Origin of the sequence: Nocardioides sp. 1609, from assembly GCF_004522105.1 — a bacterium.
In the GTDB taxonomy this organism is placed as follows: domain Bacteria; phylum Actinomycetota; class Actinomycetes; order Propionibacteriales; family Nocardioidaceae; genus Nocardioides.
This window is the reverse complement of sequence record NZ_SPUJ01000001.1, coordinates 1-57,671: the sequence shown is the minus strand read 5'-3', so window position 1 is coordinate 57,671 and position 57,671 is coordinate 1. Positions and strand designations below refer to the sequence as shown.

The following is a 57,671-nucleotide window of genomic DNA, read 5'->3' as shown; positions in this document are numbered from 1 at the left end:
AGCTGCGCCGAGGGCGGCGTGCTCGGCGTCCTGTGCGCCAGCATCGGCTCGATCCAGGTCAACGAGGCCATCAAGGTGCTCACCGGCATCGGCGACCCGGCCGTCGGCAAGCTCGTCATCTACGACGCCCTCGAGCTCGAGTGGCGCAAGCTCAAGGTGCGCAAGGACCCGAGCTGCGCCCTGTGCGGCGAGAACGCGACCGTCACCGGCCTGATCGACTACGACGCCTTCTGCGGTGCCATCTCCGACGAGGCCGCCGACGCCGCCGCCGGGTCGACGATCTCGGTCGTCCAGCTCGAGCACATGCTCAAGGAGCGCGCCGAGGGCACCCGCGACTTCGTCCTCGTCGACGTCCGCGAGCCGAACGAGTTCGAGATCAACCGGATCCCCGGCTCGGTGCTCATCCCCAAGGGCGACTTCCTCAACGGATCGGCCCTCGAGCAGCTCCCGGGCGTCGACTCCGGCACCCAGGTGGTCATGCACTGCAAGTCGGGCGTCCGCTCGGCCGAGACCCTGGCCATCGTCCAGGGCGCCGGGTACGACGACGCCGTGCACGTCGGTGGTGGCGTCGTGGCGTGGGTCAACCAGGTCGACCCCAGCCAGCCCACCTACTGACCGCTCACGTCGCCGAGTCGGCGTTCGGACTCAGTCCGAACGCCGACTCGGCCGTTTTCCACTCGCTCTTCGCGCCGACTCGGCGCAACGGGCTGGGGTACGGTGCCGCGCATGTCCTCGGGCCCGCAGCGGGAAGGCGCCCCGCTGGTGGCCCTGCTCGGCGCCACCGGCGTCGTCCTGGTGCTCCTGCTGGGCGTGTGGGCTGCGACTGCGGGGCCTGACGACGCCTTCCGCAGCGACGGGCCCGACCCGGACCGGATCACGACGTCCGCGCCGACGGCACCGCCCTCGACGTCGGCACCGGCGCCCCCCGCGGCCGACGACGACGGCGCCCTCGACGACTCCGACGCCGGCTGGCTCGCGGTCGTGCTCGGCGGCGTCATCTTCCTGGCGGCCGCCCTGGTGGTGCTGGCGGCGGTCGCGCTCGCGCAGAGCGGTCTGCGCAGGCTCCGCGCGCCCGCGCCCGCGCCCGCGCCCCGGGACCGGCGTCCGGACGACGACCCGGACCTGACGGTGGTCGACGCGGTCACCCGGGACGCCGACGTCCAGCGGGAGATCCTCGCCACCGGGGGGACGACGCCGCGCAACGCCATCGTCGAGTGCTGGCACCGTTTCGAGGTCCAGGCCGACCGGGCCGGCATCCCGCGCGAGCCCTGGGAGACGTCGTCGGAGTTCACGCTCCGCCTGCTCGACCTCGCCGGTGCCGACGGTCACGCCGTCGCGCGCCTGGCTGAGCTGTACCGGGAGGCACGCTTCTCCGAGCACGAGGTCGGCGAGGAGCACCGCGTCGCCGCCCTCGAGGCGCTGCGCCGGATCCACCAGGGTCCCCGTGCCGCCGTCCGCGCGGCGGGCGGGGGAGTGCAGCCGTGAAGCGCCGCTGGACCCGCCGGGCGTGGTTCGTCCTCGGCGCCGTCGCCGTCGTGCTGGTCTCCGCGCAGGCGCTCGGGTTCGAACCGCACCCGCTCCGGGTCGCGCTGCTCGGCGTCGTCCTCGGAGCGGGCGCCGGGCTCCTGCTCGACGCCTTCCCGCACTCCACGCTGGTCTGGGCGACCCGACCGCAGGCGGTGACCGTGCCCCGCGACCGCGACGCCGTGACGCAGGCGCACCTGCGCCGCCTCGAGAACCACCAGTCCGCGCGGACGCCGGACGCCGCCGTGCGCGACCGGCTGCGGGACGTCGCCGACCGGGTGCTGCGAGCACGCCACGACGTCCGCGTCGACTCGCAGGCGGGTCGCGCGCTCCTGGGCCCCGACCTCTGCGCCGTCCTGGACGGGCCGGTCGTCCGCATGAAACCGCGCCGCATCGACGAGGTGCTGCGCATGATCGAGGAGCTGTGATGCCCGGACCTGGCACCCACCCGGAGCCCGACGCCCGACCGCTGCCGGTGCGGGAGGCCGCCGACCTCGCGACCCGGGTCCTCGACGAGGTCGAGCGGGCCGTGGTCGGCAAGCGCCACCCGCTGACGCTGGTGCTGGCCGCGATCCTCGCCAAGGGCCACGTGTTGATCGAGGACCTCCCCGGCCTCGGCAAGACCCTCTCCGCGCGCTCCTTCGCCCAGGTGCTCGGCCTCGACTTCGCGCGCGCCCAGTTCACCCCCGACCTGCTCCCGGCGGACCTGACCGGCTCGTTCCTCTACGACCAGCGCCGCAGCGAGTTCGAGTTCCGGCCCGGCCCGGTGTTCGCGGGCCTGCTGCTCGCCGACGAGATCAACCGGACGCCGCCCAAGACCCAGTCGGCCCTGCTCGAGGCGATGCAGGAGCGTCAGGTCACCGTCGAGGGCCGGACCTTCCCCCTGCCCGACCCCTTCTGCGTGCTGGCCACCGCGAACCCCGTCGAGTACGAGGGCACCTACCCGCTCCCGGAGGCCCAGCTCGACCGGTTCCTCCTCCGGGTCGGCTTCGGCTACCCCGGCGCCGACGACGAGTACGACGTCGTGTCGCGCCGCGTGGCACGGCGCCGCGAGGAGACGGAGCTCGAACCGCTCACCGACGCAGCCGGGCTGCGCGCCCTGCAGGCCACCGTCGAGACGGTCCGGATCGACGAGAGCGTCGGGCGCTACTGCGTGGCGCTCGCGGCGGAGACCCGCACCCACGCCCACGTGCAGGTCGGCGCGTCGCCGCGCGGCTCGCTCGGTCTCGCGCTCGCGGCGCGCGCCTTCGCCGTCGTGCGGGGCCGCGACTACGTCGTCCCCGAGGACGTCAAGGCCGTGGCCCGACCGGTCCTGGGTCACCGGATCTCGATCAAGCCGGAGCTGTGGATGTCGGAGGCGTCGGGCTCCAGCGTCGTCGACGAGGTCCTGAAGCGGGTGCCGACCCCCGCCACCCTCGAGCGCCGGTGACCCCGTGGCCGGACCCAGCGACCCGCACCACCTGACCGGCTGGCGCCCGACTGGCGGACTCGTCCGCGGCGTCGTGGTCGGGCTGGTCGGGCTCGTGGCGGCGGTCGTCGCGGGCGAGCCGGTGCTGCTGGTCCTCACCGCGCCGGTCCTGCTGACGGCCGTCCCCGCGCTCCTGCGCCGTCCGCGCAGCACGCCGGGGCTCACCGGAGGCGTCGGGCACGCGTCCCTGCACGAGGGCCAGGCGGCCGAGGTGGCGCTGCGCATCGACGACCACACCGACGTCGAGCAGGTCACCCGCGTCGTGACGCCCGCGCCCCACGAGCACGCGGCTCCCGACGGCGGCCGGTTCACGGTCCGGTCCGCCGACCTCGACCGGGTCGCCCTGGTCGTGAGCCCGCGCCGCTGGGGATCGCGCGTCGTCGGCGAGGAGCGGGTGGTGCTGACGAGCACCTGGGGCGGCTACCGCTGGGGGCCGGTCCTGGTGTCCGGACGCCGGATGCGGGTGCTGCCGACGACGTCCTACCGCTCACGCGCGGAGTCGCCGCACCCGCGCGGCCTCGTCGGTGCCCACCGGTCGACGCGGTCCGGGTCGGGCACCGAGCTGTCCGGCATCCGGCCGTTCCAGCCCGGCGACCGGTTGCGCCGGGTCAACTGGCGGGTCTCGGTGCGCACCGACACCCTGCACGTCACGACGACCCGGGCCGAGCAGGACGCCGGGCTGCTGCTCGTGGTCGACCTCTTCGCCGACCACGGTGCCTCCGACGGCGTCGACGGCCGCGCCAGCAGCCTCGACCTCACGGTCCGCGCGGCGGGCGCCCTCGCCGAGCACGCGGCCCGCACCGGCGACCGGGTCGCGCTGCGCCCGATCGGTGGCCGGGCCCGCCCGGTCCCGATGGGGGCCGGCCGACGTCACCTCCAGCGGCTGCTCGGCACGCTGGCCGAGGTCCGCACCGCCGACGCGCACGGCGACGACGTGGGCCGGCTCGACCTGCGGGTCGGTGCGGGCACCACGGTCGTGCTGCTCTCGCCGCTGCTCGTCGACGCGGTCGCCACGGCCGCGGTCGACCTGACCCGGCGCGGCCTGCCCGTCGTGGTCATCGACACCCTCCCTCCGGACGCGGCCCCCGACGCCGGCGCGTCCGACCCACGGTTGGTCGACATCGCGTGGCGGATGCGCCGCCTCGAGCGCGAGCAGGTGCTGCACGCCCTCGCCGCGGCCGGTTGCCCGGTCGTGGCGTGGCGCGGTGCCGGCACCGTCGACGAGGTGCTGCGCCGGCTCTCCCGGCGCCGTCCCGGTGGTGCCGCGTGACCGACGTCCTCGGCGCCGTGCGCTCCTGGTCGGCCTCCCAGCGCGGCCTGCGCGCCGTGGTCGCGCTCGGTCCCGTCGTCGCCGTGCTCGCGGCCGGGCCGGCCGGAGAGCCGGCACCGTGGTGGTGGGTCGCCGCGGTCGTAATGCTGGCCGGGCGGCACGCCGTCCTCCCCGACTCCGGGGTGGGGGTCCTCGTGCTGCTCCTCGCGGTCGGCTGGTGGGTGCGCGTCCCGGACGACGGGCTGCCCGCCTCGGCGCTGGCCGCGGCCGCCGCCGTCCTCGCCGCCCACGTGGCCGCACTGGTGGCGGCGTCGGCGCCGCCGGACGCCCGGGTCGACGTCGGCGTGCTGCGCTCGTGGGTGCTGCGCGGCGTCGCGGTGCTCGCCGCGGCCCCCGTGCTGTGGCTGCTCGCCCGGGCGCTGGGGGAGCAGGGCGCGCCGGCCGGGCTCTGGCCGGCCGGTCTGCTCGCCGTGCTGCTGGCGGTCGCCGCCGCGGCGAGCGCGTTCCCACCGGGCGCCGCTCCCGACTAACGTCGTCGCCGTGCGGGCCGACGACGACTTCGTGGAGGCGGTGCTGCAGATCGTCGAGTCGGTGCCGCGTGGCCGCGTGACGACGTACGGCGCCATCGCCGACGTCGTCGGCAGCGGTCCGCGGCTGATCGGCAACGTGATGTCCCGTCACGGCGGCCCGGTCCCGTGGTGGCGGGTGGTGCGGGCCGACGGGTCGCTACCGCCCAGCCACCAGGACGAGGCCCGGCAGCTCTACCTCGAGGAGGGCACGCCGCTGCGGCGGTCGGGCACCGCGGTCGACATCGCCCGGGCGTTCTGGTCGCCCGTCGGGACCACTCAGCGCAGCCGGCCGACGTAGGCCGCAGCCCGACGGAGGTCGACGACGCGGCGCTCCCAGGTCACGCCGACCACCACCAGCACCGTGCCGGCCAGCCCGATCACCACCCACTGCGGCGTGCGGGCGGCGTACGGCGACAGCTCGACCAGGGTCAGCAGCGCACCGACGACGGCGCCGACGACGAGCGGTGCGCTCCACCGCAGCCGGGCCCCCGCGAGCACCAGGGCGAGGCAGGCCGCGCCGAGCAGCAGGGCACGCAGCGAGACCGGGTCGCTCACGAGCAGCTGGAGCAGCGACGGCACCAGCGCCAGGCCGAGGCCCGGCAGCAGCGTCGTGCGCGTGGCGGCGCGCGCGTCGCCACGCAGCCGGTGCAGGCCGACGAGCACCAGGGCCACCGCGGTGGGCAGCGTGTAGGGCTCGGGCGCCTGGACGCCGAGGTCGGCCAGACGCACCCACGTCGCGAGCACGAGCAGGGCCGCGCCGACCAGTGCCAGCGGCCGGCGCGACGGGTGGACGAGCGACGAGGCGGTGACCAGCGCCCCGGCCAGGGTCAGGTGCAGGGCGAGCGACACCGCGACGTCGTCGGCCAGCGGCACCGCGACGGCGGCGGCGACGACCGCCGCGAGGGCCGCCGGCACCTCGAGCTCGAGCCGGGGGAGCAGCAGGGCGAGCGCGCCGAGGACGACGAGCACCGGCACCGCGGCGAGCGCCGGGTCGAGCCCGGCGACGTCCGCCGTCGTCCAGAGCAGCGCGGCCGTGGCCGGACCGAGGACCATCGCGCCGACCTCGGTCGCCGCCGGGAACCGGCCGAGCAGGAGGACGACGGCCGCGCACGCCGTCACCAGGACCAGCGGCAGGAGCAGCAGCCCGGGGTCGGGCAGGGCGAGGCCGCCGGCGCCGGCCAGCGCCGCGCCCGCTGCGAGCACCTGGACGAGCGCGGCGGCGTCGTCGCGGAGCAGGGCGTCGGCCGCGAACGCGACCGCGACCGCGCAGACCGCACCCACGACCGTCCACAGCGGCACGGGGTGCAGGGCGAGGGTCGCGACGGCGCCGGCCGCGACGGCCGCGGCGCTTCCACGGGCCCAGGCGCCGAGCGGGCGCGGCGGCACCAGCGTCAGCAGCAGCGCCAGTGTCGCGAGCACGGTCGGGACGACGAGCCACGGCGAGGCCAGCAGGTCGGTCGGATCGAGGCGCAGGGCGTCGTCCGGGGCGGTGGCCGCGTCCAGTGCCTGCGACGCGAGACCGAGGGCGATCACCAGTGACGGCGCCAGCGACAGTGCCGCGACGACGACGGCGGCGAGCCGGAGCCGGGACGGGGCGGCGTGGGCGGCGGCGATCCAGACCACGCCGGCGACGAGCGAGGCGAGGGCCGTGCGGGTCGCGCCGTCGTCGAGGACCGGCAGCACCGCGACGGCGGTGAGTGCGGTGCCGGCAGCGGCGACGCAGCCGAGGACGGCGTACCGGGGGCGCCCGAGGGCGAGCGGGGCGAGCAGCAGCAGGGCCGCGGCGACCAGGGCGACACCGTCCGGGGAGCCCCACAGCCCGGCGAGGGTCAACGCGTCGGCGCGGTCGGCCGTCGTCGCGGCGCCGAGGAGCGCGGTGCCGAGCAGGTCGCACCACGCCGCCGCTGCCGCGACGGCGGCCGCCGCGACCAGGACGGGTCGACCGACGTCGCGACCGAGCCTCGCGAGGCCGGTGAACCCGAGGACCGCGAGGCCGGCCACCAGCAGCGCCGACCCGTCGAGGGGCTCGAGCGAGGGGAGTGCCGCCTGCACGACGAACAGCCCGGTCACGACGGCCAGGGACGACACCGCCAGGCGCCGCTCCACGGCCCACAGGACGCCGCCGCCGACGGCGAGCGCCGCACCGAGGGTGCAGGCCAGGCCCGCGCCGGTGAGGTCGCCGAGCCACCCGGCGCCCCGGGCGCCGAGCACGTCGAGCAGCAGCAGACCGAGCGCGACCGTCACGATCGCCTCGGCCGCGACGCGGAGGTCGCGGCGCCGCAGCAGGACGCCGCCCACGCCGGTGACCGCGGTCAGACCGACCAGCACGGCGGTGCGGCCGCCGACCCCGAGCCACGACCACGCGACCGCGAGGAACGCGACGGCGGCGACCAGCAGGCACAGGGCGCCGAGGCCGAGCAGGATCGCCGGCACCGACGACGTCCGGACGCCGGTGCGCACCGGCGCCTCCGGCAGGGACGACGTCCACACCGGTGCCGCCGGGGCGGCCGCGGTGGCCGGGGCCGCCGGTGCCGCCGGCTGCGGGGCGGGCACGGCCCGGGCGGCGAGCCGGAGCTGCCCGGCGAGCCTGTCGACGCCCTGCAGCGCCGCGAAGACGTCGACGGCGAGGTCGTGGTCGAGCGGCACGCCGCACCGGCGGCAGTGCCGGTCGTCCTCGGTGTGGGCGAGGAGCGACCCGCGGCAGGACGGGCACGAGCGCGGGTCGGCGTAGAGGTAGACGGGAGCGGTGACGGGCATGGCGCCAGTCCAGCAGCGCGGAGCGCTCGGGTGACCCCTGCGGCTGCTCACCCGGGCTGAGTACGCGGGCTCATCCGGCGGCGCGGTCCGCACCGGGTGAACCTGGGGACGAACCTGGGGACAACCTGTGCACGACGGCCCGCGCCTGTGGAATGACGACCCCTTCCTGTGGACATCCGGTGGAACCGGCGGAATGTCCCCGCGACCTCTTGCGCGGCGCTCGCGGGTGGGCGTAGAACTGCCCCACGCACTCCCGCACGGGGGTGCCGGCCACTCGGAGACGAGGGTCCGCACGGCTGCAGCACCGGTCCGCCGGAGCCGCGGCCGCTGCCCGTCGGGTGATGGGACGGGCCGGGGACCAGCGTGGAGGAGCGGTCGGTCGGAGGCATCGCGCCGACCACCCGGAAGGGCCCTCGTGACTCATACTCACGAGGGCCCTTCGTCCATGCCCGGTCGCCCGTGCCCGGTCGGTCCCCGCGCGGTCGGCCCCGCCGGGACCGGGGCGCAGGCGACAATGGCGTCATGGCCACCCGCGAGGAGCTCCTGCACGCCTACGACACCCAGCTGCGCGGCGTCGCCGAGACCGCCGGGGCGCTCTCCTGGGACCGGGCCGGGCCGCTGTGGCGGGCGGTCCACCGCCACGACGGCGAGCAGCAGGGATTCGTGAGCTACGAGGGTCTCGCCGGGTACGACGTGCCGCGGCTCGTCGCGGCCACGGTCGCCTGGTTCCGCGACGAGACCGACGTGGTGTCGTTCGAGTGGAAGACCCGCGGCCACGACGACCAGGCCGCCGAGCTGGACGACGTCCTGCGCGCGCACGGCCTCGTGCCCGGCGAGCTCGAGACGGTGATGGTGGGGGAGGCGACGACCCTGGCGGTCGACGTCCGGCTCGACGACGGCCTCTCGGTGCACCGCCTCGACGACGCCCCGGACGCCGACGTGCTGCTCGCCGAGGGCAGCGACGTCCAGCGCCTCGTCTTCGGGCGCGGGGGCGACCTGGTCCAGCGGGTGGCGGACGCCGCCGGTCGGTGCGAGGTCTGGGCCGCCCTCGACGGCGACCGCATCGTCTCCGTCGGCCGCCTCGAGTTCGTCGACGGCACCGAGTTCGCGGGACTGTGGGGCGGCGCCACGCTCGAGGACCACCGTGGTCGCGGGCTCTACCGCGCCCTGACCGCGGCCCGCGCGCGGTCGGCGCTCGCGCGCGGCGTCCGGCTGCTGCAGGTCGACTGCAGCCCGATGTCGCGACCGATCCTGGAGCGTTCCGGCCTGCTCGCGGTGACCACGACGACGCCGTACGAGTGGACCCGGCCGGACTGACGTCCCCGTGCGCCCGGCGAGGGATTGCCCGCTACCGGGGCACGCGCCGCGCTGGTGACGTGGGGGCATGCGTCGTCTCCTCGTGCTCCTGACCGCTCTCGTCGTCGCGGTCGCCACCGTGACGGTCACCGCCGCGCCGTCCCACGCCGCGACCTACCCGACCCTGAGGACCGGGGCGGGCGGCGCCGACGTGACCTCGCTGCAGTACCTCCTCACCTCGCGCGGCTTCTCGACCGCCGCCGACGGGGCGTTCGGCACGGGCACGAGGGACGCCGTCGCCGCGTTCCAGTCGTCGGCCGGGCTGGCCTCCGACGGCGTCGCCGGACCCCGGACCTTCACCGCCCTGGTGCGCACGCTGCGCGAGGGCGACCGGGGTCCCGCGGTCCAGGCGCTGCAGGTCCAGCTGGACAAGCACGGCTCCACCCTCGACACCGACGGCAGCTTCGGACCGGCCACCGGCGCCGCCGTGCGGTCCTTCCAGTCGGCCCACGGCCTCACGCCCGACGGCGTCGCCGGGCCGGCGACCTGGACGACGCTGCTCGGCACGGGCGGCGGAGGGACGGTGCCGGGCACGTCGTACGACTCGCTGTCGCAGGCCCAGAAGAGCAACGCCCGCACGATCATCGGCGTCGGCAGGGGCGCCGGCGTCCCGGAGCGCGGCTGGGTGATCGCGCTGGCGACCGCGATGCAGGAGGCGACGCTGCTCAACGTCGACTACGGCGACCGCGACTCGCTCGGTCTCTTCCAGCAGCGCACCTCGCAGGGCTGGGGCACCGAGGCCCAGATCCTCGACGCGGTGCTGGCGAGCAAGGCCTTCTACGGCGTCGCGTCGCACACGCCGAACCCCGGCCTGCTCGACGTCCCCGGGTGGGAGTCGATGTCGGTCACCCAGGCGGCGCAGGCGGTGCAGCGCTCGGCGTACCCCGACGCCTACGCGAGGTGGGAGGGCCTGGCCCGCGACATCGTCGCCCACGAGTCCGGGGCGCCGCCCGTCCCCTGAGCCGACCCTGAGCCGACCGCTGGGCCGACCGCCCCGGGCCGTCCATCCCCTGGGCACCGGGCCCCGGGAGTCGGCCGACCGGCGGGTAACCGACAGACTGACGCCGTGGTGCTCTACCAGGTCCTCCACTCCGTCGTCCCGCCCGTGGCCAAGGCCGTGTGGCGGCCCACGATCACGGGCCTGCACCACGTCCCCGCGACGGGTGGGGTGATCCTCGCGAGCAACCACCTGAGCTTCATCGACTCCGTGGTCATCCCGGTCGTCGTGCCGCGCACGGTGGTCTTCCTCGCCAAGTCCGACTACTTCGAGGGCACGGGGTTGAAGGGGGCGTTCACGAAGGCGTGGTTCGAGGGACTCGGCATGCTGCCGGTCGACCGCGACGACACGCGGGCCGCCATCGCGTCGCTGGACGTCGCGCTGGAGGTGCTCGGCCGCGGTGACGCCTTCGGCATCTACCCCGAGGGCACCCGCTCGCGCGACGGTCGCCTCTACCGCGGTCGTACCGGCGTGGCCCACCTCGCGCTCACCGCCGGCGTCCCCGTGGTGCCCGTGGGGCTGGTCGGCACCGAGAGGATCCAGCCGGTCGGCGCCCGGCTGCCCAAGGTGGTGCCGGTGAGCATCACCTTCGGTGAGCCGATCCACGTCGCCGGCCGCTTCGACGACGTCCCGCTCGGCCGGGCCCGGCGTCTGCTCACCGACGAGGTCATGGCCGCGGTCGGCGCGCTGTCGGGACAGGAGCCGGCCGGCGTGTACAACGAGCGCGCACCCGACGCCTGAGTCCTTGCCCGCACCCTCGCGGTCCGGCAGGATCCGACCCCCGCCCGTAACACCGCCGTCATCGAGTCGGAAACATTGTCAGACAGTCTGACGATCGCGTCGCCGACCGTCGACGTGCTCTCCCAGAACACAGGAGTCCCCGTTGAAACGCACGTTGGCGACCTTGAGCTGCTCGGCGCTGCTCGCCTCTGCCCTGGCCCTCCCGGCACCGGACGCGGGTGCCGCCGTCCCGTCCGCGGCCACCGCCTCGACGGCGGCCGCGCCCGACCCCGACAGCGCCGGCCGTGGTGCCGCCACCGCGACCCGGGTCGCGCCGGTGGAGAAGGCCGCGGTGGCCCGACGGGCCGCCGCCGCGCCCGTCTCGGGTGACCCGCTGGAGATGCCCACGTCGTACCCGTACCAGCCGGAGCTGCGGCTCTACCGCGACAACCCCGACGACGCCGCGCACACCGCGGAGCTGCTCGGGCACCCCGACCTGGCCCCGAAGCTGATCGAGTGGATGGGCGAGAGCGACCGGATCTCCACCCAGGTCGTCGGGCAGTCGACCGCGGGCCGCGACCTCTACCTCGTCACCGTGACCGCGCCCGAGCGGGCCGAGGACACCGCGCAGCAGGCGGCCTGGAAGGACGAGCTGAAGGAGGACCCGGACGCCGCCGCCGACGACGCCGAGCTCCTCGCGCAGTACAAGACGCCGGTCTGGGTCAGCGCCAACATCCACGGCAACGAGTGGGAGGGCACCGACGGCGTCATGCAGTACATCGACTGGCTGGTGCACGCCCCGACGTCCGAGGTCGGCAGCATCCTGCGCAACAACCGGCTCTACTTCTCGCTGTCGCTGAACCCCGACGGCCGCACCCTCGCGACCCGCGCGACGGCGCTCGGCCTCGACCCGAACCGCGACATGATCACCAACACCACGCCGGAGACCCGGTCGTTCGTGCGCACCGCGCAGGCCATCCAGCCGCTCTACAGCGCCGACCTGCACGGCTACACCAACGTGCTCCAGGTGGAGCCCTGCGGACCGCCGCACGGCTCGAACTACGAGTACGACCTCTACATGCCGCACAACTACGCGATGGCCCTGGAGGTCGAGGCCGACGTCGTCGCCGCCGACATCCCCGGCAACACCTACTACAACGTCACCACCGGCCAGACCAGCCCCACCAACACCGGCCCCGACACCGCGCACATCAAGATCCCGTACCGCGACACCGCGTCGGGCTGGGACGACTTCCCGCCGATCTTCACCGCCCAGTACGCCGCGTTCTACGGCGCCGCGACGTCGACCGTCGAGCTGCCGCTGACCCGTGGCGCCAGCGGTGGCCGGCAGACCCCGGCCCGCGCCGTCGTCAACACCGCCGTCGCCGTGCAGACCGTGAAGAGCATGGTCGAGTACATGAACGTGTCCGCCAACGCCCGCGACATGCTGATCAACCAGGCCGAGGTGTTCCGCCGCGGCGCGTCCGGCGAGGCCAAGGTCTCGATGACCACCGAGACGATCGCCGACGTCCCCGGCCCGACGCAGTGGAAGCCGCTCTGGGACGTCGCCGACGACCAGGAGCCGGTCACCCTGCCCCGCGCCTACGTGATCCCGGTCGGCGCCGACCAGCGCTCCGCCTCGGACGCCTCCTCGCTGGTGGAGAAGCTGCTCTTCCACGACATCGAGGTCGGCACGCTGGACGCCGACGTCACCGTCGACGGGACGACCTACCCGGCCGGCAGCTACGTCGTCGACCTGCACCAGCCGCTGCGCGGCCTGGTCAACTCGCTGCTCGACCTGGGTGACGACATCTCCGCCAAGGTGCCGTCGATGTACGACATCTCGGCGTGGAGCTACTCCTACCTGTGGGGCGCCACGGTCGACAAGGTCGGCCTGACCACCGACGCCGCGCTCGGCAGCGTCACGCCGGTCACCGCGCCGACCTCGCTGGCGAGCATGCCCGCCGACGGCTACCTCACCTTCGAGGCCGCCGGGCTGGCCGACATGCAGGCCGTCAACGCCCTCCTCGACGAGGACGTCGCCGTCTCGATGCTCGCCGACGGCTCCGTCGTCGTCGCCCCCGGTGACCGCGACGCGGTGGCCGAGGTGGCGGACGGGTTCGACATCGCCGTCGAGAAGGCCACACCGGCCGACGTCGCGGCGCTGGACGACGAGTCGACCAAGGCCCTCAGCGACCTCACGATCGCCTACGCCGGCACGCAGGACGACCGGCTCTCGCTGAGCGAGCTGGGCTTCGACGAGCTCGTCCCCGTCACCGCGACCGGCGTCAACACCGCCGCGACCAACGGCACCGCGACCGGGCTCGAGGACGCCGACGTGCTGTGGATCGGATCGACGTTCACCCTGGCCGACGCGTCGCCCGGGCGCCTCGCCGTCCAGGCCTTCGTCGACGCGGGCGGCTCGGTCCTCGGCCGTGGCAGCGCCGCCTTCAACGCCGCCGCCGCCTACGGCCTGGTGACGGGCACGGCCGTGACCGGCAACACCGGCGGCAACGGCATCGTCGCCGTCGAGACCCCCGCCGACTCGCTCCTCGCGCCGTACGCCCAGGACTCGTCGTTCATCTACCCGGCCACCTGGTTCACCGGCCTCGGCGCCGGCACCGAGGTCGAGCAGACCTACGGCGCCGACCCGCTGCTCGCCGGTCACTGGCGTCCGAGCGGGGCCGGCGTCAACGGTCCGGCCAACGCCGCGGGCCAGCCCTCCGTCGTCTCCGGCGAGGTCGCCTCGGGTGCGCGGTCGGTCGTGTTCGGCACGTCCGTGCTGTTCCGCACGCACCCCAAGGGCGGGCTCAGCCAGGCCGCCCGCGCCCTGCTGTGGGCCGGTCCGGAGGGTCTCGGCGTGCCTGGCCCCGAAGCCACCACGGTCACGCTCGAGGCCACCACGCCCGTCGTCTACCCGGCGAAGGTCGAATTCGACGTCGAGGCCGCGACCGCGACCGGCACGGCCGCGGGCAGAGTCGTGATCCGCGACGCCGCCGGCCGGACGGTCGGCACCGCCGACCTCGCCGCCGGCAGCGCCACGGTGTCCGCCGCCGTGCTCCCCGGCACGACGACCTACACGGCCGTCCTCACGCCGGCCAGTGCCGCCCTGGAGCCGGCCACGAGCGCACCGGTGCGGGTCACCGTCACCAAGGCGACCTCGACGTCGAGGCTGAAGGCGAAGAAGGTCGGGCCCCGCAAGGTCCGGCTGACCGTGGGTCTCGCCGTCCGCGGTCTGCGCCCCGTCGGACCGGTGACCATCACCGACGGCGGCAGGAGGATCAGGGTCGTCTCGTTCGGCGGGTCCGCCACCACCCGGACGATCGTGGTCCGGCTGCCGCGCGGCCGGCACTCCCTGCGGGCGGTCTTCGCCGGCACGGCGGTCGCCGCGGCCAGCAAGTCCGCTCCCGTGGTGGTGCGCATCCCACGTTGACGGAGGCGCTGAGGACGCGCTGACCACGCGCTGACGACGCGCTGAGGACGTGGTGCACGGGCGGGCCCGGGGGAGCGATCCTCCGGGCCCGTCCGCTGCGTCCGGGCGTGCGTCCGGGGTGGGGTCGGCGGCATGCCCGACAGGTTCCGTGCCGGCTGTCCCCGGCGTGTGGTGAGGTTCTGCCATGACCTCCTCGGCCCCGACGTACCGGCTCGTGCGCGAGCACGTGGCCGTCGACGTGCCCGTGCTCGACCCGCAGCAGCAGGCGGTCGTCGAGCACCGGGAGGGGCCGCTGCTGGTGCTCGCCGGGCCCGGCACCGGCAAGACGACGACGCTGGTCGAGGCCATCGTCGACCGCATCGAGCACGACGGCGTCACCCCCGACGACGTCCTGGCCCTCACCTTCTCCCGCAAGGCCGCCGAGCAGCTGCGCGACCGGGTGACCTCGCGGCTCGGCCGCACGATGGCCACCGGGCTCAGCTCGACGTTCCACTCCTTCGCCTACGGCCTGGTGCGGCGCTACGCCCCGGCCGAGCTCTACGTCGCGCCGCTGCGGCTCCTCTCGGCCCCCGAGCAGGACGTCGTGCTCCAGGAGCTGCTCACCGACGCACCCGAGTCGGTGCGCTGGCCCGAGCCGCTCAGGGCCGCGGTCGGCACCCGGGGCTTCGCGCGCGAGGTGCAGGCCGTGATCGGTCGCGCCCGTGAGCGGGGCCTGGACCCCGACCAGCTCGTCGAGCTCGGCCGGCGCGAGGGCGTCGTGGAGTTCGAGGCGGCCGGGCTGTTCCTCCAGCAGTACCTCGACGTCCTCGGCGACCAGGCGGCCATCGACTACCCCGACCTCATCGCGCGCGGCGTGATCGAGGCCGAGCGGCACCGCGCCGAGCTGCGCGAGCGCTACCGCCACGTCTTCGTCGACGAGTACCAGGACACCGACCCCAGCCAGGTCGCGCTGCTGCGGGCGCTCGCCGGCGACGGGGGCAACCTCACCGTGGTCGGCGACCCCGACCAGTCGATCTACGGCTTCCGTGGCGCCGACGTCCGCGGCATCCTCGACTTCCCGGCCGAGTTCCGTGCCCGTGACGGCGCGCCGGCGACCGTCATCGCGCTCGGCACCACCCGGCGCTTCGGCTCCCGGCTGCTGCGCGCCTCGCGCACCGTCGCCGCCTCGATCGGGGTCTCGGGCTCCATCCCCGCCGAGCAGTACGCCGCGTTCCGCAACCCCGAGGCCGCGCCCCACGGCCTGGGCCGTGGGTCGGTCGAGGTGCTCACCTTCGACACCGCCCGCGCCGAGACCGAGCACGTCGCCGACCTGCTGCGCCGTGCCCACCTCGCCGACGGGGTGGCCTGGTCCGACATGGCCGTGCTGGTGCGGTCCGGCCGCGCCTCGATCCCGGCGCTGCGCCGGTCGCTGGCAGCCTCGGGCGTGCCGGTCGAGGTGGCCAGCGACGACACGCCACTGGTGCGCGAGCCCGCTGTCGTCCCCCTGCTCTCGGCGCTGTCGGTGATCCTGCACGCCCGACCGCCCGGGACCGACGGCGCCGACGACCCGGACGACCCCGACTTCGTCGCGGCCGACGTCGTCGAGGGCCTGCTCACCTCGCCGCTCGGCGGACTCGACGCCACCGACGTGCGCGCGCTGACCCGCGCGCTGCGGGCCCGTGACGAGGAGACCCGGGCGCGCGACCTGGTCCGCGCCGCCGTCCTCGACCCGAGCCGTCTCCAGGGGCTGAGCGGCCCCGGCGTGCGCCGGGCCGCCCGGCTCGCCGCCCTGCTGCAGCAGGGGCGCGAGGCACTCGCGGGCGGCGCGACCGTCGAGGAGGTGCTCTGGACCGTGTGGGAGGGCAGCGAGTGGGGGCCGCGGCTGCGCCAGGGCACGCAGGCCGGCGGCCACGCCGCCCGGCTGGCCCACCGCGACCTCGACGCGATCTGCGCGCTCTTCGAGACCGCCGCCCGGGCCGAGGAGCAGAAGGGGCACACGAGCGTCTCGTCGTTCGTCGAGACCCTGCGGGCCCAGGAGATCCCGGCCGACACCCTCGCCGAGCGCGGCGTCCGCGGCGACGCCGTCCGGCTGCTGACCGCCCACCGGGCCAAGGGCCTGGAGTGGCGCCTGGTCGTCGTCGCCCACGTGCAGGAGGGTGCCTGGCCCGACCTGCGTCGCCGCGACTCCCTGCTCGGCGCCGACCGGATCGGCGCCGACCGGATCGGGGAGGGCGAGCTCCTCGCGCCCCTCACCCGCCGCGCGATGCTCGCCGAGGAGCGCCGGCTGTTCTACGTCGCCGTCACCCGCGCCCGGCAGCGGCTCGTCGTCACCGCGGTGCGCTCGCCCGACGACGACGGCGACCAGCCCTCCCGCTTCGTCGACGAGCTCGGCCGCAAGCCGGAGCACCGGGTCGGTCGCCCGCCGCGGCCGCTGTCGATGGACGGGCTCGTCTCCGAGCTGCGCCGCGTGGTCGCCGACCCGGCCCAGCCCGAGACCCTGCGCCGGGCCGCCGCCGTCCGGCTGCGCCGCCTGGCGGGCACCGAGGTCAACGGCCACGCGGTCGCGCCGCAGGCCGACCCGGTGTCCTGGTGGGGCCTGCGGGCCCCCTCCCGCTCGGAGCTGCCGGTGCGACCGGCCGACGAGCCGCTCGTGCTGTCGGCCAGCGCGCTGGAGGGGTTGCTCACCTGCCCGGCGCAGTGGTTCCTGCAGCGCGAGGCCGGCGGTGCCGTCGTCAGCTCGACCAGCCAGGGCTTCGGCAAGGTCGTGCACGCCATCGCCGAGCGCATCGCGAAGGCCGACCTCCCGCCCGACGCCGACCTCGACGTCCTGGTCGACGAGGTGTGGTCGCGGATGGAGTTCCGCACGCCGTGGTCGGCCGGCCGCGAGCGCGAGGCGGTCGCCGCGGTGCTCGCCCGCTTCGTCGCCTGGCACGCCCGGCCCGACGCGCGCACCGTGATCGCCGTCGAGCCGAAGCTGCGCGCCGAGGTGACCCTGCCCGACGGCGAGGTCGTCCGGCTCCACGGCTACGCCGACCGGCTCGAGCTCGACGAGAGCGGCCGGGTCGTCGTGGTCGACCTCAAGACCGGCAAGTACCCGCCGACCGGAGCCGAGGTCGCCGAGCACGCGCAGCTCGGGCTCTACCAGCTCGCGGTCGACCACGGCGCCGCCGACGAGGCCGCCGCCCCGCACGTCGAGGGGCCGGTGCGCACCGGCGGGGCCGAGCTCGTCCAGCTGCGGCACGGCGACGTCCTGCCGAAGGTGCAGCAGCAGCCCGCGCCGGGCGACGGGCCGCGTCTCGCCGAGACGCAGCTGGCCCAGGCGGTCGCGACGCTGCGCGCGGAGGACTTCGTCGCCCGGCCGGGCAAGCAGTGCGACCGGTGCTCCTTCCAGGCGATCTGCCCCGACAAGGCCTCCGGGACGGTGCTGTCGTGACCCTGACCTCTGGCCCGACGTCCGACGTGACGACCGACGTGACGACCGACGCGACCGGGGCGACCGGGGCGACCGGGGCGCCGGTCCGGCCCGCCCTCGTCGTCGACACCCCCGAGCGGCTGCGCGACCTGCTGGGGGAGTCCTGGACCTTCAGCGACGCCCAGTTCACCGCGATCACCGCACCCCTCGAGCCGGCGGTCGTCATCGCCGGCGCCGGGTCGGGCAAGACCTCGGTGATGGCGGCGCGGGTCGTGTGGCTCGTGGCGACCGGGCAGGTCGCGCCCGCGGAGGTGCTCGGCCTCACCTTCACGACCAAGGCCACCGCCGAGCTCGAGACGCGCATCCGGGAGAGCCTGCGGCGCGCCGGCCTGCTCCCCGAGCGCTCGGCCCCCCGCGACGACGACGAGGAGGAGGTCGAGGAGCCGACCGTCTCGACCTACCACTCCTACGCCTCGGCGCTGCTCTCCGAGCACGGGCTGCGGATCGGCCACGAGCCCGACACCCGCCTGATCACCGACGCCAGTCGCTACCAGCTGGCGGCGCGGGCGGTCCAGCGCTACACCGCGCCGGTCGCGCACCTCACCGACTCCCCGCTGCACGTCGTCCGCTACCTGCTCGCGCTCGACGCCGAGATGAGCGAGCACCTGGTCAGCCCCGCGCAGGTGCGCGCCCACGACGCGGCGGCCCGGCCGTCGTTCGAGGCCGGGATGGCCGACGAGCACCGCTCGACCTACCGGGCCAGGAACGAGAAGGCGATCGCGACCATCGACGCGCGCGCAGAGCTGCTCGGCCTGGTCGAGGCCTACCGCGGCCTCAAGGCCCACCTGGGCCTGATGGACTTCTCCGACCAGATCGCGCTCGCCGCCCGGCTCGCCGAGACCTGCCCCGAGGTGGGCGAGGTCGAGCGGGGCAAGTACCGCGTGGTCCTCCTCGACGAGTACCAGGACACCTCGGTGGCCCAGGCGCTGATGCTCAGCCGGCTGTTCTCCGGCGCCGCCGGCGAGCCGGGGCGCGGCCACGCCGTGACCGCGGTCGGCGACCCCAACCAGGCGATCTACGGCTGGCGCGGGGCGTCGGTCTCCAACATCCTCGAGTTCGGCCAGGACTTCCCGGCCGTCGACGGCGCCACCACGACCTACCCGCTCGTGGTCAACCGTCGCTCCGACCGTCGGATCCTGGCCACCGCCAACCACCTGGCCGCCGACCTCTACGCCCTGCGCAGCGACCTGCTGCCGCTCGAGCCGAAGCCGGGTGCGGCCGAGGGCGACGTCCGGGCGATCGTGCACGAGACCTCGCTCGACGAGCTCGCCTGGCTCGCCGAGGAGGTCCTCACCACCCACGCCGAGCTGGCCGCCGTCCGGGAGGGCCCGGCCTGGAAGGAGATCGGCGTCCTGACCCGCGACAACGCCACCGCGGCCGCGGTCTTCGACGCCCTCACCGCGCGCGAGGTGCCGGTCGAGATCGTCGGCCTGAAGGGCCTGCTCCGGCTGCCCGAGGTGGCCGAGGTCGTCGCCACCCTCACCCTCGTCCAGGACGTCACCGCCAACGCCGCCCTGCTGACCCTGCTGGCCGGCCCGCGCTGGGCCATCGGCCCGCGCGACCTGGCGCTGCTCGGACGACGCGCCGGCGAGCTCGCCGGCGCGCGCACCGGCGCCGAGACCTGGTCCGACGTCCACGAGCAGCTCGTCGCGGCGGTCGAGGGCGCCGACCCGACCGAGATCCCGTCGCTCTGCGACGCGCTCGAGGACCTCGGCGACGCCGCCTACTCGGTCGAGGCACGGGAGCGGTTCGTGCTGCTGGCCGCCGAGCTGCGCCGGCTCCGGTCCGCGATCGGCGAGCCGATCCTCGACCTGGTCCGCCGGATCATCGACACCACCGGCATCGACGTCGAGCTGGCCTCGTCGGTGAGCCCGGCGGCCGCGGCACGGCGCGACAACCTCGACCTCTTCGTCCAGGCCGTCGCCGAGTTCCAGGCCGTCGACGGCCAGGTCACCCTCGCCGCGCTGCTCGCCTGGCTCGAGGCCGAGGACGAGCACGGCCAGGGCCTCGACGTCGCGACGCCGTCCGAGGCCGACTCGGTCAAGCTCCTGACCGTGCACCGCGCCAAGGGGCTCGAGTGGGACGCCGTCTTCCTGGTCGGCGTCACCGACAAGAAGTTCCCCACCAGCCGTGGCCGGTCGAGCTGGCTCACCGTGTCGTCGGTGATGCCGACCGCGCTGCGCGGCGACGCCCGAGACCTGCCGCAGCTGGCCGGTCACACGCCCGCCGACATCGCCGACGTCGCCCGGCGCGCCAAGGCCCACGACGCCCTCGAGGAGCTCCGGCTCGGCTACGTCGCGTGGACCCGCGCCCGGCACCTGCTCTGGGTCTCGGCCTGGCGGTGGGCGCCGCACCTCAAGACGGGCAACGGTCCCTCGCCGTACCTCGTGCGGACCCGCGAGGCGATGGCCGGGTGGGGTGGCGAGCCCGACGCCTGGGGCGAGGTGGTCGTCAAGGGCGAGGTCAGCCCGTTCGCGGGCCGGGTGGTCGACCAGCCCTGGCCGATCTCGCACCACACGCCCGAGGTCGAGCGCCGCCTCGACGCCGCCGCCCGGGTCCGGGCCGCCGACCCCGGTGCCCGCGACGACCTCGAGGACGTGCTCGAGCTCGACCGGGTCCAGCAGTGGGACGACGAGATCGAGCGGCTCCTCGACGAGGCGGCCCGCGAGCGGGCCTCCGAGATCGTCGTGCCGCTGCCGTCGAGCCTCTCGGCGACGTCGGTGGCGCGGCTGCGCGACGACCCCGACGCCTTCGCCCGCGACCTGGCCCGCCCGATGCCCCGCGCCCCCTCGCCGGCCGCCCGCTTCGGCACCCGCTTCCACGCCTGGGTCGAGGCGCGCTTCGGCCAGCAGCTGCTGCTCGACCCCGACGACCTGCCCGGCCGCGCCGACGCCGGGATCGAGGACGACGCCGACCTGCAGGAGCTCATCGCGGCCTTCGAGCGGGGTCCCTTCGCCGAGCGTCCGCCGCTGGTGGTGGAGCCGTCGTTCGCGCTGGTGCTGGCCGGCCAGGTCGTGCGCGGCCGGATCGACGCGGTCTACGCCGACGGCGACGACTTCCTCGTCGTCGACTGGAAGACCGGCCGCGGGGGTGGTTCCGACCCGTTGCAGCTGGCGCTGTACCGGCTGGCCTGGGCCGAGCTGCGCGGCGTCGACGTCGAGCGCGTGCGAGCGGCGTTCTACCACGTGCGCAGCGGCCGGCTCGTCGAGCCTCCCGACCTCCCCGGCCGCGACGACCTGACGCGGCTGCTCGACCTGTGATCGGTGGTTATACTTCGCCCAAGTATCAAGGCGTATCACGGAGGTCGTCATGACCGCACCGTCCGCGGCGGAGCCCCTGCCGGACCCCTACACACCCGGCCAGGTGCCGCGCGTCCTGGCCGGACGTGCGGTCGAGCTCGGCCGGATCCGCGACCGGCTCGGCCGGGTGGCCTCGTTCGGAGAGCTCGCCGGGCCGCTGCTGGTCTTCCACGCTCCGCGCGGACTCGGCAAGACCTCGCTGCTGCGCACGGCCGAGCGCGAGGCCGCCGCGATCGGCTTCGCCAGCGCGTGGCTGGCCTGCTCCCGCGAGCGGCCCTTCCTGCCCGAGCTGGTCCGCAGCGTCGAGCGCGCGCTCGACCGGATCGACCTGCGGGTCGGGCCCCGCACGCGGTGGCGCGACCGGCTGAGCAGCCTGTCGGTCGAGCTCGGCGTCCTGGGGGTGTCGGTCGGCGGCGAGGTCGGTGCCGGCGACGACCGAGCGCCCGACGCGGGTGCCGCGCCCATCGGCGCACTCGAGGACCTCCTGCACGAGGCGGCCCGCGCGGTGCGGGACCGCGGCGGCGCCGGGCTGGTCGTCTTCATCGACGAGCTCCACGCGGCGTCCGCCGACGACCTCGCCACCCTGCTCAACGCCGTCCAGAACCTCGACGGCGATCGCGACGACAACCCGCTCACCGTCGTCACCGCGGGCCTGCCCGTCACCCCCGAGGCGATCATCCGGGCCGCGACCTTCGGCGAGCGCAGCGCGTTCGTGCCGCTCGACGTCCTCAGCGACGACGACGCCCGGCAGCTCCTCGCGCTTCCCGCCGACGCCCTCGGCGTCACGTGGGAGGCGGACGCCCTCGAGTCCGTCGTCCGACGGGTCGGCGGTCATCCCTACCTGCTCCAGCTCGCGGGCAGCTGCACCTGGCAGGCGCTGCGCCCACGGGTCGGCGCGGTGGTCGACGAGGCCGCCGTCGACGCCGGTCTCCCGGCCGCCGAGGTGCAGCTGACCGCGATGCACGCGGCCCGCTGGGGGTCGGCGACCGAGCTCGAGCGCACCTTCATCAGCGCGATGGCCTCGGTCGGTCCCGGCAACGTCACCCGCGCGCGGATCGCGGCGGCGATGGGGGTCGACTCACGCTCGATCAGCGTCCCGCGCGAGCGACTCATCGAGAAGGGCATCATCGAGCCGGTCGGCCACGGACTGGTCCGATTCACCATGCCGGGCTTCGACGCGTGGGTGCGGGCGCGCGGGCAGGACTGAGGCGGTCCTCGTTCAGGAGCCGAGCGCGGCGGCGTCGGCCCGGAGCGCGGCGAGCACGCCGCGTGCCGCCACCCGGCCGGCCCGGTTTGCGCCGATGGTGCTGGCCGAGGGGCCGTAGCCGACGAGCTGCACCCGGGGGTCGACGACGGCGGTGGTGCCGTCGAGCCGGATCCCGCCGAGCGGGCTGCGCAGGTGCAGCGGAGCCAGGTGCCCGACGGCCGGTCGGAAGCCGGTGGCCCACAGGATCGCCTGCGCCGGCTCGAAGGCGTCGGCCCAGCGCACGCCGTCCGGCTCGACGGAGGCGAACATCGGCCGCCGGTCGTACGCGCCCACCGCCTCGGCCGCCCGCTCCTGCTCGCGCAGCGCGAGCCCGGTCACGCTCACCACGCTCGCCGGCGGGAGGCCCCGGCGCACCCGGTCCTCGACGCGGGCCACGACGGCCCGGCCGACCTCGGGGGTGAAGTCGTCGGTGCGCCACACGGGCGGGCGCCGCGTCACCCAGAGCGTGTCGGTGACGAGCGCGATCTCGCCGAGCAGCTGCACCGCGGAGGCACCACCACCCACCACGACGGTCCGCAGGCCGCGGAACGCCTCGGCGCCGGGGTAGTCGGCCGTGTGCCACTGCGGCCCGGCGAACGACGCGGCCCCGGGGTAGTGCGGCACGAAGGGCTGGGACCAGGTGCCGGTCGCGTTCACCACCGTGCGCGTCGTCCACGCCCGTTCTCCGGCCCGGACGACGAGCAGGCCGTCGGGAGCGTCGTCGACCCGCTCGACCCGGTCGACGCGCACCGGGCGGACGACCGGCAGGCCGTGCTCGCGCTCGTACGTCGCGAAGTACGCCGGGACCGCGACGTTGGCCCGCTCCCGGCCGTCGGGCTCCGGGCGGGCGCTGTCGGGGAGGGCGGCGACACCGTGCACGTCGGCCATCGAGAGGGAGTCCCAGCGGTGCTGCCAGGCGCCGCCCGGTGCGGCGTCGGCGTCGAGGACGACGTGTCGGACGCCGCGTCTCCGCAGGTGGTACGACGCCGAGAGCCCGGCCTGCCCGGCTCCGATGACGACGCTGTCGAAGACTTCCACGTCGTCCCGAACGCCGCGACGGCGCGGCTTAGTCCCCGCCGCTCCCGGGGGCCACGGCAGCGTCGCCGGCCCCGAACGCCGCCGTGAGCGCCACCTCGACCATCCGGCCGAAGGTCTGCTCGCGCTCCTGCGCCGTGGTCTCCTCGCCGGTGACGACGTGGTCGGAGACGGTGCAGATCGCCAGGGCCCGCCGGCCGTGGCGGGCGGCGATCGTGTAGAGCGCGGCGGCCTCCATCTCGACGGCGAGGACGCCGTGGTCGACCATCCGTGAGGTCAGCTCGGGGCGCGACGCGTAGAACGAGTCGCTGCTGAGGATCAGCCCCACGTGGGCCTCGGGCGCGGCGGCCGCGGCGTCGCGCAGCAGACCGAAGTCGGCCACCGGCGCGTAGTCGAGGCCCTCGAAGGTGATCCGGTTCATCGAGGAGTCGGTGCAGGCGCCGGAGGCGATCACCAGGTCGCGGATGCCGAGCCGCTCGGTGAGCGCGCCGCACGAGCCGACCCGGACGATCGTCTGCACGTCGTACTCGCGGAGCAGCTCGGTGGCGTAGATCGCGAGCGACGGCTGGCCCATCCCCGAGCCCTGCACCGACACCCGGTGCCCGTGCCACGTGCCGGTGTAGCCGTACATGCCCCGCACCTCGGAGTAGCAGGCCGCGTCGTCGAGGAAGGTCTCGGCGATCCAACGCGCCCGGAGCGGGTCGCCGGGCATGAGGACGACGGGGGCGATGTCGCCGGGGGCGGCGCCGATGTGGGTGCTCACCGGGCCAGCCTCTCACCCCCGTCGTCCTGCGGGCCGAGCCCGGGAGGTGGTCGTCAGCCGCTCACGGCCTGCAGCTCCTGGGGGACGACGCCGACGTCGATCCGGTCGGTCACCGTGCCGGTCGCGAGGTCGACCACGTGCACGGCACGCTCGGCCGGGTCGCTCACGTAGGCGACGTCGCCGACGACCTCGAGCGTCGGGCGGGGCTGCTGCCAGTCGGTCGGCTCGCGCCACGGGGCGACGACCGGGAACCGGTCGGTGACGCGGCCGCGCCCGACGTCGATCACGTGCAGGGCGCCGTCGGTGCCGAGGACGACGCCGTCGCCGTCCGCGCTGCGGCCCAACGAGCGGAACGTGTAGCTCGTGCCGAGGTCGACCAGGCGCAACGTGGCGTCGCGGCTGTCGACGAGGGCGACGCGGGTGGGCCGCTCGAGCTCGGCGTCCGGGTCGGACTTGTAGTCGCCCAGCAGGACCGGCGAGGTCTCGTGCCCGGCCTGGTTGCCGATCCGCCCGTACGGGTCCGGGGACTCGACCTTGGTCAGCTCGCGCCCGTCGAGCAGCAGGACGCCGTCCTGGCAGCCGAACGCCGCCACCTCGCCGACGTGGGCCTCCCCGTGGACGCCGGGGCAGGCACCCGGGCCCTCGGTCGGGCTCGCGGCCAGCTCGGCGCCGCCGTTGGTCTCGACCCGGACGCCGACCGCGCCGTCCTCGCCGCCGACCGTGTGGGCGAGGTTGCCGTGCTCGTCGACGACCGCGACGCCGTGGTGGGCCTCGTCGAGGGTCCAGGTGGTGACCTCGGGCTCGGACGGCAGCTCGGCGAGGTCGGCGGTGGCGAAGGTGGTGACCTGGCCGGTGCCGTCGTCGAAGAGTGTCGTGTGTCCTCCGTGCCCGACGACGTGGCCGGGCTCCTCGGCGGCGACCTCGAAGTCGGAGAGCGTCGGCGGGACGGTCCAGGAGTGGCCGTGGTCCCCGTGCTCCTCGGTCCACGCGCCGAGGTCGAGGGCGGTGAAGCCGCCGCCGCGGCTGACCATCACGTGCCGGTCGTCGCCGGCCGGACTGAGTCGGACGAAGCCGTCGAGCGGCTCCTCGAGCAGGAGGTCGCCGGTGGCGGCGTCCAGGACCAGGACGCCGCCGTCGTGGCTGATCGCGAGCCGCGGCCGGGGACCGGTCTCCTCGGTCGCGCCGGTCTCGGTGTCGGTCTCGGTCTCGGTGTCGACCTGGGCGGCCCGGCGCTCGGTGGTCGCGGCGCCGTCGGCGTCCTCGGACGAGCAGGCGCCGAGGATCAGGGGGAGCAGGGCGAGGGGGGTCAGCAGCACTGGTTTCATGAGAACCATTCTCATTACAGATGAGAACCGATGTCAATTAGGCGGGACTTCTAGGCTCGGGTGGTGACCTACCCGCACCAGATGCTCTCGGCTGAGCCCCACGACCGCCTCGGTGAGCACCGCAACGACCAGGGCTGGCTCGACACCCGGTGGGCCGACCCGACCTCCCGTGCCCTCGTCGTCTCGGGCACCCGCGTCCGCCCGGTCGAGGGTGCGCTGCCGTGGGTCGCGACCGACCAGGCCCCGGACGGCGTCCGTGTGCTGCTCGGCGAGCGCGACGGGACGACGTCGTGGGCGGTCATCGTCGGGCCCGAGGCGGCGGCGTCGCAGGAGGGCGAGTGGTACCCGCTGCGCGGGCTGCTGCCGGCGCTGGCCGATGCGTCCCGGGCCGACGCCCCGCTGGTCTTCCACGCGCTCGGCCTCGCGGAGTGGCACTGGTCCACCCGGCACTGCCCCCGCTGCGGTGGCGTGCTGGCCTCCCGGGCCGCCGGGCACGAGCTGCGCTGCACCGAGTGCGGCAAGACCCAGTTCCCGCGCACCGACCCCGCGGTCATCATGCTGATCAGCACCGGCGAGCCCGGCACCGACGACGAGCGCTGCCTGCTCGGTCGTTCGCCCCAGTGGCCGCCCGGCCGGTTCTCCACCCTGGCCGGCTTCTGCGAGCCGGGGGAGAGCCTCGAGGACGCCGTTCGCCGCGAGGTGGCCGAGGAGGCCGGCATCGGTGTCGGCGAGGTCGCCTACTTCGGCAACCAGCCGTGGCCGCTGCCGCAGAGCCTGATGCTCGGCTTCCTCGGCCGGGCCACCTCGACCGAGATCGAGGTCGACGCCCGCGAGATCGAGGACGCGCGCTGGTTCACCCGCGCCGACATGCGCGAGCAGGCCGAGGCGGGCACCCTCGTGCTGCCCGGCGGCATCTCGATCAGCCGCTCCCTCATCGAGCACTGGTACGGCGGCGAGCTCCCCGGCCACTGGTGAGCAACCACCGGAGGTCGGGCCAGCGAGTGCCGACGCGACCGCGACCACCGGAGGTCGAGCAAGCGAGCGCCGACGAAACCGCCGGCCCCTCGGCGCCGACCCGCCCCGGCGGCTCGGCCTCGGTGGGCCAGGGGTTTCGACACGCGGGTCGCGACTTCGTTCCTCAGTCGCGCCGCTCGCTCAACCGCCCGCGAGCTGACTCGTCCTCGCCACCTCGGACAGTCGGCTCAGGCGAGGCTGGCGACCTTGGCCTTGACCTGGGCAAGCGACGGGTTGGTCTGGGCGGTGCCGTCGGAGTAGACCAGGGTCGGCACGGTCTGGTTGCCGTTGTTGGCGGTCTCGACGATCTTCGCGGCCTCGGGGTGCTGCTCGATGTCGACGACGTCGTAAGCGATGCCCTCGCGGTCGAGCTGACTCCGCAGGCGGTGGCAGTAGCCGCACCACGGTGTCGAGTACATCGTGAAGCTCGTGCTGGCCTGGTCGGCGTTGTCCGGCATGCTGGGGTGTCCCCTCGGGCGTCTAGGGTCGGATCGTTCGTTCGTCACCGAAGCCAACCACGCTCGCCGAGGAGTTGTTCCACCGTGCCGCCGTCCAGTGACGACCTGCTCTCCGCGCTCGACCCCGAGCAGCGCGAGGTCGCCGAGACGCTGCGCGGTCCGGTCCGGGTGCTTGCCGGTGCCGGCACCGGCAAGACCCGCGCGATCACCCACCGCATCGCGCACGGCGTCGCGTCCGGCGTCTACGTGCCCACCGAGGTCCTTGCGGTCACCTTCACCACCCGCGCGGCCGGCGAGATGCGGGCCCGGCTGCGCCGGCTGGGTGCACCGACGGTCCAGGCCCGCACGTTCCACTCCGCCGCGCTGCGCCAGCTGCGCTACTTCTGGCCGCACGTCCACGGCACCGAGCTGCCCACCCTGGTGGAGTCGAAGATCCCGATCGTGGTCGGCGCCGCCCGCCAGCTGCGGATGCGCACCGACCAGGCGATGCTGCGCGACCTCGCCTCGGAGATCGAGTGGGCCAAGGTCAGCAACGTCCGCCCCGACGACTACGTCGAGGTCGCCGCCGCCCGAGGTCGCAGTGTCGCCCAGCTCGAGGCCGACCAGGTCGCGCGGGTCATCGGCGCCTACGAGGACGTCAAGCGCGAGCAGGGCCGGATGGACATGGAGGACGTCCTGCTGCTCACCGCCGGCGTGCTCGCGGAGGACGAGCGGGTGGCCGCGCAGGTCCGCCGCCAGTACAAGTGGTTCGTCGTCGACGAGTTCCAGGACGTCTCGCCGCTGCAGTCCGCGTTGCTCGACCTGTGGCTCGGCGGTCGCGACGAGCTCTGCGTCGTCGGCGACCCCGCCCAGACGATCTACTCCTTCGCCGGCGCCAACGCCGACTACCTGCGTGACTTCCCCCGCAAGCACGCCGGCACCACCTCCATCGAGCTGGTCCGCAACTACCGCTCGACCCCCCAGGTCGTCGGCGCGGCCAACACCCTGCTCGCCGGCACCGGGAGCACCAGCGTCCAGCTGCGCGCGCAGCGGCCGGGCGGGGCCGCGGTGTCCTACACCGGCCACCCCGACGAGGTCGCCGAGGCCACCGACGTCGCCGGCAGGGTCGCGGCGCTGCGCTCGGCCGGTCGTCCGTTGTCCGAGATCGCGGTGCTGTTCCGCATCAACGCCCAGTCCGAGGCCTACGAGGAGGCCCTGACGGAGGCGAAGATCCCCTACGTCATCCGCGGCGCTGCCCGGTTCTTCGACCGACCCGAGGTCCGCGAGGCCGTCACCCGGCTGCGCGGAGCGGCTCGCTCCGGCGCCCAGGCCGCCGACGGCGACACGTGGGTCGACCTGGTCCGCGACACGCTCGCCGGCATGGGCTGGACGACCGAGGCGCCGTCGGCACGCGGCCAGACCCGCGACCGCTGGGAGTCCTGGCAGGCCCTGGTCAGCCAGGCCGAGGCCTTCGCGGGCGAGGCCGCGCGGGAGGGCGACGGCGGGCTCAACGCCTTCGTCGACGACCTCGACCGGCGCGCCGCCGAGCAGCACGCGCCGGTCGCCGAGGGGGTCACCCTCGCGACGTTCCACGCCGCGAAGGGACTCGAGTGGGACTCCGTCTTCCTCGTCGGCCTGCAGGACGGCACCCTCCCGATCACCTACGCCCAGACACCGACGGCGATCGAGGAGGAGCGCAGGCTGCTCTACGTCGGCATGACCCGGGCCCGGGTCGACCTCGCGATCTCGTGGGCGGCGGCGCGCAACCCGGGCCAGGCGGCGCGACGCAAGCCGTCGCGGTTCCTCGACCCGCTGCTGCCCGAGTCGGCGCGTCCCGTCGCCCGCGGCAAGGGCAAGGCGAAGGGCGCCCGCACCTGCGTCGAGTGCGGCAAGCCGCTGTCGACGGCCGAGCGCACCCGGTCGCGCTGCTCCGACTGCCCGGTGCCCTACGACGAGGCCCTGTTCGAGCGTCTGCGCGAGTGGCGCAAGCAGCGGGCCGCGGAGGAGGAGATCGCCGCGTTCATGGTCTTCAGCAACGCCACCCTCGAGGCCGTCGCCGAGCGCCGTCCGACCACCCCGAAGGCGCTGCTCGCGATCAGCGGCGTCGGGCCGGAGAAGCTCGAGAAGTACGGCCAGGAGCTGCTCGAGCTCGTCTCCTGAAGAAAAATCTCGAAAGAGTCATTAAATAGTTTGCCCCTTACATCGGGACCGGCGTAACGTCCCATCTCGACAACCCAGTCCGCGCACCAGGGCCCTGACAAGGCCCGCGCCCGTTCGTAGTGAAGGAGGTGGCCTCGATGGAGAACACCATGACGATGACGATGAGCACGACCAGCAACCCGTGCCAGACGTCCGACTTTGGCATGCCCGCTCGCGGCTTCCGTGCCCTCACCGCCGGCGAGCAGCGGATCCCGGCCACCGGTCTGTCCATCACCGGACCGATCGCTCGGGATCTCCGCGACCGCAAGGACCTGGCTGCCAAGGGACACGTGGCTCTCGTTGCCTACGTCCCGGGGATCCACGCCTGGAGTCCGCCTCTCTGTTGACACTCGACAGCTGAGCAGCCTCCAGGCCGCGGAACCCGATCACCGGGATCCGCGGCCTTTTCTGTTTCTCCGTGATGCCCCACCGCCCGGACCGGGTCCGGGGCCCACCGAAGTCGAGGACATGCATCCCACCACCAGCGCCACCGCGCAGCACCACCCGATGACCCGCACCACCCACCGCGATCACGAAGCACGAGGTGACACCATGACCACCAGCGTTCTGACCCGCAGCGACGGCAAGCTGCTCGAGTTCCAGTCCACGTCGGGGCTGGGCGACCTCCACGACGAGGCCGGCAAGGTCGACGAGGCGCTCCTGCCCTGTCGGGCCAACAACCCCGAGCTCTGGTTCGCCGAGCTCCCGGCCGACGTCGAGTTCGCCAAGGCCCTGTGCCAGACCTGCCCCGTGCGGCAGATCTGCCTCGGCGGCGCCCTCGACCGGAGCGAGCCGTGGGGCGTGTGGGGCGGTGAGCTGTTCCTCCAGGGAACCGTCATCCCCCGCAAGCGGCCCCGCGGCCGGCCCCGCAAGGACGCCGTCGCATGACGCCGGCCACCCGATCCATCCAGCACACCCAGACCACCGACCCGAACGGGAGCACCACGATGAACACCATGCAGGAAGACCTGGCGCGGGCACACATGTCCATGCGCCTGGGAGAGGCGCAGTCGATGCGTGCGGGCCACCAGCTCGCCCGCGCCCGCCGCTTGAGCCGCAAGGCCGAGCGCGCTGCGCAGCAGGCTCGCCTCGCCCTCGCTCGCGCTCTGTAGCACTACGGAGGACTGTCACCTCCGTACCACCCTGATCGCGGGTGAACGACCGGGAGCCGGGCACGACACACGTCGTGCCCGGCTCCTTTCTGCATCTCGGGACCGCACGTCCCTCGGCGCACGGCCGGGTCGGCGACGGTGCGCCGACCCGGCACGAGGCGGGGGCCTAGGATCGGCAGGTGGCCATGCTGACCTGCGACTTCTGCGGCCGCCAGGCCGAGGAGCAGACCACCCTGACGTGGAGCACCTCGGTCGAGCGCGGCCGGCGGCAGCGCTACTGCGACACCTGCTCGCGCGAGCACCTGCGCGCCATGGAGGGCAAGCTCGACACCGAGCACTGGTGAGCGCCGCCCCGGCGGGCAGCAGTCAGTAGGGGACGTCGTCCCAGCCACACCCGCAGTGCGGGTGCCGGTCCCACGTGCGGACCAGGGGCGAGGGCCGGTCGAGGTCGACGGTGGCCGACCAGGTCGCGGGCCTCTGCCCGGCGAGGAAGTCGACCGCGTCGCGGGCCGCCCAGGCGGTCGCCAGCGCGACGACCCGCCGGTCGACCGGCGCGGCGGGCAACGCGGCGAGCTGCTCGACGAGCACCGGCCGGCGAGGATCGTGCGTGGCCTCGTGGGCGTCGACGCAGCGCAGGCAGGCCGTTGTGCCGGGCTCGACCAGCGGACCGACGCGCAGGCCGCCCGGCCGGCTGGTGCCGGCCACCACGAGGTGCGGGGCCCCCTCGCCCACCCACCCGTCGAGGACCGCGCGGGGGAGCGGGCCGGGTGAGGCGACGACGTAGAGGTCGGGGAGCGGGTCGGTGCGGGTCAAGGTGAGGCCGGCGTCCTCGAGCAGGACGCCGAGCGGGCCGAGGTCGAGCCCGCGGGAGATCAGCCGCACCACTCCGGTGGGCGGCGTCTCGGGCACGACGAGCAGGTCGGCCGCCGCCAGGTCGCGGACGACGGCCGCCCCCTCCGGCGTGGTCGGGGCGGGCGGGAGGCCGGCGGTGAGGCGCTCGAGGACCCGGGCGACCTCCGGTCGCCGCGCCACGATGACCCGCGCCGGCGGGTCGAGTCCGACCTGCACGTGGTCGGCGTCGCGCACCACGACGTGGACACCGGGTCGGAGGCGGAGGGGAGCGGGCACGGCCCGAGCCTCACACGAGCCGGGGTCGCCGCGCCGCCGTCCTCCACAGGCCCCGACGTACGACGACGGCGGCCCAAACGAGGGGGACCGCCGTCGACGTACGTCGGTGGGCCGGTCAGGCCTTGCCGAGGATCCGGTTGAGGTTGGTGCTGCAGACGGGGCACACGGCCTTGGCCATGCGCGTGCCCTTGTCGTTCACCTTCACCTCGCCCTCCGCCTCACGCTTCTCCTTGCACTTCACGCAGTAGAACTCACCGCTCCAGGTCTCCGCCATGACGGCCTCCTTGCCCTTGGTCTTCGGTTGGTCGCCGCGGCGGGGAGGTACGGGGAAGCCCGCTGGGCCGTGACGACCCTACGACAACCGTGGCGCCTGTCACGCCGCGCCGCGCGGAGGACGGGGGGTCGAGCCGCGGGCCTCAGTAGGGTGCGATCCATGCCCGAACTCGCTCACCTGCGCCTGCTCCGCCCCTCCGACGGCGTCGTCCTGCTCGTGCTCGACAACCCCGATCAGCGCAACGCGATGTCGCCGGAGATGACGTCGTCGTGGGTCGCGGCGATCGACCAGATCGCCGCCGACCGATCGGTGCGCGCCGTCGTCGTGACCGGCGAGGGGACGGCGTTCTGCTCCGGCGGCGACACGTCGTGGCTCGCGGGGGAGCCCGACGCGACCGTCGACCAGCTGCGCGAGCGGATGCTGCCGTTCTACCGGGCCTGGCTCTCGATCCGCCGGCTCGAGGTCCCGACGATCGCGGCGATCAACGGACCGGCGATCGGGGCCGGCCTCTGCCTGGCGCTGGCGTGCGACCTGCGCCACGCGGCGGCCGGGGCGAGGATGGGGGTCCCGTTCCTCAAGCTGGGCCTGCACCCCGGGATGGCGGGCACCGCGCTGCTGCCCGACGTGGTCGGGGCCGCCGCGGCTCGCGACCTGTTCCTCACCGGTCGGATCGTCGATGCCGACGAGGCCCTCGGACTCGGGCTCGTCTCCCGCGTGATCGACCCGGCGACGTTCCGGGACACCGTGCTGGAGACCGCCGCCGGGATCGCCGCCACGGCCCCGATCGCCAGCCGGCTCACCAAGCTCGCGCTGGCCGACGGCGGGCACGCCGACATCGAGACCGGTCTGCAGTGGGAGGCGCTGGCGCAGCCGGTCACGCTCGCGACCGAGGACCTGCAGGAGGGCCTGCGCGCGGCCCGCGAGAAGCGTGCCCCGGTCTTCCGCGGCCGCTGACGGGCCGGACCGGGACGGGCCGCGTGGACGCCCCGGCCGGAGGAGGACAGGGCCCCCGCGCCGCGTCCCCGACACGTGCCTTCCCCTTGCCCGTGTCGACTCGGCGGCCCGGGGGCCACTGCGCGCCAGGCTAGGCAGCCGCGGCCCGCGGGGTCAACCAGCTCGGGACAGGCGCCGGGCCCGGCCTGTGGACAAGGTTGTGGACAAAGCTGTGCACAACGTCCGCAACCCGTGGAGACGCGCCGGAACGGGCCGGCCGCGCCTGTGGAGGAAGCGCTCACTCGGAAGGCCGTAGGCTGCTCTGACCTGCGGTGATCGCCGTCCACCGCCTGTGGAGGAAAGAAAGATGAACGCGTCAGACGAACCGTACGAGGCCGGCCCCGTCGCCGCCCTCCGACGGATCGCCTTCCTGCTCGAGCGTGCCCGCGAGGACACCTACAAGGTCAAGGCGTTCCGCGGTGCGGCGGCGACGATCCTGCCGCTGCCGGCCGACGACGTCGCGCGGGCCGTCGAGGCCGGCACCCTCACCGACCTGCCCGGCATCGGCGCGAGCTCGGGCAAGGTGATCGCCGCCGCCGTCCGGGGCCAGGTGCCGGAGCGGCTGGCGAAGCTCGAGGCCGAGCACGCCGGCCCGTTGACCGAGGGCGGGGCCGAGCTGAGGACGGCGCTGCGCGGCGACTGCCACTCACACTCCGACTGGAGTGACGGCGGGTCGCCCATCGAGGAGATGGCGATGACCGCCATCGAGCTCGGGCACGACTACCTCGTGCTCACCGACCACTCGCCGCGCCTCAAGGTGGCCCGGGGGCTGAGTGCCGAGCGGCTGCAGCGCCAGCTCGGCGTCGTCGACGCCGTCAACGAGCACCTGGGCGGCGGCACCGACGGCGACCGCGAGTTCACCCTGCTCAAGGGGATCGAGGTCGACATCCTCGACGACGGGTCGCTCGACCAGTCCGAGGAGATGCTCGACCGGCTCGACCTGCGGGTCGCCAGCGTGCACTCCAAGCTCGCGATGGACTCCGGCCCGATGACGAGGCGGATGATCGGCGCGGTCCGGCAGCGGCACACGAACGTGCTGGGCCACTGCACCGGGCGCCTGGTCACCGGCGGCCGGGGCACCCGCAAGCAGTCGACGTTCGACGCGAGGGCGGTCTTCGAGGCCTGCGCCGAGAACGACGTCGCGGTCGAGATCAACTCCCGGCCCGAGCGGCGGGACCCGCCGTCCGCGCTGCTCGCGCTGGCTCGCGACGCCGGGTGCGTGTTCTCGATCGACTCCGACGCGCACGCGCCGGGGCAGCTCGACTTCCTCGTGCTGGGCTGCGAACGGGCCGAGGACGCCGGCATCGACGCCGACCGGATCGTCAACACGTGGTCGAAGGATCGCCTGCTCGACTGGGCGCGCAAGTAGATTCGGCCCCATGGGAGCCGGCGAGGTCGAGGTGCGCCGCTCGCCGCGCCGGCTGCGAACCGTGTCGGCCTACCGCGAGGACGACCGGATCGTCGTGCTGATCCCGGCGTCGTTCTCGGCCGCCGACGAGGCCGAGTGGGTCGAGACGATGGTCGCCCGGATCCTGCGCTCGGAGCAGCGGGTCCCGTTGAGCGACGACGAGCTGCGGGTGCGGGCGCTGCGCCTCAGCGACCGCCACCTCGGCGGGCTCGCCGTGCCGGAGTCGGTGCGGTGGGTGTCGAACCAGCACACCCGCTGGGGCTCCTGCTCGCTCGGCGCGCGCGCGATCCGGCTGTCCGAGCGGCTCCAGGGGATGCCGTCGTGGGTGCTCGACTACGTCATCGTGCACGAGCTTGCCCACCTGATCGAGCCCGGGCACGACGAGCGGTTCTGGGCCTGGGTGGACCGCTACCCGGGCGCGGAGAAGGCGAAGGGCTACCTGTTGGGCTGGTCGGAGGCGGCGAAGGTCTCGCTGCCCTCGGAGTTCGACAGCCACGTCGACTGAAGGCGCCTGACCCGGGGGAGCAGGTCGCCGTTCGGGAGCTCCTCGACCGGCCACCAGCGCACGTCGAGCGACTCCTCGCTGACGGCGTGCGCGGCGCCGGGCCGCGCCACCGCGACGTACATGACGTCGAGGTGGGTCACGCCCTCGCCCGCTCCGCAGAACGGGACGGCGTGGGCGTCGAGCCACGCCGGCCGGGGGTCGAGGTCGAGGTCGGACGGCGCCAGGCCGGACTCCTCGACGGCCTCCCGCAGCGCGGCGGCCGCGAGGGTGGCGTCCTCCGGCTCGGCGTGGCCCCCGAGCTGGAACCAGCGTCCGGCCTTGGCGTGCAGCGTGAGGAGCACGTGGGTCCGGTCGACGTCGAGGACGAGGGTGCTCGCGGTGAGGTGGTCGGGCCGCGAGGCCCGGGTCATCGCGTCGGGGTTGGCCTCGAGGTAGGCGACGTAGCGGTCGCGCAGCGCCCCCTGCCCCTCGACGTCCGGTGGCGTCCAGGACCGCAGGACGCCGACGGCGTCCGCGTGCAGCGCCGTCACTCCCCGGTCGGCCCGTCGGTCGGCCCGCCGGTCGGCCCGTCGGTCGGCTCCTCGCCGTCGAGCAGCTTGCGCAGCTCGGCGTCGAAGTCGTCCTCGGTGAGCTTCTCGGGCGCGGCGGCCTCCTCGCGGAAGCCGAGCGGGTCGTCGAGGTCGGCCGACGTCGGGAGCAGGTGCGGGTGCAGCCAGACGCCGTCGCGGGCCTCGGTGCCCTGGCGGGTGCGCAGCGAGCCCCACAGGGTGGAGGCGTCGCGCAGCCGGCGCGGGCGCAGCTCGAGGCCCACGAGCGAGGCGAAGGTCTGCTCGGCCGGGCCGCCGGCGGCGCGGCGGCGGCGGACCGCCTCCTGCAGCTTGGCCGCGGCCGGCATCCGCTTCTCGGTGGCCTGGCCGACGACCTCGTCGACCCAGCCCTCGACGAGGGCGAGCGCGATCTCGAGGCGCTCGAGCGCGGCCGCCTGGGCGGGGGACTGCGGCAGCTCGAACAGCCCGCCCTCGAGGAGCTGCTGCATCGACTCGGGGTTCATCGGGTCGATGCCGCTCATCTGGTCCTGGATGCGGCGCTGGAGGCTCTCGGCGTTCACCTCGACGCCGCGGGCGAAGTCGGTGACGGCGCCGATGAGGTGGTCGCGCAGCCACGGCACGTGGGCGAAGAGCCGCTGGTGGGCGGCCTCGCGCAGCGCGAGGTAGAGGATGACGTCGTCCTCGGAGACGTCGAGTCCGGCGGCGAACGCCGTCACGTTGGTCGGCACGAGCGCCGCCCGGCCCGCCGGGCCGAGCGGGAGACCGATGTCGGAGGCGGTGAGCACCTCGCACGCGAGCTCGCCGAAACCGGAGCCGACCTGGGTGGCCAGCATCGCGCCGACGGCCTTGCCGATAATGCCGAGGATCGGGCCGGCCTGCGCCGCGGCCTCGGGCGGGAGGGCGCTGCTGAGGCCCTGCACCGACTGCTCGGCGACGGGCTCGACGAGCACCTTCCACACGTCGAGGGTGTTCACGATCCACTCCGCCCGGCTCCAGACCGCCGTGGAGGTGACCCCGGACGGGAACTCGGTGGCCTCGTCGAGCCAGTGGTCGGCGAGCCGGAGCGCGTCGGAGACGGCGTCGGCCTGCTTCGCGGTGGGCGTCGGGTCGGGCGCCTTGGCCACGCCCTTGCGGGCGACGTCGACGGCGGCGTCCCAGTTCAGGGCGCCGTCGTAGGGCTGCATCATCGACTGGAGCTGCCCGAACAGCTGGCCGAGGTCGGGCATGGCACCGAAGTCCATGCCGCCGAGGTTCATGCCACCGAAGTTGAGCTGGCCGCCCGAGAAGAGGTGCTCGAAGGGCGTGCCCTTGAACGGGTTCGGCTGGTCGTCGCCGGACGGCTTGTCGTCAGGGGTGTCGGGCATGCGTCTACGGTACGCCGTCGCCCCAGCACGTCGGCATAGTCTGCGCAGGTGCCCCGAGACCCCCATGACGTCGTGCGCCTGGTCGAGATCCGCGACACCCCGCTGCTGGTGGACGACGTCCTCGACCGCCTCGACGAGGCCGTCGACGGCGGGGTCACCCTGTTCGTCGGCAAGGTGCGCGACCACGACGGCGGCCGGGCGGTCAGCGGCCTCGACTACTCCGCCCACCCCTCCGCGCTGGAGCGGCTGCGCGAGGTGTGCGAGGAGGTCGCCGCGCGGCACGACGTCCACGGCGTCGCCGCGCTGCACCGGGTGGGCCGGCTCGCCATCGGCGACCTCGCCGTCGTCGTCGGGACGGCGGCGGCGCACCGCGGGACGGCGTTCGACGCCTCCCGCGACCTGATCGACACCCTCAAGGCACGGGTGCCGATCTGGAAGCACCAGGTCTTCGCCGACGGCAGCGACGAGTGGGTCGGCACGCCGTAGCGCCTCCCGGCGATGGTGTCGGGCCCGACCTACCCTCGTGAGCATGGTCCTGCTCTGGCTCCTCCCGCCCGTCGTGGTCACCCTGGCCGCGATGGTCTGGGTGTCGTGGCTGGGGCGCGAGGGCCGTGGCGAGGTCGACCGCGACGTCGCCCTGGCCCGGATGGGCGCCGTCCTCGAGGGACGCCGGCGCGGCCTGCTGCGCCGCCGCTCCAGCGTCCCGACGTACGCCGTCGCGGAGACGCCACGCGAGCGCAGCACCGGCGTCGCCGTCCGGCCGTCGCGTCCGGTGCCGCCGCGCGCGGTGCCCCCGGTCACGGCGCCCGCCGCGGCGTCGACCGAGGCGTCGGCCGACCGGGCCGACGCGTCCACCGACCGCCCGACCGACCGCCCGACGGACCGTCCGAGCGACCGCCCGGGCGGCCGCGGCGCGGGCGAGCAGCGCCGCGCCTCCTGAGCGCGAGACCCCGGCCCCGGCCCGTCCGCTGCCGTCGACTGCCCGCCGGCAGCCCAGCAGGTGCCGGGAGCATTTGTCGCGGATGAGAGGCTGTGGGCCATGAGCCAGCGCCTGATCGCCGCGTGCATCGCCGTGCCGGCGGTGCTCGGGCTGCTGCTGTTCGCCTCGGTCGCGCGGCTGCCGTACGCGACGTACCAGCCGGGCAGCACCGTCGACGTCCTCGGCGAGGACGACAGCGACGTCGACATCGTCCAGGTCGACGGCCACGAGGTGTACCGCGACGACGGCGAGCTGCGGATGACGACGGTCCGGGTCTCCCCGGCGCAGGAGCCCGACGACCGCGGCATCGGCCTGACCGCGCTGATGAGCACGTGGTTCGACGGCGACAACGCCGTCTACCCCTACGACGCCGTCCACCAGTCCGACGAGACGGCCGAGAGCAACCGTGAGCAGGGCCAGCTGCAGATGGCGACCTCCCAGGACGTCGCGGTCGACGTGGCGCTCGAGGAGATGGGGATCGAGGTCCCGCAGGTCCTCACCATCACCCAGCTGACGCCCGGCCTCCCGGCCGAGAAGGTGCTGGAGGTGGGCGACGTGGTGCGCACCATCGGCGGCACCGACGTCACCGACGCCGCGCAGCTCGTCTCCCTCGTCGACGCCAGCACGCCCGGCGAGCCGCTCACCGTCGGGGTCACCCGCGACGGCAAGCCGCTCGAGCTGGACGTGACCCCCGTCGACGTCGACGGCCGCACCAAGATCGGCATCCTGCCCGAGGTCTCGGAGTACGAGTTCCCGTTCGAGGTGACGATCAACATCTCCCCGCAGATCGGCGGCCCGAGCGCGGGCCTGATCTTCTCCCTGGCGATCTACGACACCCTCACCGAGGGTTCGCTCACCGGTGGCCGCACGGTCGCCGGCACCGGCGAGATCTTCCCCGACGGCAGCGTCGGCGCGATCGGGGGCATCCAGCAGAAGATCGCCGGCGCCCGCGACGAGGGCGCCGAGCTCTTCCTGGTCCCGATCGAGAACTGTGACGACGCACTGGGGGCCGACCCCGGCGACATGAGGTTGATGATGGCGCAGAGCATGCACGACGTCCGCGAGGGCCTGGAGGCGTTCGCCGCCGACCCCGACGCCACCCTGCCGTCCTGCGAGGACGCCGACGAGATCCTGGCCGGGGCGGCGTCGTGACCGACCAGCCGGACGACGTCCTCACCGGTGACCCGCGCTGGGGCGACCTCGACGCCGACCCGGCGCTCGCGAGCGCCGTCCTCGAGATCGAGGGGCTCCTCGCCGCCGACGGCTGGGACCAGCCGGCGCGGCTCTACGCGCTCGTCGACACCGCCCAGCTCGTCGTCCAGGAGCCGGCGCTGGCGTCGATGATGGGTCTGGACGCGGACGCCGAGCGCGGGTCGCTGACCGCGGTCGAGCAGGACGCGCTCGACCCGGCCGTCCCGCTGGAGCAGGTGCTGGAGTCGATCCTCTGGCCGCCCGGGGTGACCGGGGTCGCCGCGATGGTCGAGCGGCTCGTGCTGCCGCCGGGCTCCGACGACGAGCTGCCCGACGACCCGGTCCGGGCACAGGAGTTCGCCCGCGACCACCCCGACCGCCAGGAGGTCCGCATCGTCGCGGGCGCGACCCGCTCCGGGTCGACGTACTGCGCGTTGCGGCTCAAGGCCCACGACGACGACACCTCGGTGGTCGGCGGCGTCGACCTGGTGCCGGGGCTGCTCGGGCTGCTGCAAGCCACGCTGGACGACGCCGAGCCGGATGGCACCGAAGACGAGACGGCCGACCGGCCGGTGGAGGAGAACCCGTGAGCGACCTGTTCGACGACGACCCGAGGGCGGCACCCGCCCGGAGCCGAGCAGGACGTTCGCGAGCGCTGCTGATCACCGCCGTCGTCCTGGTGGTCGCCCTGTTCGGCCTGACCGGCTTCGCGTCGATCTACACCGACCGGATCTGGTACAACAACGCCGGCTACGGCCAGGTCTTCAGCACCATGCTGTGGACCCGCGTGCTGCTGTTCCTCGCCTTCGGCGTGGTGCTCGGGGGAGCGGTGGCGCTGAACGTGTTCCTCGCCTACCGGTTCCGGCCGCTGTTCCGCCCGACCTCGCGCGAGCAGTCGAACCTCGACCGCTACCGCGACGTGGTCACGCCGATCCGCACCTGGCTGGTCGTCGGCATCGCCGTCGTCGTCGGTGCCTTCGCCGGTGCCTCGGGGATGAGTCACTGGCGCACCTTCCTGCTGTGGCGCAACGGCTCCTCGGTCGGCACCGACGACCCGTACTTCAAGAAGGACGTCGGGTTCTACCTCTTCGACCTGCCGTGGTGGCACTTCGTCGTCGACTTCACGATGGCCACGATGGTGCTGGCGATCATCGCCGCCCTCGTCACCCACTACCTGTACGGCGGCATCCGCCTCCAGGCCACCCAGGACAAGCTCTCCGGCGCGGCCCAGGCCCAGCTCTCGGTGCTCCTCGGCCTGTTCGTGCTGGCGAAGGGCGTCGACTACTACCTCGACCGCTTCGACCTGGTCACCCAGAAGAACAGCCTCTTCACCGGCATGAACTACACCGGGGAGAACGCCGTCCTGCCGGCCAAGAACATCCTGATGGCCGTCGCGGTCATCTGCGCGATCCTCTTCTTCCTCAACGTCTGGCGCCGCACCTGGCAGCTGCCCTCGATCGGCCTGGCCCTGCTCGCGCTGTCGGCGGTGCTGATCGGGATGATCTTCCCGGCCGCCGTCCAGCAGTTCCAGGTCAAGCCGTCGGAGGCCGACAAGGAGGAGCCGTACATCCAGAAGAACATCGAAGCCACCCGGATGGCCTACGACCTCGAGGGCACGGTCACCGAGCCCTACACCCCGGCCACGTCGCTGGAGGACCCGAGCGCCTTCCAGGACCTGCTGAGCTCGGTGCCGCTCGTCGACCCGGCTCTCGTGTCGTCGGCGTTCGAGAACATCCAGCAGGAGCGCGCCTACTACTCGGTGCCGGACGTGCTCGACGTCGACCGCTACGAGATCGAGGGCAACGACCGCGCGGTCGTCCTCGGCGTCCGCGAGCTCGACCAGTCCAAGCTGAGCGAGGACGCCCGCAACTGGTCGAACCTCCACACCGTCTACACCCACGGCAACGGGATCATCGCGGCCTACGCCAACCAGCGCGACGCGCAGAACACGGTCCAGGACGACACCTCGGGCGACCAGGAGTCGGCCTCGTCGGGGCGCCTCGAGTGGGCACAGGGCATCAACGCCGGCGAGGACGACCTGTCGTCGGCGCTCGGGGCATTCGAGAGCCGGGTGTACTACGGCGAGCTGAGCCCCGACTACTCCGTCGTGGGTCAGCCGGAGGAATCCGACACCGAGGTCGAGCTCAACCTGCCGACGCCGGGCTCCGAGCTCGGCGAGCTCACGACCTACGACGGCCAGGGCGACGCCTCGGTCGGCAGCGCCTTCAACCAGCTGATGTTCGCGATCAAGTTCGGGGAGCCGAACTTCCTGCTCTCGGGCCGGGTCCACGACAACTCGCAGGTGCTCTACGTGCGCCAGCCCGCCGAGCGCGTGGAGAAGGTCGCGCCGTGGTTGACCGTCGACGGCGACCCCTACCCGGCGATCGTCGAAGGCCGGATCCAGTGGATCGTCGACGGCTACACGACGACCGACCGCTTCCCGAACTCGCAGCGCGCGTCGTTCGAGACGATGACCGCGGACGCGCAGCAGCTCGACAACGGGCTGCAGACCGTGCCGACCGATGAGGTCAACTACATGCGCAACGCCGTGAAGGCCACCGTCGACGCCTACGACGGCACCGTCAAGCTGTACGCCTGGGACGAGGAAGACCCGATGCTCAAGGCCTGGCGCGGCGCGTTCCCCGACACGGTGCTCGACCGGGACCAGATGTCCGACGAACTGCTCGAGCACGTGCGCTACCCGGTCGACCTCTTCAAGGTGCAGCGCTACCAGTACGCGCGCTACCACGTCGAGAACGCCAGCGACTGGTACCAGAACAACGACCGCTGGTCCGTGCCGAACGACCCGCAGACGACGAACACGTTCCAGGCGCCGTACCGGCTCTTCGTCCCGGGTCAGGAGGACGACGCGACCACGGCCTCGGCGTACTCGCTGAGCACCGTCTACGTGCCCTACGGCCGCAACAACCTGGCCTCGTTCGTGTCGGTCGACTCCGACGCCACCCAGGACTCCTACGGCACCATCCGGGTGCGCGAGATCGTGGGCGCCGACGAGGCCACCGAGGGCGACGAGCAGGCCCGCGGCCCGGGGCAGGTCGCCAACGACTTCCAGTCCGACAACCAGGTCCGAGACGCCCTGCTGCCGTTCACCCAGGGCGAGTCCCAGGTCGACTACGGCAACCTGCTCACCCTGCCGGTGGGTCGTGGCCTGCTCTACGTGCAGCCGGTCTACGTCTCGCGGCAGGCCGCCGGCGCCAGCTATCCCGAGCTCCGGCGGGTCCTGGTGAAGTACGGCAGCGACGTCGGCATCGGTGCGACCTTCCAGGAGGCGCTCGCGGACGCGTTCGGTGGCACGACGACTATCCCGCCCGAGACCGACCCGGATCCCACGCCGCCCTCCGGCGGGACCGGGACCCTCCAGGAGCAGCTCGACCAGAAGCTCGAGGAGGCGCAGGCGGCGTTCACCGCAGCCGAGGCGGCGCTCGCCGACCAGGACCTGGCGACCTACCAGGCGCGCATCGGCGACGCCGAGGCCGCGCTGGCCGCCGTGATCCGCCTGCGCGACCAGATCAAGGACGAGGAGGGCGGCGCGGCCGACACACCCTCCGAGGGCGCCACGGACACCCCGACCGAGGACCCCTCGGCGGCCGGGGGGAGCTGAACCGGACCCCGATTTGGGCCCGCGCCACCCACCCGGTAATGTTCTGTTCACCGACGCGGGGTGGAGCAGCTCGGTAGCTCGCTGGGCTCATAACCCAGAGGTCGCAGGTTCAAATCCTGCCCCCGCTACACATGAGGAACAGCCCCTGACCTGCGGAGACGCAGGTCGGGGGCTGTTTCGTTGCTACGGCCTGCCCCCGTGCGTGACTGAGCGGGTGGCCGTGCTGCGTCCGTCCGTCGCGGTGATCGGGCGCTTCGCCTCGTAGGTCGGGTCGTAGCCGCTGAGGGCCGGCCCACAGCGGCCACGGCTGACGTCGTGGCCGGGCCACCAGCAGCGTCGAGATCGAGCACAGGCGGGTCGCTGGCGTGAGCCTCAGCCCAGCACCTCGCGCAGCCGGGCGGCGAACTGGGCAGGCTTCCCCGGGTAGTGGCCCTCACCGGTGAAGCCCGCGTGGTGGCTCGGGAACAGGTCGGGCGCACGGCCGATTCGTTCGGCCAGGCCGTATCCGCCACGGGCCGCGACCTCCTGGCCGGACTCCTCGCCGACCGCTACACGGACGCGGTCACCCAGGCCGGCGAGCGCCGCGTAGGCAGGCACGTAGGCGTTGACCGCGGGCATGTTGCGCAGGAGCGGGCTCGTGCGGCTGCCGTCGTCCTCGGCACTCATCCCGAGCGCGACCGGATCGGGCGCCGGTCGATCGAGGTAGTCCTCCGCGAGGGGCTCGACGGCCATGACGAGCGCGACGAACTTGGCCATCGCAGCCCCCTCGCCGGCTCGGTCGTAGGTGTCGCGGATGTCCTGGCACGCGGCGAGCACGACGTCGCCGTCGGCGATGGTGTCGACCAGTGGAGGTTCGTGCACGACGGCTCGGCGGATGTCACCAGGGTGCGCGGCGAGCAGGGCGAGCAGGCACACGGCGCCACCGCTGGACCCGAAGGCGTCGACGGCGCCGACGTCGAGCGCCTCGACCACCCGGTGCAGGTCCTCGGCGTGCTGCTCCGCGGTCAGCGGACTGTCGCCCGCGGGGTTCCGACCCGACCCGCGCGGGTCGAGGGTGACGACCGGCCGATCGGTGATCTCGGCCGCGAGCGCGGAGAACGCGTCTGCCGCCATCGGGTTGGCGAACGCCATCAGGACCGGGCGGTCGGGATGGGCTGTGGCGAGAACACCGTGGACGTCGTAGTGGAGGAGATCGTCGCCCTCGCCCACGACGTGGGTGCGACGGGGCGCTCGGTTCGGGTCATGCCCCTTGGACCGGCCCACCGACCTGAAGTCATCGCCGCGCGAACGGCGACGCATCGTCCCGAGTCAGACCTCTTCTCGTCCACTTCAGCGCGACGTCTGGCACCGTGGAGGGGTGGAACCCCCCGATTCCGTCGTAGCAGCTGCTCGTGGTGCAACGTTCGCGCAGCGGGTCGTGCGCGCCCTGCCCGACGGGTTGTGGATGTTCGACGACGACGGGGTGACGGTCTACGCCAACCCGGCACTGCTCACGATGCTGGGTCGTGACGCCGAACGGTCCGGCAGCTTCACCGTGTACGACGTGCTCGACGAGCAGGGGCGGGCGGACTTCGCCCGCCACCTCGACACCCGCGATCGCGAGGCCGGTGCGGGTCACAACCTCGAGTGCTGCCTGCACCGGCTCGACGGATCGGAGTTCTGGGCGTTGGTCAGCCACGTGCCGCTCCTCGACGACGAGGGGGTACAGCAGGGCTGGCTCTACCGCGTGAAGGACCACTCTGAGCAACGCGTGCTGCTCGACGAGCTGGTGCGACGCGAGCAGCAGCTCGCCGAGGCCCAGGTCATCGCCGGCGTCGGCAGCTGGGAGCGGAACGTCGTCACCGGGTCGGTGGACTGGTCGGCACAGGCCTACCGGCTGTGCCGGGTCGACCCCGAGACCTTCGAGCCCGCCGTGGACTCCTTCCTCGGGCTCCTCGACCCCCGCGATCTCGACCTCGTCCTGTCGCAGTACGAGCGAATGCTCGACGGGGTCGAGCCGCTCGACGTCGAGTGTCGTCTCGCCGGCGACCCGGAGACGTGGTTGCGCGTCCGGGGGCGCGTCGTCCGCGACGACGCCGGCGAGGTGGTGCGGGTCGGCGGCACCCTGCAGGACATCAGCGAGTCGAAGAGCAACGAGCAGGGGTTGGAGTTCCTCAGCGCCATGGGCAGGGCGGCCAACGAGGCGAGGACGCTCCAGGAGCTGCTGGTCAGCTCGGAGTCGCTGGTGCGGCCCTACGCGCGGTGGCCCGCCGTCCTGGTCGCGGCGCCCCAGTCGCCCGAGCCGGGTGCCGACCTCGTCTTCATCGACCTGGACTGGTCCGCCACCGACGAGGACGTGCTGCCCTTCGCCCGTGACCTGGCGCGCGAGGCGGTGGAGCAGCGAGCGGCGGTGCAGCGTCTCGGACCTGGCGGCACGGTGCTGGTGGCCGGCCGGGTCCAGGTGGGAGAGCGGCTGGCGTGCGTGATCGTCTCCGACACCGAGGCTGCCGAGCGGGCGCCGGCAGCCGACCTGGCGTTCTTCGAGCAGATGCTCGCCCTGCTCGCCCACGTCGCCGAGCGGGAGTGGACGGGGGAGGAGCTGGCCACCGCTCGCGACGCGGCGCTGAGCGCCTCGCGAGCGAAGTCGGACTTCCTCGCCACGATGAGCCACGAGATCCGCACCCCGCTCAACGGCGTCATCGGTCTGAGCGAGCTGTTGCGTCGCACCGAGCTGACCGACCACCAGCAGCGGCTGGCCGAGGGTGTCGACCAGGCGGGTCGCACGCTGCTCGCGCTGGTCAACGACATCCTGGACCTGTCGAAGATCGAGGCCGGCCGCCTCGATCTCGAGGAGGTCGACTTCGACCCGCGCACCATCGTCGAGCAGAGCGCCGGCCTCGTCGCCGACGCCGCCCGCGAGAAGGGACTCGAGCTGGTCGTCTCGAGCGCATCCGACATCCCGCTGCTGGTGCGCGGCGACCCGGTGCGCTTCGGGCAGGTCATCACCAACCTGGCAGCCAACGCGGTGAAGTTCACTGCCACCGGCGAGGTCGTGATCCGGGCCGAGCGCGACGGCTCGCGGGTGCGGGTGTCGGTCCGCGACACCGGCGTCGGCATCGCCCCCGACGCGCAGCTGAGGCTCTTCGAGGCGTTCACCCAGGCCGACAGCTCGACCACCCGCGAGTACGGCGGCACCGGGCTCGGCCTCGCCATCAGCAAGCGCATCGTCGCCGCCATGGACGGCGACATGGGAGTGCAGAGCGCTGCGGGGGCGGGGAGCACGTTCTGGTTCACCGCCGCGTTCTGCACGGCCGCCGAGGGGCACCCCCTGGACCAGGACGGGGTGCGTGAGAGCGCGGTGGCCGGACTGCGGGTGCTGGTCGTCGACGACAACGCCACCAACCGGTTCATCCTCGGCGAGCAGCTCTCCGGCTGGGCTGTGGACGTGACGGCCGTGGAGTCGGCCTACGAGGCGCTGGTCGAGCTGGACACCTCGGTGCGCCGGGGCGCGCCGTACGACGTGGTGCTCCTCGACTACATGATGCCCGGCGCGGACGGCGAGCAGCTCGCCCGCATCGTGCGAGCGGAGTCGCGCCACGACACCACCCGGCTCGTGCTGCTGTCGTCATCCACCGAGCCGGCCGACGGCTGGCTCGAGGACGCGGGCATCGACAGCTTCCTCAGCAAGCCCGTGCGCGCATCGCGCCTGCTCGACACGCTGGCCACCCTGGGCGGCCGCTGGGTGGCCGCGGTGGAGCAGGCGGCGGGCGCCGCCGTGGCGCCGGCCGCGGACCGGGGACGAGTCCTCGTCGTCGAGGACAACGCGATCAACCAGCTGGTCGCGGAGGGGGTGCTGCGCCGGCTCGGGTTCCAGGTGCAGGTGGCCGACAACGGTGCCGCGGGCGTGGCCGCGGTCGCCGACCACCCAGACGGCTTCGACGTCATCCTCATGGACTGCCAGATGCCGGTGATGGACGGCTTCGACGCCACCCGCGCCGTGCGTGCCATTCAGCACGGCGGCGTGCGGACCCCGATCATCGCGATGACCGCGGCCGCCGTGGCGGGCGAGCGGGAGCGCTGTCTCGAGGCTGGGATGGACGACTTCCTGTCCAAACCGGTCGACGTGGGCCTGCTGGGGAAGATGCTCGACCGGTGGGTGGCACCCCGCTCGGCCCCAGGCTCCAAGGTGCCTGCTGCCGACCCCGTGGTGGCCGAGCTGCCCGCGACGGCCGGACCGGCGCCCAGCGCCCGGCTCGCCGAGCTGTTGGAGGACGGCATCGAGCTCTCCTTCGTCTCGCTGATGGTCGGGCGCTTCGAGGCGACGGCGACCGGCCTCCTGGCCGCGCTGACCAGGTCGGTGGGCGCGGGTGACGCGCCTGCGACGAGCCTGCACGCGCACGCGCTGCGCGGCTGCGCCGCCAACCTCGGGCTGTCGTCGCTCGCGCAGCAGTGCACGCGCATCGAGCACGCAGCCGGTGACCGTCAGCTCCCGTCCGACGCCGAGCTCGACGGTCTCCGGGTCGCGGTCGCCGACGGTGCGCGCGACCTGGCGGCGTTCGTCCGCTCCCGAGCAACCGAGGCCTGAGCCCGAGCCGAGTCCGCGTCGTCCCGCGGCCACGACCCCCGCGCAGCGCCTGGGGCGCCGCCCTCGACCTCAGCCAGCCAAGGTCTGCGAGGGGAGCTCCTGGTACCTCGCCCGGTAGGTCTGCGCGAACCTGCCGAGGTGGAAGAAGCCCCAACGGGCCGCGATGTCGGTGACCGAGGTCCGTGCGGGATCGGCAGAGACGAGGTCGCGGCGCGCTCGCTCCAGCCGCGTGCGCCGCAACCGCTCCAGCGGGCTCATGCCCAGCTCTCGCTGGAACGCCTCCTGGAGGGTGCGCGGCGAGACCCCCGCGTGCCGCGCGAGCCCGGCGATCGTCCAGGCGTGCTCCGGCTGGCCCTCGATGAGGTCCACGACGGCGCGGACGGCGGGTGGGCACGCCCGCGTCGGCTGTTCCACCTCCTGCGCGGAGTTGGGCTGCAGGGCCAGCAGTCCGGAGATCAGGGTCTGCTCGAAGTGCACGGCCGCGAGGGGTGAGCGGAACAACGCGCCGCCGGCTTCCATGTCGTCGACCGCCAGGTGCACCAGACGCAACCACGAGCGGGCGGAGGGGGCCTCGAGGTCCATCGTCGGGTCGAACACGACGGGAGCGGCGTCACCGTCGCCACTCGCCAGGTCCTCGACGGCGGCGCGCCGGAGGTAGACGAGCAGCTGCTCGCAGCCCTCGCTCCACATCATGTCGACCGGCTCGGTGGGGGAGCCGATCGAGGCGCGGTTGCGGGTGGAGTGCACCACCCGGTCGCCCACCCGCACGCGGGCCGTGCCGGCGAGCGGGACCTTGACGAGGTAGAAGTGGTCGAACGTCCCGGGAGTGATGCGCATCCCGTTGCCGTACGTCAGGTAGTTGAGCGTGACGGACGGACCGATCACGGCTGCGTTGTGGATGACGTCGAGAGGCCTGTCGCGCCCCCGGGGCTCGAGCACGTGGGGGCAGAAGTGCTCGGACAGGTCGAGGCGCGCCTGGTCCATGTCGGTCGTGGCGATCCTGCGGTACGCGGTGAGCAGGGGCCGAGTCATCGACCTGGACCTCCTCGTGGGCTCCCGAACACCCCCTGACCAGAGGCCTCGCGATCATCGCACGCGTGACGTCGATCTGGAACGTACTTCTCGGACGACCGACCGGCCGCGCTCGGCGGATGCTGCCCGCGCATCGTGGATAGCGAGCATCGTCCGGGGCTCCTAGCGTCCCGTCGTGCGACGTGAACCCACGTCGCTCACACGGCGTCCGGCACGTTGCCGGGCCCACCGGTCACCACAGACACCTGAGAAGGAACACCACCGTGAACACCAAGCTCGTCCGGGTCCTGCCCGCCGCCGCTGTCCTCGCCGCCGTCGTCGCGGTCTCGGCCTCCACCGGAGCCGTCGCCGGCGCCCTGATCACCGGGGCCGACATCAAGAACGGCTCCGTGGCCTCGGCTGACATCAAGAACAAGAGCATCACCGGCAAGGACGTCAAGAACCGCGCCCTCACCGCGGCCGACCTGAGCGCCGCGACGATCGCCAAGCTCAAGGGCGGATCCGGTCCGGCCGGTCCGATCGGTCCGTCCGGCATCAGCGGGCTGGAGCGCGTCGAGAACACCAAGAACATCTCGGCCGGCACCGGCGGGAACGTGGTGGTCGCCTGCCCCGCGGGGACGAAGGTGCTGGGCATCGCCGCGGACTGGACGGCCAGCGTGGAGGGGACGTCCACGTGGATCAGCTCGAGCCTGGACAGCGGCATCGCCTACGGCATGAACAACACCGGCTCCACCAAGACCCTGCGCGCGACGGCCACCTGCGCCGTGGTCGGCTGACCCCGTTCCCCGCCCGCCACGCGAGCGGACGTCGGGGAGACCCGGCGTCCGCTCGCCCACGGGGCACCCGACCCCCTAGGAAGCCAGCGGTGGTCGGCCCGCCGCCACCTCCACCGGCTTCTCCACCAACGCCGGGTCCAGCTCCGGCAGCAGCCGGTCCAGCCACCGTGGCAGCCACCAGTTCGCGTCGCCGAGGACCTTCATGGTGGCCGGGACGAGCACCAGGCGGACGACGGTCGCGTCGAGGAAGATGGCCGTGGCCAGTCCCACTCCCATCATCTTCACGACCGGGTCGCTGCCCAGGACGAAGCCCGAGAAGACCGCCACCATGATCAGCGCAGCCGCGGTGATGGTGCGCCCGGTGCCTGCGATCCCCTCGATGACCGCGCGGGTCGTGTCGCCGTGGCGGCGGTACTCCTCGCGCACCCGCGACAGCAGGAAGACCTCGTAGTCCATGGAGAGCCCGAACAGGATCGCGAACATGAACAACGGGATGAACGACACGATCGGCACCGTCGACTCGACCCCGATGAGGCCGGCCGCCCAGCCCCACTGGAAGACCATGACGAGCACGCCGTACGCCGCACCGACGCTCAGCAGGTTCAGCACGACCGCCTTCAGCGGCACCAGGACCGAGCGGAACAGCGACGTGAGCAGGAGGAAGGAGAGCAGCAGCACCGCCGCCACGAAGCGCAGCATCCGCTCCTGCACGCGGGCACCGAGGTCGGCGAAGGTCGCGGTCTGCCCGCCCACGTGGGCGGTGGCGGAGCTGTCGTCGAGCACCCGCGGGAAGACGTCGCTCCGGAGCCGCGCGACGGTCTCCTGGGTGGCCTCGTCCTGGGGCGAGGTGGTCGGCTGCGCCACCATGGTCGCCACGCCTGCACCGGGGTCGATGGTCGGCTCGCCGACGGAGGTGATGCCCGGGTCGGCCGCCACGGCCTCGGCGAGCGGCGCCACGACGGCCCCGTCCTGCGAGATGTCGATCGCGATCACCAGAGGTCCGTTCGCCCCGGGGCCGAAGCCGTCGGCGATGAGGTCGTAGGCCCGTCGTTCGGTCCTCGACCCGGGCTTGGTCCCGTCGTCGGGGAAGCCCAGGTCGAGCGCGAGGACGGGCGCGGCCAGGGCGACCATGAGGGCCGCTCCGCCGACCAGGTACGCCGTCGCGTTGCGGGTCACGTGAGCGCCCCACCGGTACCAGCCGGTGCTCGGCCGGTGCTGCGTGCGCCGGCGGCCGTTGATCCGGTGCCCGGCAAGTCCGAGCAGCGCCGGCAGCAGGGTGACCGAGGCGAGCACCATGACGAGCACCATCGCGGAGATGGCGACCCCACCACCGGTGACGAACGGGATCCCCGCGACGAGCAACCCGAGGATCGCCACGACGACCGTGCCGCCGGCGAAGATCACCGCCTGCCCTGCCGTGGCCATGGCTCGGCCGACCGCTTCTGCGACCGGCATCCCCAGGGCCAGGTGCTCGCGGTGCCGGGTGACCAGGAAGAGCGCGTAGTCGATGCCGACGCCGAGCCCGACCATGGCCGCCAGCTGCGGCGCCCACGCCGGGACGTCGACGACGTAGGTCACGAGCTTCATCGACGTGACGCCGACGACCAGGCCGAACAGCGCCAGCCCGATCGGCAGACCCATCGCGACGAAGGAGCCGAACGCGATCAGCAGGACGATCATCGCGACGACGATCCCGGCGACCTCCCCGAGCCCGGTGGGTGCTTCCTCGAAGGCGAAGAACAGGTCGCCCCCGGTCTCGAGCGTCAGCGACGACTCGGCAAGCAGCTCGGTGACGGCGTCCTTGAGGTTGTCCAGGTCGGCCTTCCCGAGGTGCTCGATCGCCGGGTACCGCACGCGCACCAGCGCGATGTCCCTGTCCGGCGACACGGTGCTCGACGTGCCCAGCACGTGCGGGAGCTCCGAGAGAGCGGCCTCCACCGGCGCCAGCTGCGCGGCGGCGTCCGGCGCCTCGAGGACGACGTGGGCAGTGATCCCGCCCTCGTCGGCCTGCGCCTCGTCGAGCAGCTCCGCAGCGCGGTGGGAGTCGAGGCCCGGCGCCTCGAAGCTCTCCTCCAGGTCGCGCCCGAGGGTGACGGAGGAGGTGACGACGACGAGCGCGAGGACGACCCACGCACCGATGGCGACCCAGGGCCGGGTCGCGGCAGACCGGCCGAGCCGGTAGAGGAGGTTGGACATGCCTCCACGGTGGCCCGGCGCCGACCGATGGACATCGGGCACAGGAGTGGTCGGCTCCTCGGCCGAAAGGACAGGATGCGCCTCGTGCTTCTGACCCGTACGACGGCGCCGTTCCTTCTCTAGGTTGGAGCGGTGCTGGCTGCCTTCGTCCGTCCGGTCCTCGCCGAACCCCGTGCTCCCTCCCCGCCGGTGCGGGTGTGGTGGGACTGGGTCCTGGTGGGCGCCCTCCTGGTCACGGCCGCCGGCGAGGCGATCCTCCGCTCGGACGTGCCGTCGCGTCCCTTGGCCACCGCGGTCGCGCTCCTGGTGCTCCCGGTCCTGCTCTGGCGGCGTACCCAGCCGCTGCTGGCGACCGCGATCGGCTTCGGTGGCGCGATGGTGCTGACCATCCCCACGGTCGTCGACGGCGTCGACGTCGGGCTGAGCTCGATGGTCGGGATCGTGCTGCTGCCCTACGCGTTGTACCGCTGGGCCTCGGGGCCGGAGGCGCTGATCGGTACGGCGATCGTCGCCGTCCCGGCGGGCCTGGGACTCGCGGCGACCGAGACCGTCGGCGACCTGGTCGGCGGGGCCGCCTTCCTGATGGCGTCGTTCGCGCTCGGGGCCGCGATGCGCTACCGCGCGGTGGCGCGTCGGCGCGAGGTGCAGCAGGTCAGGACGCACGAGCGCGGCGAGCTCGCCCGCGAGCTGCACGACACCGTCGCGCACCACGTCTCGGCCATCGCGATACAGGCGCAGGCGGGACGGGCGGTGGCAGCCGCTGACCCGGCGGCGGCCCTCGAGGCGCTGGCGGTGATCGAGGCCGAGGCCTCCCGGACCCTGCACGAGATGCGCACGATGGTCCGGGTCCTCCGTGATGGCGAGGCAGCCGACGCGGAGCCGGTCGAGTACGGGCCGCAGCGGGGGATCGACGACCTGGACGAGCTGGCCCGGATGAGCCCGCTGGTGCGGCTGCGCCGCACCGGAGACCTCGCCGGCCTGCCGCAGCCGGTGCAGGTGGCGGTCTACCGGATCTGTCAGGAGTCGGTCACCAACGCGATCAGGCACGCGCTCCACGCCACCCGGGTCAGCGTGGAGGTCACCGGTGACGCCGGCGTCGTACGGTTGCGTGTGCACGACGACGGAGAAGCAGCCCGCCCCGCGACCGGCGTGGGCTACGGCCTGCTCGGCATGGCGGAGCGCGCCAAGCTGCTCGGCGGCTCCTGCCGGGCCGGGCCGGACCCGGCCGCCGGCTGGACCGTCGAGGCGACCCTGCCGCGCGAGGTGCCTCGGTGACGGTCCGGGTGGTGGTCGCGGACGACCAGGTCCTGGTCCGCACCGGCCTCACCATGATCCTCGACGCCCAGCCCGGGATCGAGGTCGTCGGCGAGGCGACGGACGGTCACCAGGCAGTGGCCGTGGCCCGCGAGCTGCGTCCCGACGTCTGCCTCTTCGACATCCGGATGCCCGGGATCGACGGCGTCGAGGCCACCCGCCGCCTCGCCGGCCCGGGCGTCGAGGACCCCATGGCGATCGTCATCATCACCACCTTCGACCTCGACGAGTACGTCCACGGCGCCCTCAAGGCCGGCGCCCGGGGCTTCCTCCTCAAAAACGCCGGACCCGAGCTCCTGGTCCAGGCGATCCACGCTGCAGCGAACGGCGACGCGCTCATCTCGCCCAACATCACCCGCCGGCTGCTGACCACGCTGGCCGGCCTGGAGCGAGCCTCGCCGCCGACCCAGCCGGTCGAGCCGCTCACCGAGCGCGAGGAGCAGGTGCTGCGCACCGTCGCCCGCGGCCGGACCAACGCGGAGATCGCCGAGGAGCTGCACATCACCCTGAGCACGGTGAAGACCCACGTCGCCGCGCTGATGAACAAGCTCGGCGCCCGCAACCGCGTCGAGGTCGCGATGTGGGCCTACGAGACCAGGCGCGTCAAGGAGTAGGGCCGGGCACCTCCCACCGCGTCCACGCAGCACGCCTCGGGGCCGCGGGGCGCCGAGGTCAGAACAGGATGAGCACCGTCAGCGCGACCGCGCCCAGGCCGGTGGCGGCAGCGAGGACGGCGATACCGCCCGCACGAGGTGTCGACCGGCCTTCGAGGATGGCGGCCTCCACCGATCGCCACCGCCGCCACGCCAGGACGACGCACACGCCCGCGACGATCGCCAGGGCGCCGGCGACGGCGCGCACGGCGGCCTGCGGCCAGGGCAGCTCGACGGCCACCAGCCCGGTGCCCGCCGCCATGAAGCCGAGGGCGGTGCGGATCCAGGCGAGGAACGTCCGCTCGTTGGCAAGCAGGTAGCGCGGGTCGATCGGGTCGCTCACACGACGAGTGTGGCAGCGGACCGCGGTGGTCGTCCGCGGGCTCCGGCCGGTGCTGGGACCGGCACGGTCCGAGACCTCGGGACCGACGCCGGGACGCCGGCGGCTGGTGGCGTCAGCGCGCGAGGTGGCGGCCGATGACCAGTCGCTGGATCTGGTTGGTGCCCTCGAAGATCTGCATGACCTTCGCCTCGCGCATGTAGCGCTCGACCGGGAAGTCACGGGTGTAGCCCGCGCCGCCGAGGACCTGCACGGCGTCGGTGGTCACCCGCATCGCGTTGTCGGTGGCGACCAGCTTGGCGATCGAGGCCTGGCGCCCGTAGGGCCGACCCAGGTCCTTGAGCCGGGCCGCGGCGAGGTACGTCGCCCGCGCCGACTCGACGGCGGCGGCCATGTCGGCGAGGAGGAAGGCCAGGCCCTGGTGCTCGATGATGGCCTTCCCGAAGGTCTCGCGCTCCTTGGCGTAGGCGACCGCCGTGTCGAGGGCGGCCTGGGCCACGCCGGTGGCGGCGGCGGCGATGCCGAGCCGGCCGGCGTCGAGCCCGGCCAGGGCGATCGACAGCCCTTGACCCTCCTCGCCCAGCCGCCGCTCGACCGGCACCCGCACGTCGTCGAGCAGGACGGTGGCCGTGGTCGATCCCATCAGCCCCATCTTCTGCTCGGGGTTGTCGGCGGTGAGCCCGGGGGTGTCGGCCGGGACCAGGAAGCAGGAGATCCCACGACCGCCGTCGTCGGAGGTGCGGGCCATGACCTTGTAGAAGTCGGCCACCCCGCCGTGGGTGGTCCAGGCCTTGGCGCCGTTGAGGACGTACTCGTCGCCCTGACGGACCGCGCGGGTGCGCATGGCCGCCGGGTCGGAGCCGGCGTGCGACTCGGACAGGCAGTAGGCGCCGAGCAGCTCGCCGCCCAGCATCTCCGGCATCCAGCGCTGCTGCTGCTCGGCGGTGCCGACGTGGAAGAGCCCGAAGCACGACAGGGCGTGCACGCTCGTGCCGACCCCGACGCTCGCCCACGCGCCCGCGATCTCCTCGACCACCTGGAGGTAGACCTCGTAGGGCTGCCCGCCGCCGCCGACGTCCTCGGGGTAGGGGAGACCCAGCAGCCCGGTGCGGCCGAGGGTGCGGAACACCTCGCGGGGGAAGGTCGCGGTGCGCTCGGCCTCGTCGACGCGGGGCCGCAGCTCCTTCCCGGCGATGTCACGGACGAGGTCGATCAGGTCCGCGGACTCGGTGGTGGGCATCAGTCGGTCTGCAGGCACGGCGCGCTCCTCGGGGTCGAGCGCCGACTGTACCGAAACGAGGCCGCCAGTACACCTTCCGGTACGGCTAGGGTGGCGCCGTGCGGAGACGGGACGTGGTGCTGACCGAGCTCGTCGAGCTCTTCCTGTCCGAGGGGTTCAGCCGGTTCAGCCTGGAGGACCTCGCGGCCCGGCTGCGCTGCTCGAAGTCGACGCTCTACGGACTCGCGCCGAGCAAGGAGCAGCTGATCACGGCGGTCGTCCGCGAGTTCTTCCGCGGCGCGACCGAGCGGGTCGAGGCCCGGCTCGCCGGGTCGGAGGACCCCGTGAGCCGTCTGCAGGTCTACCTGCACGCCATCTCGACCGAGCTGGCACCGGGCTCCCCGGCGTTCTTCGCCGACCTCGAGGCCTTCGCCCCGGCCCGCCAGGTGTACTCGACCAACACCGCGATCGCGGCCCGACGGGTCGACACCCTCGTGCGCGAGGCCGGCGACGCAGCCGTGCCGCCGCCGTTCCTCGGCGCCGTGGCGGGCCTCGTGATGGAGGCGATCCACAGCGGGGTCCTGGCGAGGTCGGCGGGCATCACCGACGCGGCCGCGTACGACGCGCTCGCGCAGCTCGTCGTCGCGGGGCTGCGCGCCCCCCGATGACGGCCGGGCGGGGAGACGCCGAACGGCCGGCGAGCACGCGGCACGCCATCGGTGCGGGCCGCTGACCGCCGTGTGAGAAGTTGACCTCCGTGGGACGCGAACTGGGCGGAGCGGTGCTGAGACGACTGCGCGACGCCGGCCCGCAGACCAAGACCCAGCTCGCCGAGGCCCTCGGTGTCTCGCGGACGACGCTGAGTGCCGCGGTGCGGGCGCTGGTCGACGAGGGGCACGTCGAGGACGGACCCCTCGCCGCGAGCTCGGGCGGACGGAGGTCGACCAGCGTCCGCCTGAGCTCCGGGCGGGTCGTCGTGGCGCTGTCCCTGGGCGAGCGCAGGGTGCGGGTCGCCGTCATCGACGGCCACCTCACCATCACCACGGGGGTCAGCATCGACCTCCGCGATCGCGACGTGGCGCCCGGGTCGGTGCCCGGGGTCGTCCTCCAGGCCGTGCGTCAGCTGCTCGCCGACCGGCGTCCGACCGCGTTCGGGTGCGCGGTGGCCGTGCCCGGCTCGGCGTTGTTCGACGAGCTCCGTCGTGGTCTGGACGACCGGCACCCCGGCGTGCCGGTCGCCGCGCTCCCGGCGGTCCGGGCGATGGCCGTGGGTGAGCGGCACTCGGGTGCGGCGCGCGCCGTCGACGACCTCCTGGCGGTGCGCCTCGGCAACGGAGTCACGACCGCCAGCGTCGCCGGCGGGCGGCTGGCCGCCGGGGACCGCAGGTACGCCGGCCGGGTCGGGCACCTGCGGGTCGAGGAGTTCGGACCGGCCTGCGCGTGCGGTCGCACCGGGTGCCTCGACTCCTACGCCAGCGGGGTGGCCCTCGTGGCGCAGGCCGGCGAGCTGGCCAGGCGCGGACGCTCGGCGGTCCTGGCGGCGACGCTCGCCGGCACCGGGGAGCTCGACCTCGCCGACGTGGTCGCGGCCGCGCAGGCCGGCGACCCCGCCGTCGTCCAGCTCGCCCGCGACGCGGGTCAGCGACTGGGGCAGGTCGTCGCGGGGCTCGTCGCCCACACCGACCCGCGCTGCGTCGTCCTCGGTGGGCCGGTCGCGGCGCTCGGTGGCCACCTCCTCGGCGACCTGCGCGCGACGGTGTACCGGCTCGCCCCCGCCGAGCAGACCGGGAGCCTGCAGATCGTGCTGAGCGAGATGGGCGAGCGGGCGGTCCTCGTCGGAGCCGGGGCCGGGGCCTGGGACGCGTGGATCGACGAGCGCCCGGCCACCGCCTCTGTCGCCCACTTCTGACCGAATCCGGCGGAAGTGCGACGGCATGCGCGTGAAGTGGTGAACTGTTTGAGGCAACTGCCTCCAGGGTGGTTGCCTCCCCGGCCATTCGTCACTTAGTTTGGGCGTCGCCCCAACAAACAGGTGACGCCAGTCACAGCATGTTCGGGGGTGCTGCTTCGTGGCCGCTACGGGTGCTGCCACCACGACCCCGCGCTCGGGGCCCAGCCCCATGCCCACGCCACCCACGGTCCGCGGACGCCCGCTGCCCGTGCGCCCGTGCACCGCCGGAAGGAGACGCGAGTGTCGACCTACAACTCGGCTCCCTCGGACCAGAGTCTGGCCAACCCCGACGTCCGCCGGTCCAACCTCGGACTCGCCCTGCGCTTCCTCCGCGACCACGGGCCGCGCTCGCGGGCCGCGCTGGCCACCGACCTCGGGGTCACCCGGTCCACCGTGTCCACGCTGGTCGCCGAGCTGGCCGAACGCGGGCTGGTCACGGACGGGCAGCTCGTGCAGCCCGCCGTCGGTCGACCCAGCGTCGCCGTCGAGCTCGACGGGCGCGGGGTGTGCGGCATCGGCGCCGAGATCAACGTCAACCACGTCTCGACGATGGCGCTCGACCTGCGGGGCGAGGTGGTCGCCGAGCGGAAGCTGGCCCTGGACGCCCGGTCGCTCGACGCGGACCAGGTGCTCGGCCACCTCGTCGACCTGGTGCGCGAGACCGTCCGGCTCCTCGAGCAGCGCGACGCGCTGGTGGTGGGTCTCACCGTCGGCGTGGCCGGTCTCTACGACCGCACCAACGACGTCCTCACCCACGGGCCCAACCTCGGGTGGTACGACGTCCCGGTCGGGTCGATCCTGCGCCGCTCCCTCGACGCGGCCTACCCCGTCACGGTGGACAACGAGGGCAACCTGGCCGCCGCGGCCGAGGCCACCCCGGGCGACCCGCTCCGGCAGGACATCCTGGTCCTGCACGGCGAGGTCGGTGTCGGCGGCGGCATCGTGGCCGACGGTCGACTGCTACGAGGCAGCCACGGCTACGCCGGCGAGTTCGGCCACATGATCGTCGAGCCGCGGGGCCGGCGGTGCGGGTGCGGACGTCAGGGCTGCTGGGAGACGGTCAGTGGTCTGCGCGCCCTGCTGGAGCGCGCGGCCGACCCCGACGACCCGATCCGCAACCCGGGCATGGCGATCGACGACCGGCTCGCCGAGCTCAACAGGCGTGCCGGCCTCGGCGACGCGCGCACCCTGGACGCGCTCGAGGAGGTCGGGGCGTGGGTCGGCTTCGGCGCCGCGATCCTGGCCAACGCCCTCAACCCGGCGACGGTCGTCCTCACCGGCTACTTCGCCGTGGTCGGTCATCACATGCAGGCGGCGATCGAGCGTGAGCTCAGCGCCGGCGTGCTCGCCCCCGACACCGGCGGGACCCGGGTCGTCCTCTCGAACCTGGGGTTCAGCGCCGCGGTGCGCGGCGGGGCCACCGCCGCGCTCGACACCGTCTTCACCGACCCGGGCTGCGTGCCCCGGCGGACCACCACGTCAGGAGCGACGGCATGAGCACCGAGGTCACGAAGGACGCGTCATCGACGGCGGTCACCGACGCCGTCGATGGTGATGTGCTGTTGCAGATGAGTGGCATCGTGAAGGTGTTCTCGTCGGTGCGGGCGTTGGGTGGTGTTGATCTGGATGTCCGGCGTGG

At 74.0% G+C, this 57,671-nt stretch carries 49 protein-coding genes and 1 tRNA gene (1 of these 50 running past the window's edge); 36 read left to right on the top strand and 14 right to left on the bottom strand.

Annotation, left to right across the window (positions count from 1 at the left end; genetic code table 11):
* The 7 genes from moeZ to E4623_RS00210 form a co-directional block, all read left to right on the top strand.
* Window positions 1-615, top strand: partial view of an adenylyltransferase/sulfurtransferase MoeZ gene (gene moeZ, locus E4623_RS00240; RefSeq protein WP_209020430.1) — the 3' portion only. Its footprint begins 594 nt before the window's first position; only the last 615 of its 1,209 coding nucleotides appear in the window; the start codon falls outside the window, past its left edge; the stop codon is at window positions 613-615.
* Window positions 616-726: 111 nt separating this feature from the next.
* Entirely contained in the window at window positions 727-1,485 is a 759-nt protein-coding gene (locus E4623_RS00235; protein ID WP_134764525.1) for a DUF4129 domain-containing protein, read from the top strand.
* Window positions 1,482-1,952 (top strand): hypothetical protein, encoded by a 471-nt coding sequence (locus E4623_RS00230; RefSeq protein ID WP_134764524.1) that lies wholly within the window; start codon window positions 1,482-1,484, stop codon window positions 1,950-1,952. The genes E4623_RS00235 and E4623_RS00230 overlap by 4 nt, the downstream gene beginning before the upstream one ends.
* Window positions 1,952-2,953, top strand: a complete 1,002-nt coding sequence (locus E4623_RS00225) for a MoxR family ATPase (protein WP_134764523.1) — start codon at window positions 1,952-1,954, stop codon at window positions 2,951-2,953. The genes E4623_RS00230 and E4623_RS00225 overlap by 1 nt, the downstream gene beginning before the upstream one ends.
* Window positions 2,954-2,957: 4 nt before the next feature.
* A complete protein-coding gene (locus tag E4623_RS00220; protein WP_134764522.1) occupies window positions 2,958-4,262 on the top strand; it encodes a DUF58 domain-containing protein in 1,305 nt (434 codons plus the stop codon).
* Window positions 4,259-4,792 (top strand): hypothetical protein, encoded by a 534-nt coding sequence (locus E4623_RS00215; RefSeq protein ID WP_134764521.1) that lies wholly within the window; start codon window positions 4,259-4,261, stop codon window positions 4,790-4,792. Before E4623_RS00220 ends, E4623_RS00215 begins: the two co-directional genes overlap by 4 nt.
* Before the next feature lie 10 nt (window positions 4,793-4,802).
* Window positions 4,803-5,129: an MGMT family protein gene (locus E4623_RS00210; protein WP_134764520.1), complete on the top strand. Its 327-nt coding sequence runs from the start codon at window positions 4,803-4,805 to the stop codon at window positions 5,127-5,129.
* On the opposite strand, the gene E4623_RS00205 is transcribed toward E4623_RS00210, so the two are convergent.
* Window positions 5,108-7,588 (bottom strand): hypothetical protein, encoded by a 2,481-nt coding sequence (locus E4623_RS00205; protein ID WP_134764519.1) that lies wholly within the window; start codon window positions 7,586-7,588, stop codon window positions 5,108-5,110. The two genes, E4623_RS00210 and E4623_RS00205, sit on opposite strands and share 22 nt — an antisense overlap.
* Window positions 7,589-8,110: 522 nt before the next feature.
* On the opposite strand from E4623_RS00205, the gene E4623_RS00200 reads away from it, so the two are divergent.
* The 7 genes from E4623_RS00200 (at window position 8,111) to E4623_RS00170 (ending at window position 22,051) form a co-directional block, all read left to right on the top strand.
* A complete protein-coding gene (locus tag E4623_RS00200; protein WP_134764518.1) occupies window positions 8,111-8,905 on the top strand; it encodes a GNAT family N-acetyltransferase in 795 nt (264 codons plus the stop codon).
* Between the two features lie 67 nt (window positions 8,906-8,972).
* Window positions 8,973-9,905 (top strand): peptidoglycan-binding protein, encoded by a 933-nt coding sequence (locus E4623_RS00195; protein WP_134764517.1) that lies wholly within the window; start codon window positions 8,973-8,975, stop codon window positions 9,903-9,905.
* A gap of 105 nt (window positions 9,906-10,010) precedes the next feature.
* Window positions 10,011-10,682 carry a lysophospholipid acyltransferase family protein gene (locus tag E4623_RS00190; protein ID WP_245154757.1) on the top strand — a complete coding sequence of 224 codons (672 nt, stop codon included), beginning with the start codon at window positions 10,011-10,013 and terminating at the stop codon, window positions 10,680-10,682.
* Between the two features lie 142 nt (window positions 10,683-10,824).
* Window positions 10,825-14,094, top strand: coding sequence for a M14 family zinc carboxypeptidase (locus tag E4623_RS00185; RefSeq protein WP_134764516.1), 3,270 nt, complete (start codon window positions 10,825-10,827; stop codon window positions 14,092-14,094).
* A 184-nt stretch (window positions 14,095-14,278) separates the two neighbouring features.
* On the top strand, window positions 14,279-17,506 hold the full coding sequence (locus E4623_RS00180; RefSeq protein WP_134764515.1) for an ATP-dependent DNA helicase: 3,228 nt from the start codon (window positions 14,279-14,281) through the stop codon (window positions 17,504-17,506).
* A complete protein-coding gene (locus E4623_RS00175) occupies window positions 17,503-20,805 on the top strand; it encodes an ATP-dependent DNA helicase (protein ID WP_245154756.1) in 3,303 nt (1,100 codons plus the stop codon). The genes E4623_RS00180 and E4623_RS00175 overlap by 4 nt, the downstream gene beginning before the upstream one ends.
* Window positions 20,806-20,854: 49 nt before the next feature.
* Entirely contained in the window at window positions 20,855-22,051 is a 1,197-nt protein-coding gene (locus E4623_RS00170) for an ATP-binding protein (RefSeq protein ID WP_134764514.1), read from the top strand.
* 12 nt (window positions 22,052-22,063) lie between these two features.
* On the opposite strand, the gene E4623_RS00165 is transcribed toward E4623_RS00170, so the two are convergent.
* The 3 genes from E4623_RS00165 to E4623_RS00155 are packed head-to-tail and all read right to left on the bottom strand — an operon-like array spanning window position 22,064 to window position 25,213.
* Window positions 22,064-23,128, bottom strand: coding sequence for an NAD(P)-binding domain-containing protein (locus E4623_RS00165; RefSeq protein ID WP_134764513.1), 1,065 nt, complete (start codon window positions 23,126-23,128; stop codon window positions 22,064-22,066).
* A 28-nt stretch (window positions 23,129-23,156) separates the two neighbouring features.
* Window positions 23,157-23,888: a purine-nucleoside phosphorylase gene (gene deoD / locus E4623_RS00160; protein WP_134764512.1), complete on the bottom strand. Its 732-nt coding sequence runs from the start codon at window positions 23,886-23,888 to the stop codon at window positions 23,157-23,159.
* A gap of 53 nt (window positions 23,889-23,941) precedes the next feature.
* Window positions 23,942-25,213: a hypothetical protein gene (locus tag E4623_RS00155; RefSeq protein WP_209020429.1), complete on the bottom strand. Its 1,272-nt coding sequence runs from the start codon at window positions 25,211-25,213 to the stop codon at window positions 23,942-23,944.
* A 63-nt stretch (window positions 25,214-25,276) separates the two neighbouring features.
* Between E4623_RS00155 and nudC the strand changes: the two genes are divergently transcribed.
* Window positions 25,277-26,188 (top strand): NAD(+) diphosphatase, encoded by a 912-nt coding sequence (gene nudC / locus E4623_RS00150; RefSeq protein ID WP_134764510.1) that lies wholly within the window; start codon window positions 25,277-25,279, stop codon window positions 26,186-26,188.
* 227 nt (window positions 26,189-26,415) lie between these two features.
* Here the strand turns inward: nudC and E4623_RS00145 are convergent, their stop codons facing one another.
* The gene (locus E4623_RS00145) at window positions 26,416-26,685 is read right to left on the bottom strand and encodes a mycoredoxin (RefSeq protein ID WP_134764509.1); all 270 of its coding nucleotides are present in this window, start codon (window positions 26,683-26,685) and stop codon (window positions 26,416-26,418) included.
* A gap of 84 nt (window positions 26,686-26,769) precedes the next feature.
* Between E4623_RS00145 and E4623_RS00140 the strand changes: the two genes are divergently transcribed.
* From E4623_RS00140 to E4623_RS22405, 5 genes are all read left to right on the top strand, one after another.
* Window positions 26,770-28,824: an ATP-dependent DNA helicase UvrD2 gene (locus tag E4623_RS00140; RefSeq protein ID WP_134764508.1), complete on the top strand. Its 2,055-nt coding sequence runs from the start codon at window positions 26,770-26,772 to the stop codon at window positions 28,822-28,824.
* Window positions 28,825-28,961: 137 nt separating this feature from the next.
* On the top strand, window positions 28,962-29,210 hold the full coding sequence (locus tag E4623_RS00135; protein ID WP_134764507.1) for a hypothetical protein: 249 nt from the start codon (window positions 28,962-28,964) through the stop codon (window positions 29,208-29,210).
* Between the two features lie 205 nt (window positions 29,211-29,415).
* Complete coding sequence (locus E4623_RS00130) at window positions 29,416-29,751, top strand: WhiB family transcriptional regulator (RefSeq protein ID WP_134764506.1); 336 nt, start codon at window positions 29,416-29,418, stop codon at window positions 29,749-29,751.
* Window positions 29,748-29,975 (top strand): hypothetical protein, encoded by a 228-nt coding sequence (locus E4623_RS00125; protein WP_134764505.1) that lies wholly within the window; start codon window positions 29,748-29,750, stop codon window positions 29,973-29,975. The genes E4623_RS00130 and E4623_RS00125 overlap by 4 nt, the downstream gene beginning before the upstream one ends.
* Before the next feature lie 179 nt (window positions 29,976-30,154).
* The gene (locus E4623_RS22405; RefSeq protein ID WP_167736401.1) at window positions 30,155-30,319 is read left to right on the top strand and encodes a hypothetical protein; all 165 of its coding nucleotides are present in this window, start codon (window positions 30,155-30,157) and stop codon (window positions 30,317-30,319) included.
* Window positions 30,320-30,341: 22 nt separating this feature from the next.
* Here the strand turns inward: E4623_RS22405 and E4623_RS00120 are convergent, their stop codons facing one another.
* The gene (locus tag E4623_RS00120) at window positions 30,342-31,103 is read right to left on the bottom strand and encodes a hypothetical protein (protein ID WP_134764504.1); all 762 of its coding nucleotides are present in this window, start codon (window positions 31,101-31,103) and stop codon (window positions 30,342-30,344) included.
* A 115-nt stretch (window positions 31,104-31,218) separates the two neighbouring features.
* Window positions 31,219-31,377: a DUF5679 domain-containing protein gene (locus tag E4623_RS22400; protein WP_091115022.1), complete on the bottom strand. Its 159-nt coding sequence runs from the start codon at window positions 31,375-31,377 to the stop codon at window positions 31,219-31,221.
* 159 nt (window positions 31,378-31,536) lie between these two features.
* Here E4623_RS22400 and E4623_RS00115 point away from each other — a divergent pair, with 159 nt between their 5' ends.
* The 3 genes from E4623_RS00115 to E4623_RS00105 all read left to right on the top strand — a co-directional run bounded on the left by E4623_RS00115 (window position 31,537) and on the right by E4623_RS00105 (window position 34,283).
* Window positions 31,537-32,331: an enoyl-CoA hydratase-related protein gene (locus E4623_RS00115; protein ID WP_134764503.1), complete on the top strand. Its 795-nt coding sequence runs from the start codon at window positions 31,537-31,539 to the stop codon at window positions 32,329-32,331.
* Window positions 32,332-32,677: 346 nt separating this feature from the next.
* Window positions 32,678-33,739 carry a PHP domain-containing protein gene (locus tag E4623_RS00110; RefSeq protein WP_134764502.1) on the top strand — a complete coding sequence of 354 codons (1,062 nt, stop codon included), beginning with the start codon at window positions 32,678-32,680 and terminating at the stop codon, window positions 33,737-33,739.
* 10 nt (window positions 33,740-33,749) lie between these two features.
* Window positions 33,750-34,283, top strand: coding sequence for a M48 family metallopeptidase (locus E4623_RS00105; protein WP_134764501.1), 534 nt, complete (start codon window positions 33,750-33,752; stop codon window positions 34,281-34,283).
* Here the strand turns inward: E4623_RS00105 and E4623_RS00100 are convergent.
* Window positions 34,214-34,813: an NUDIX domain-containing protein gene (locus tag E4623_RS00100; protein ID WP_134764500.1), complete on the bottom strand. Its 600-nt coding sequence runs from the start codon at window positions 34,811-34,813 to the stop codon at window positions 34,214-34,216. The two genes, E4623_RS00105 and E4623_RS00100, sit on opposite strands and share 70 nt — an antisense overlap.
* Window positions 34,810-36,195 (bottom strand): zinc-dependent metalloprotease, encoded by a 1,386-nt coding sequence (locus tag E4623_RS00095; protein WP_134764499.1) that lies wholly within the window; start codon window positions 36,193-36,195, stop codon window positions 34,810-34,812. Before E4623_RS00095 ends, E4623_RS00100 begins: the two co-directional genes overlap by 4 nt.
* 48 nt (window positions 36,196-36,243) lie before the next feature.
* Here E4623_RS00095 and E4623_RS00090 point away from each other — a divergent pair, with 48 nt between their 5' ends.
* From E4623_RS00090 to E4623_RS00065, 6 genes are all read left to right on the top strand, one after another.
* Window positions 36,244-36,681: a molybdenum cofactor biosynthesis protein MoaE gene (locus tag E4623_RS00090; protein WP_134764498.1), complete on the top strand. Its 438-nt coding sequence runs from the start codon at window positions 36,244-36,246 to the stop codon at window positions 36,679-36,681.
* Between the two features lie 43 nt (window positions 36,682-36,724).
* Complete coding sequence (locus E4623_RS22880; RefSeq protein WP_209020428.1) at window positions 36,725-37,135, top strand: hypothetical protein; 411 nt, start codon at window positions 36,725-36,727, stop codon at window positions 37,133-37,135.
* A gap of 99 nt (window positions 37,136-37,234) precedes the next feature.
* A complete protein-coding gene (locus tag E4623_RS00080) occupies window positions 37,235-38,326 on the top strand; it encodes a PDZ domain-containing protein (RefSeq protein WP_134764497.1) in 1,092 nt (363 codons plus the stop codon).
* Complete coding sequence (locus E4623_RS00075; RefSeq protein ID WP_134764496.1) at window positions 38,323-38,955, top strand: PPA1309 family protein; 633 nt, start codon at window positions 38,323-38,325, stop codon at window positions 38,953-38,955. The genes E4623_RS00080 and E4623_RS00075 overlap by 4 nt, the downstream gene beginning before the upstream one ends.
* Entirely contained in the window at window positions 38,952-41,987 is a 3,036-nt protein-coding gene (locus tag E4623_RS00070; RefSeq protein WP_134764495.1) for a UPF0182 family protein, read from the top strand. The genes E4623_RS00075 and E4623_RS00070 overlap by 4 nt, the downstream gene beginning before the upstream one ends.
* Window positions 41,988-42,041: 54 nt before the next feature.
* A tRNA-Met gene (locus E4623_RS00065) sits at window positions 42,042-42,115 on the top strand.
* 244 nt (window positions 42,116-42,359) lie between these two features.
* Here the strand turns inward: E4623_RS00065 and E4623_RS00060 are convergent.
* Entirely contained in the window at window positions 42,360-43,196 is an 837-nt protein-coding gene (locus tag E4623_RS00060; RefSeq protein WP_245154755.1) for an alpha/beta hydrolase, read from the bottom strand.
* Between the two features lie 208 nt (window positions 43,197-43,404).
* Here E4623_RS00060 and E4623_RS00055 point away from each other — a divergent pair, with 208 nt between their 5' ends.
* Window positions 43,405-46,551 carry a hybrid sensor histidine kinase/response regulator gene (locus tag E4623_RS00055; RefSeq protein ID WP_134764493.1) on the top strand — a complete coding sequence of 1,049 codons (3,147 nt, stop codon included), beginning with the start codon at window positions 43,405-43,407 and terminating at the stop codon, window positions 46,549-46,551.
* Between the two features lie 69 nt (window positions 46,552-46,620).
* Here E4623_RS00055 and E4623_RS00050 read toward each other — a convergent pair whose 3' ends face one another.
* Window positions 46,621-47,583: an AraC family transcriptional regulator gene (locus E4623_RS00050; protein ID WP_134764492.1), complete on the bottom strand. Its 963-nt coding sequence runs from the start codon at window positions 47,581-47,583 to the stop codon at window positions 46,621-46,623.
* 263 nt (window positions 47,584-47,846) lie between these two features.
* On the opposite strand from E4623_RS00050, the gene E4623_RS00045 reads away from it, so the two are divergent.
* Entirely contained in the window at window positions 47,847-48,359 is a 513-nt protein-coding gene (locus E4623_RS00045; protein WP_134764491.1) for a hypothetical protein, read from the top strand.
* A 75-nt stretch (window positions 48,360-48,434) separates the two neighbouring features.
* Here the strand turns inward: E4623_RS00045 and E4623_RS00040 are convergent, their stop codons facing one another.
* Window positions 48,435-50,555 carry an MMPL family transporter gene (locus E4623_RS00040; protein WP_134764490.1) on the bottom strand — a complete coding sequence of 707 codons (2,121 nt, stop codon included), beginning with the start codon at window positions 50,553-50,555 and terminating at the stop codon, window positions 48,435-48,437.
* A gap of 132 nt (window positions 50,556-50,687) precedes the next feature.
* Here E4623_RS00040 and E4623_RS00035 point away from each other — a divergent pair, with 132 nt between their 5' ends.
* Window positions 50,688-51,830 (top strand): histidine kinase, encoded by a 1,143-nt coding sequence (locus tag E4623_RS00035; protein WP_134764489.1) that lies wholly within the window; start codon window positions 50,688-50,690, stop codon window positions 51,828-51,830.
* Window positions 51,827-52,483, top strand: a complete 657-nt coding sequence (locus E4623_RS00030; RefSeq protein ID WP_134764488.1) for a response regulator transcription factor — start codon at window positions 51,827-51,829, stop codon at window positions 52,481-52,483. The genes E4623_RS00035 and E4623_RS00030 overlap by 4 nt, the downstream gene beginning before the upstream one ends.
* Window positions 52,484-52,541: 58 nt before the next feature.
* Here the strand turns inward: E4623_RS00030 and E4623_RS22395 are convergent, their stop codons facing one another.
* Both E4623_RS22395 and E4623_RS00020 read right to left on the bottom strand, forming a co-directional pair.
* Window positions 52,542-52,865 carry a DUF202 domain-containing protein gene (locus tag E4623_RS22395; protein ID WP_167736404.1) on the bottom strand — a complete coding sequence of 108 codons (324 nt, stop codon included), beginning with the start codon at window positions 52,863-52,865 and terminating at the stop codon, window positions 52,542-52,544.
* 112 nt (window positions 52,866-52,977) lie between these two features.
* A complete protein-coding gene (locus tag E4623_RS00020; protein ID WP_134764487.1) occupies window positions 52,978-54,120 on the bottom strand; it encodes an acyl-CoA dehydrogenase family protein in 1,143 nt (380 codons plus the stop codon).
* Between the two features lie 80 nt (window positions 54,121-54,200).
* Between E4623_RS00020 and E4623_RS00015 the strand changes: the two genes are divergently transcribed.
* From E4623_RS00015 to E4623_RS00005, 3 genes are all read left to right on the top strand, one after another.
* Window positions 54,201-54,749, top strand: coding sequence for a TetR/AcrR family transcriptional regulator (locus E4623_RS00015; RefSeq protein ID WP_209020427.1), 549 nt, complete (start codon window positions 54,201-54,203; stop codon window positions 54,747-54,749).
* Window positions 54,750-54,838: 89 nt separating this feature from the next.
* On the top strand, window positions 54,839-55,990 hold the full coding sequence (locus E4623_RS00010) for an ROK family transcriptional regulator (RefSeq protein WP_167736403.1): 1,152 nt from the start codon (window positions 54,839-54,841) through the stop codon (window positions 55,988-55,990).
* Window positions 55,991-56,272: 282 nt separating this feature from the next.
* Entirely contained in the window at window positions 56,273-57,529 is a 1,257-nt protein-coding gene (locus tag E4623_RS00005; protein ID WP_134764485.1) for an ROK family transcriptional regulator, read from the top strand.
* The last annotated feature ends 142 nt before the right edge of the window (window positions 57,530-57,671 follow it).

Excerpts from the sequence above, each read along its gene's own strand:
- E4623_RS00235 (WP_134764525.1), top strand. The coding sequence starts at position 727 with ATGTCCTCGGGCCCGCAGCGGGAAGGCGCCCCGCTGGTGGCCCTGCTC.
- E4623_RS00225 (WP_134764523.1), top strand. The coding sequence starts at position 1,952 with ATGCCCGGACCTGGCACCCACCCGGAGCCCGACGCCCGACCGCTGCCG.
- E4623_RS00205 (WP_134764519.1), bottom strand. The coding sequence starts at position 7,588 with ATGCCCGTCACCGCTCCCGTCTACCTCTACGCCGACCCGCGCTCGTGC.
- E4623_RS00200 (WP_134764518.1), top strand. The coding sequence starts at position 8,111 with ATGGCCACCCGCGAGGAGCTCCTGCACGCCTACGACACCCAGCTGCGC.
- E4623_RS00195 (WP_134764517.1), top strand. The coding sequence starts at position 8,973 with ATGCGTCGTCTCCTCGTGCTCCTGACCGCTCTCGTCGTCGCGGTCGCC.
- E4623_RS00180 (WP_134764515.1), top strand. The coding sequence starts at position 14,279 with ATGACCTCCTCGGCCCCGACGTACCGGCTCGTGCGCGAGCACGTGGCC.
- E4623_RS00170 (WP_134764514.1), top strand. The coding sequence starts at position 20,855 with ATGACCGCACCGTCCGCGGCGGAGCCCCTGCCGGACCCCTACACACCC.
- E4623_RS00155 (WP_209020429.1), bottom strand. The coding sequence starts at position 25,213 with ATGAAACCAGTGCTGCTGACCCCCCTCGCCCTGCTCCCCCTGATCCTC.
- E4623_RS00145 (WP_134764509.1), bottom strand. The coding sequence starts at position 26,685 with ATGCCGGACAACGCCGACCAGGCCAGCACGAGCTTCACGATGTACTCG.
- E4623_RS00135 (WP_134764507.1), top strand. The coding sequence starts at position 28,962 with ATGGAGAACACCATGACGATGACGATGAGCACGACCAGCAACCCGTGC.
- E4623_RS00130 (WP_134764506.1), top strand. The coding sequence starts at position 29,416 with ATGACCACCAGCGTTCTGACCCGCAGCGACGGCAAGCTGCTCGAGTTC.
- E4623_RS00125 (WP_134764505.1), top strand. The coding sequence starts at position 29,748 with ATGACGCCGGCCACCCGATCCATCCAGCACACCCAGACCACCGACCCG.
- E4623_RS22400 (WP_091115022.1), bottom strand. The coding sequence starts at position 31,377 with ATGGCGGAGACCTGGAGCGGTGAGTTCTACTGCGTGAAGTGCAAGGAG.
- E4623_RS00115 (WP_134764503.1), top strand. The coding sequence starts at position 31,537 with ATGCCCGAACTCGCTCACCTGCGCCTGCTCCGCCCCTCCGACGGCGTC.
- E4623_RS00110 (WP_134764502.1), top strand. The coding sequence starts at position 32,678 with ATGAACGCGTCAGACGAACCGTACGAGGCCGGCCCCGTCGCCGCCCTC.
- E4623_RS00105 (WP_134764501.1), top strand. The coding sequence starts at position 33,750 with ATGGGAGCCGGCGAGGTCGAGGTGCGCCGCTCGCCGCGCCGGCTGCGA.
- E4623_RS00095 (WP_134764499.1), bottom strand. The coding sequence starts at position 36,195 with ATGCCCGACACCCCTGACGACAAGCCGTCCGGCGACGACCAGCCGAAC.
- E4623_RS22880 (WP_209020428.1), top strand. The coding sequence starts at position 36,725 with ATGGTCCTGCTCTGGCTCCTCCCGCCCGTCGTGGTCACCCTGGCCGCG.
- E4623_RS00080 (WP_134764497.1), top strand. The coding sequence starts at position 37,235 with ATGAGCCAGCGCCTGATCGCCGCGTGCATCGCCGTGCCGGCGGTGCTC.
- E4623_RS00050 (WP_134764492.1), bottom strand. The coding sequence starts at position 47,583 with ATGACTCGGCCCCTGCTCACCGCGTACCGCAGGATCGCCACGACCGAC.
- E4623_RS00040 (WP_134764490.1), bottom strand. The coding sequence starts at position 50,555 with ATGTCCAACCTCCTCTACCGGCTCGGCCGGTCTGCCGCGACCCGGCCC.